Below are 54759 nucleotides of genomic sequence, written 5' to 3'. Positions count from 1 at the left end.
TCGAAGTCGGGGTCGTCCCAGTTTATTTCGTTGAATCGCGCGGAAACGCTGGTCTGCGTGGTCACCCGGGCCCGTCCTGCGGCCAACAGCGGCAGGAGCCGCGCAGTGAGCGCGAAGTGCCCGAGATGATTGCTGCCCCACTGCAGTTCGAACCCGTCAGCGGTGGTCTGTCGGCTCGGTGGGCTCATGACACCGGCGTTGTTGATCAACACATGGATGGGCCGACCCTCGCTGATGCACTCCCCGGCCAGATCGGCGACGGACTGTAGTGACGACAGGTCCAGCGACTTCAGTGTGATTTGCGCCCGGGGGGTGTTGGTGCGGATCCGTTCGACGGCCCGCCGGCCCTTGTCGGCATTGCGCACCGGCAGGATCAGCTCTGCGCCGGCAGCTGCCAGTCGATCGGCCAGAGCGAGGCCGATGCCGTCGCTCCCGCCGGTGATCATGATCGATCGCCCTGTCATGGTGGGAACCGCCGCATGCTCTGGCGTCGCCATCTCGGTCTCCTCGTCGCGTGGCTGTGGGTGCAGTCCCGACGTTGTCACTGTTTTCGCCGCGCGTTCAGGACGCGTCTATCCCAGGAGTGCCCGTCCCTCCCTGCGGGCGCGTCAGCCCGGGCTGACCGCATCCACACGTGCCTCGCGCATGTACGCCTCCGGATCGGAGCCCAGTGCGCAGAGTTTGGCGTGGCTCGGCGTCCCGGGTTCGGCAGTGAACACCAGCAACGTGTGCAGTTGTGTTGTGTCGTACAGGATCTGGCAGTAGAGATCCAGTACGCCCAGCGTCGGGTGCGCGACACGCTTGGACATTTCGTGGGGGAGATCCACGTCGTGGCGCTCCCAGCACTCGACGAATTCCGGGCTCCGCTCCAGCAGATGCTCGACGATGTCGGCTGTCCGTGAACCCGGCCCGTCGCGCACGAACCCCGTCCGTGCGGCTGCGACGTACGACCGCCCGATCTTCTCGTGGTCCTCGACCGGGTAGATGTGCCGGCTGTCCTCGTAGGTGAACCATCGATACAGCACGCTTCGCGCCATCCCCTGGTGTCGGGTCTCATCGCCGAGCAGGGCCCGCGCTGTCGGCGTCTGCACCAACGTCTCCCCGAGAGCAGACATCACCTGCGCCGGAGTGTCCTGCACTCGGTCCAGAATGCGCATCATCGCGGGACTGACGTGACCGCTGACCGGCGTGCGGGCAGGTGCATTGTGCCCCGCGAGCCGGAACAGGTGATCACGTTCGTCCAGGGACAGCCTCAGCGCTCGGGCCAGGGCGGCCACCACTTCTGCCGACGGTTGCGAGCCGCGTTGCTGTTCCATCCTGCTGTAGTAGTCCGTCGAGATCATCGCGAGAGCCGCAACCTCCTCACGACGCAATCCGGCGGTCCGCCGCCGCAGGCCGGCGGGCAACCCGACGTCGTCCGGTGTGAGTGCCTGGCGCCGATGGCGAAGGAATTCGGCGAACTGGGCCTGCTCCATGTCGCCATTGTCCCCGACCGTGGGCTGCCCACCAGGGGACTGACAACTGGAATTGTCCTCCGTGCTGAGACGGCACCGCCTCTACACAGCGCGCGTCATCGTGGTGGCGCAGCGAGGACGTCGGTCGCGATGGGCTCCCAACGCGCCACGCCGCTGTCACCGCGGATGACACGGCCGAACGGCTGGTCTCCGAAATGGACGGCGAACGCTTCGGTGTCGGGTTGGCAGAGTTCGTCGAGAAGGCGAGCGCGCGCCTCGGGTACCAGATCGGGCGCCGTGTCCGGAGCCGATCCCCACGCGGGATGGCTCAGCTGCGCGGGAGTGTGAAAGGCGTCGCCGAAGGCGATCATTCGCCGGCCAGACGGTGAGGTGATCACATAAGACGTGTGTCCGGCACTGTGTCCCGGTGTGATGAGCGCGGTGACACCCGGCAGAATCTCTTCGCCGTCGGTCACCCGCCGCAGAGTCGAAAGCCGTTGCATGGGTTCGGTGATCGTGTCGTGGTCGCATGCTCCAAGGGGGTGTTCGCCGCGCTGAAACGGCTGCAGTTCGAGTTCGGCGACGACATACTGCGCGTTGGGGAACGTGGGAACTCTGCGGCCACCATCGCCGTCGACGAAAGCCCATCCGGCGTGGTCGACATGGAGGTGGGTGAGCGCGAAGACGTCGATGTCCTCGGGGCTGACGCCGACCGATGCCAGAGTGGCCAGGAATGCGCCACAGTCGGTTCGTCCGATTTCGTTCGTGGTCTGAACGTCGCCCAGCCCAGCGTCGATTAGCAGCGTGGTGTCGGTGGACTGGACGATCAGTCCGCCCGCGGACATGGCGATATCGCCCTCTGGGCCGATCTCTTCCGGATGCTTGTCCCAGTACCACTGCGGAACCGCGCGCAGGAACGCCTCTGCCGACAGCCACATGGCACCGTCGACGACATAGGTGAATGTCAGCTCGCCGATCGAACGACGCCGTACCGATGACTGTTCGCCGATCCTGCCGATAGTGGTTCTCATAGACGGACCTCCGAGCTCAGGAGCAGGTGCTGACCTCTCACCCAGACTGCCAGCTCGCCGCATCGACGATGTCGAGCCTGTTCTGACGTGCACCCCAGCCAACTGCCAGGTTGTGCGGTCACAGTGGCAGTCATGTCCGAATCGCGCAGCCCCGGAACCTAAGGGTGCCGAGTCAATCGGCGCTGTGGGTCACCACGGCTCGCCTGTTGCGCCGCATGGGCTTCGGCACCGCCGGGGCCGGCCGTCGGTGAGCCCGTCGGGGAGAAGCTGACCCTGCTGTGGCACAACCACTTCGCGACGTCGGCGGCGAAGGTACGCACCGCCGCATGGATGGCCGCCCAGAATCGGACATTGCGAACGCTGTGCCTCGCCGACTTCCGCACCTTGTCCTATGCGATGTTGACGGATTCGGCGATGCTCGACTGGCTCGACGCGCAGACCAACACCGCCCGCTCGGCCAACGAGAACCTGGCGCGAGAGTTCATGGAGCTGTTCGCGCTCGGTCACGGCAACGGCTACACCGAAGACGACGTCCGATCCGGGGCACGGGCATTGACGGGCTGGGTGCTGAACCGGGTCGGGGAACCCTCGATGAAGGCCAATCGGCACGACGACGGCGTCAAGACCCTGCTCGGGGTCACCGGCAACCTCGACGCCGCGCAGTTCTGTGACATCGTTCTAGCGCAACCACATTCGCCGACCTACGTGACCGGCAGGCTGTGGAGTCAACTCGCTGGAGGCGATCCGTCTCCGGCTGCATCGGCACGCCTGAGCGCGGCCTATGGACCGAACCGGGACCTGCGGGCACTCACCCGGGCGGTGCTCACCGATCCGGAGTTCGTCGCCGCCCGGTCAGCGATGGTGAACACGCCCGTCGAATGGCTCGTGGGGGTGGCGCGGTCGCTCCGTGTGTCATTGGCGAACGAAAAGCATTCTGCCGCCACGCAGTCTGCGCTGAGGACGCTCGGTCAGCGGCCCTTCTTCCCTCCTGACGTCGGGGGATGGCCGCACGGTCAGGTGTGGCTGTCGACAGCCAGCACCTCGGTGCGATTCGCGGCGGCGGCGGCGTTGGCGACGGGCGCCGACCTGTCGACCATCGAGCAGGCCGCACCTGGCGACCGGCTTGACGCCGTGGGCTACCTCATCGGCATCGGCGACTGGACCGACAGGAGCGCCGCCGCGTTGGCGCCGCTGGCGTCCAATCCGCACCGGCTCGTCGCCGCCGCGGTCAACACCCCCGAATACCTCACGTCGTAGGGAACAGAGGATGCCGGACATCAACCGTAGGAAGTTCCTGCTCGCCAGCGCCGGGGTCGGTGCGCTCGGACTGCTGTCCGGAGCGGCGGCCGTCGAGTGGCCCGACCTGATCGCAGCGGCGCGCCGCCAGCCGCTGGCGAAGGGGAGCGGCATCGCCGTCGTCGTCACCCTGTACGGAGGCAACGACGGCATCAACACGCTGATCCCGTACGCCGACAACGCTTACCGCGACGCGCGGCCCGAGCTGGCGTACGCGCCGGCCGACGTGTTGCACCTCGATGACCGACTCGGCCTCAACCCCGCGATGACGGGCATGCACGGTCTCTGGCAGGACGGCCATCTCGCGATCGTGCGCGGCGTCAGCTATCCCAAGCCGGACCACAGCCACTTTCGGTCCATGGACATCTGGCAGACCGCGTCCCCGAGCGAGCCGGTGAGCACGGGCTGGGTGGGCCGGTGGCTCGACAGCACGGGCGACGACCCGCTTCGGGCCGTCAACGTGGGCGCAGTTCTGCCGCCGATGGCCGTCGGGCAGCGGGCCACGGCCGCGGCATTGACCACGACCCGATTCCATATCGGTGACATCGACTTCGGTCGTCGCCGCGCTGAGCGCAACAGACCCCCGCGACACCGACGTCATGGCCGCGGTGGCGGCGTCCTACCGCGCGACCGGCACGGCGGACCCGACCTTTGCACATCTCGGCGACACCCATCAAGGAGACGGCGCGTCCCTGAGTGCCCAACTCGACACGGTGGCCGCCGCCGTCACGGCGGGCGTCCCGACCCGGCTCTACATGGTCTCGCTCGGCGGGTTCGACACCCACGCCGACGAGCGCGGCACTCAGCAACGGCTCCTGCAGACGCTCGACCGGGCAGTGACGCCATTCCTCCGCCGGATGGCCGCCGACCAGCACGGGCGCAACGTCGTGGTGATGGCGTACTCCGAGTTCGGACGCCGCGTGCGTGCCAATGCCTCCCAGGGCACAGATCACGGGACGGCAGGCCCGGTGTTCGTCGCGGGCGCCCCAGTCCGCGGCGGCTTCTACGGTGACGAACCCAGCCTGACCGATCTCGACGACGGAGATCTGAAGTACACGACCGATTTTCGTGACGTCTATCAGGATCTGCTGGCCAACGTCCTCGACGCCGATCCCACACCGGTGATCGGCGGAGGGCGCAGCAGCCTGAAGATCGTGTGACGCAGAATGGCGTCTATGAACATCGCGGTGTTGGGAACGGGTGCGATGGGCGCCGGCATGGCGCAGTCGCTGCTGCGCGAGGGCTTCGACGTGACAGTGTGGAATCGCACGCCGGCTCGGTCGGAACCGCTGGCCGACGACGGAGCACTGGTCGCGCTGGATCCGGTGGCGGCCGTGGCCGACGCCGACGTCGTGCTGGCGATGCTCTTCGACACGGAGTCGACGGTGTCGGTGATGGACACGGTGCTGCCCCACGTGAAAGGCGGGGCCGTGTTCGTGCAGTGCGCGACCGTCGGGGTGCAGGGCGCCGCACAGACCGCGTCGCTGGCCGCCGCGCACGGGGTGGCCTTCCTCGACTGCCCGGTGCTCGGCACGAAGGCACCCGCGGAGCAGGGCAAGCTCGTGATGCTGGCGTCCGGGGATCCCGCCCTGCGGGACCGGGTGCAGCCGGCGTTCGACGCGGTGGGGTCCAAGACCCTCTGGGTCGGTGACGAGCCGGGGGCGGGGTCCAAGCTCAAGCTGGCGTGCAACGCGTGGATCGCCTCCATCGCCGCGGCGACCGCGCAGTCGATGGCACTGGCCAAGGGCCTCGGCGTGGACCAGCGGCAGGTGCTGGAGGCGCTCGACGGATCGGCGGCGAACTCGGCCTACCTGCAGATGAAGGGCACCGCGATCATCGAGGAGTCGTATGCGCCGCAGTTCAGCGTGGACGGCGTGCGCAAGGACACCGGACTCATCCGGGCCGCGCTCGCCGAGTCCGGGGTGTCCACGGCGCTCATCGACGGCGTCCGCGCGGTGTTCGACGGCGCGAGCGAAGCCGGCCACGGCGGCGACGACATGGCCGCGGTGTACTTCGGGTTCTGAACGGGCTTTCTGAACGTGCGTGGAGCGGGCGACGGGAATCGAACCCGCGTAATCAGTTTGGAAGACTGAGGCTCTACCATTGAGCTACGCCCGCGTGTCACCGCAGCGCCGCTGCAGTACCGCCAGAGGATACCGGCCCCGCCCCTCGAGAATCCAATCGCCATCTGGATGTGGCTTCGTTGAGGTCAGGACGTAGGATCGCCGGTGGTCTGACGCTGCGCGCGAGCGTGAGGCGGCAGCGACGACCGGGGTGTAGCGCAGCTTGGTAGCGCATCCGCTTTGGGAGCGGAAGGCCGCAGGTTCAAATCCTGTCACCCCGACCAGTTCGACCCATCAGACGAAAGCAATAGAGGAGTACGAGAGTGAAGAGCACCGTCGAGAAGCTGAGCCCGACCCGGGTGCGCATCAACGTGGAGGTGCCCTTCACCGAACTCGAGCCAGAGATCGACAACGCCTTCAAGCAGCTGGCCAAGCAGGTCCGACTGCCCGGCTTCCGTCCGGGTAAGGCACCCCGCAAGCTTCTCGAGGCCCGCGTCGGCCGCGGCGCCGTGCTCGAGCAGGTCGTCAACGACGCGCTGCCCACCCGCTACAGCGAGGCCATCACCTCGGAGTCGCTGCAGCCCATCGGCCAGCCCGAGATCGAGGTGACCAAGCTCGAGGACAACGAGGAGCTGGTGTTCACCGCCGAGGTGGACATCCGGCCCGAGATCGACCTGCCCGACCTGAGCACCCTCAAAGTCACCGTCGACCCGATCACGGTCGAGGACTCCGACGTCGAGGCGGAGCTCGATTCGCTGCAGAAGCGCTTCGGCACGCTGACCGGTGTCGAGCGCGCCGCCGAGAACGGTGACTTCGTCTCCATCGATCTGTCGGCCACCGTCGACGGCGAGGACGTCCCAGAGGCCGCGACCGAAGGGCTCTCCCACGAGGTCGGCTCCGGCCAGCTCATCGACGGGCTCGACGAGGCGATCGTCGGGCTCTCCGAGGGCGAGTCCGCGACGTTCACCACGACTCTGGTCGCCGGCGAGCACGCCGGTCAGGAAGCCGAGGTCACCGTCACGGTGAAGTCGGTCAAGACCCGCGAACTGCCCGAATTGGACGATGAATTCGCCCAGCTGGCAAGCGAATTCGACACCATCGACGAGCTCAAGGCCGACCTGCGCGAGAAGGTGGCCCGGGTCAAGCGCGTGCAGCAGGCCGAGGCCATCCGCGACAAGGCCATCGAGGAGCTGCTCACCCAGGTCGAGGTGCCGCTGCCCGAGGCGGTCGTGCAGGCCCAGGTCGACGACACGCTGCACAACGCCATCCACGGGCTCGACCACGACGAGTCGAAGTTCGCCGACTCGCTCGCCGAGCAGGGCAGCAGCCGCGAGGAGTTCGACGCCGAGAACCGCGCCAACGCGGAGAAGGCGATCAAGACGCAGCTGCTGATGGATGCGATCGCCGACAAGCTGGACATCCAGGTGGGGCAGAACGACATCACCGAGCGGCTGGTGCTCATGTCGCGCCAGTACGGCATCGAGCCCCAGCAGCTGATCCAGATGCTGCAGCAGAACAACCAGCTGCCGGCGATGTTCGCCGATGTGCGTCGCGGGCTCACCGTCGCAGCTGTCGTGCACGGCGCGACCGTCACTGACACCGACGGCACCGAGATCGACACCACCGAGTTCTTCGGGCCCTCCGGTGACGCCGCCGTTGCGAACGACGAATCCGACATCGAATCCGACACCGAATCCGACGTCGAGGCTGTCGAGGCTGCAGCCGCCGAGACCGCTGACGAGACCGAAGCCACTGAGACGCCCGGGGACGACGACACCAAGTGATGCTCTGAGCGAACGCGCGGCGTCTGGGGACTCCCCAGCGCCGCGGGTTGGTTAGTGTCGTGCATAAGACCGGTCACCGCGTCCGAAGTACACAGAAGAAAGCAGGTATCCAGTCGTGACTGACATGCGTGGCGCCTCGTCGGGCCTCAACCTTGTCGACTCGGTGTATGAGCGGTTGCTGGCCGAGCGCATCATCTTCCTGGGCTCCCAGGTCGACGATGACATCGCCAATCGGCTGTGCGCCCAGATCCTGCTGCTGTCGGCCGAGGATCCCACCAAGGACATCCACCTCTACATCAACTCGCCCGGCGGCTCTATCAGCGCCGGTATGGCGATCTACGACACGATGGTGCTGGCCCCCTGCGACGTCGCGACCTACGCGATGGGGATGGCGGCATCGATGGGCGAGTTCCTGCTCGCCGCGGGCACCAAGGGCAAGCGCTACGCCCTGCCCCACGCGCGCATCCTGATGCACCAGCCGCTCGGCGGTATCACCGGCGGCGCCGCGGACATCGCGATCCAGGCCGAGCAGTTCAGCAGCATCAAGAAGGAGATGTTCCGCCTGAACGCGGAGTTCACCGGGCAGAGCATCGAGCGCATCGAGGCCGATTCCGATCGTGACCGGTGGTTCACCGCGCAGGAAGCGCTCGAATACGGCTTCGTCGATCACATCATCACCAGCGTCACCATCAACGGTGACGGACCAGGAGCAGGAATCGACAAATGACCGATAACACTTCTCGTCACCCAGCGGCCATTCACCCGGCCCTGGATCCTCGCGTGCAGCCGCAGGCCCGCTACATCCTGCCGTCGTTCATCGAGCACTCCAGCTTCGGCGTCAAGGAATCGAACCCGTACAACAAGCTGTTCGAGGAACGCATCATCTTCCTCGGCGTGCAGGTCGATGACGCGTCGGCCAACGACATCATGGCCCAGCTCCTGGTGCTCGAGTCGCTCGATCCCGATCGCGACATCACGATGTACATCAACTCGCCGGGTGGCTCGTTCACCAGCCTGATGGCGATCTACGACACGATGCAGTACGTGCGCGCCGACATCCAGACCGTGTGCCTGGGGCAGGCGGCCTCCGCCGCGGCCGTCCTACTCGCCGCGGGTACGCCCGGTAAGCGTCTGGCCCTGCCGAACGCCCGCGTGCTGATCCATCAACCCGCCCTCGGCGGTGTCATCCAGGGCCAGTTCTCCGATCTGGAGATCCAGGCCGCGGAGATCGAGCGCATGCGCACGTTGATGGAGGAGACGCTGTCGCGGCACACCGGCAAGCCCGCCGACGTGATCCGCAAGGACACCGATCGCGACAAGATCCTCACCGCCGAGGCGGCGAAGGATTACGGGATCATCGACACGGTGCTGCAGTACCGCAAGCTGTCCGCGCAGAACGCCTGACAGTCAGCCGTTGCTGTAGACCCTCGTCGGGGTCACCAGCACCGCAGTGCGCCGCTGTTCGCGCATGGTCGCGTCGTAGGCCGCCCAGTCGTCGTGGGTGCCGCCTGCGGCGGTGAAGATGTCGCGGAGCAGCTGCGCGAGCATCTGTTCCGACTCCAGCCATGGCTGGGCGTCGTCCGGTCCGGCCAGTTCGGCGCGTCCCTCGACCGTCGCCCACTGCCATCCGTTGCGGAACGTGACCGCGGTCTGCGGTCGCGCGCGCAGGTTGGCCAGCTTCACGCGCCCGTAGGTGACGTACCCCAGCACCAGCTCGCCGGAGGCGGGGTGCGCAAGCGCGCCGGCGTTGATGAGCGACGCCTGGATCGTCAGATCGGCGCGCAGTGTCGACACGACGGCCAGGCCGTTTTCCGTCCGGGCCAGCTCGACAGCGTCGGTGAGGGTGGTCACGTCCACAGGCTACGGCCGGCAAAAGTCCGCGGGTCGGCGGCGTACGTGCCACGCTGAGATCTACGTGATCGTCAATATGCGAGGAGGAGTCGTCATGAGGAAGTCTCTGCTGCTGACCGCGGCCGCAGCGAGCGCGGCGGCAGCCTTCGCCACCGGCGTCGCGAACGCTCAGGAACCGGTGTGTCCTGCCGGTACGTACTGGGACGCAGCAATCGCTCAGTGCGTCGCGGTCAACGTCTACGTCAACCCGCCCAACCCCGTCGTGGGTCCCGTCGGTCCTGTCGGGGTGGGCGGCGTCGTCGGCCCCGTCGGGCCCGGTCCGGTCGGTCCCGGACCCATCGGACCCGGCCCCCTGGGACCCGGGCGCTGACGGGTCGGACGGTCCCCGGCAGCGATCGGTACTCTCGGTCGAGTAACAGCGGCGACACGCCAGAGACACGGTGGTGCGTTCCAGGGCCCCATCGGACGGTCAGGCGATATGTTGACGCGACCACACGTGAATATCAGCGGCGCTATTCGGCCTCATCGGTCGCATAGGGCCGGAAGATGCGGGTAGCGTCGGAAGAGCGTTGCGGTGCGACCCACCGAATGATCGTTGTGCAACAGCAAGAGGAAGTAGGACCCCTGCACCATGGCACGCATTGGAGACGGCGGTGACTTGCTGAAGTGCTCGTTCTGCGGCAAGAGCCAGAAGCAGGTGAAGAAGCTCATCGCGGGACCGGGTGTCTACATCTGCGACGAGTGCATCGATCTGTGCAACGAGATCATCGAGGAAGAACTCGCCGACGCTGACGACGTCAAGCTCGACGAGCTCCCCAAGCCCGCGGAGATCCGCGACTTCCTCGAGAGCTACGTCATCGGTCAGGACACCGCGAAGCGCACGCTCGCCGTAGCGGTCTACAACCACTACAAGCGCATCCAGGCGGGGGAGAAGAGCCGCGACTCGCGCTCCGAGCCCGTCGAGCTGGCCAAGTCCAACATCCTGATGCTCGGCCCCACCGGCTGCGGGAAGACCTACCTCGCGCAGACGCTGGCCAAGATGCTCAACGTGCCGTTCGCTATCGCCGACGCCACCGCCCTGACTGAAGCCGGCTACGTCGGCGAGGACGTCGAGAACATTCTGCTCAAGCTGATTCAGGCGGCCGACTACGACGTCAAGCGCGCAGAGACCGGAATCATCTACATCGACGAGGTCGACAAGATCGCCCGCAAGAGCGAGAACCCGTCGATCACCCGGGACGTGTCCGGCGAGGGTGTCCAGCAGGCGCTGCTGAAGATCCTCGAGGGCACGCAGGCGTCGGTGCCCCCGCAGGGCGGACGCAAGCACCCGCACCAGGAGTTCATCCAGATCGACACCACCAACGTCCTGTTCATCGTGGCGGGTGCGTTCGCCGGCCTGGAACGGATCGTGTCCGACCGCGTCGGCAAGCGGGGCCTCGGCTTCGGGGCCGAGGTGAAGTCCAAGGCCGAGATCGACACGCAGGACCACTTCGCCGAGGTCATGCCCGAGGACCTGATCAAGTTCGGTCTGATCCCTGAGTTCATCGGCCGTCTGCCGGTGGTCGCCTCGGTGACCAACCTGGACAAGGAGTCGTTGGTCCAGATCCTGTCGCAGCCGAAGAACGCCCTGGTGAAGCAATACACCCGGCTCTTCGAGATGGACGGCGTGGAGCTCGAGTTCGACGAGGACGCGTTGGACGCGATCGCCGATCAGGCCATCCATCGCGGTACCGGTGCGCGTGGTCTGCGCGCCATCATGGAAGAGGTCCTGCTGCCGGTGATGTATGACATCCCCAGCCGCGATGACGTCGCCAAGGTCGTCGTGACCAAGGAGACCGTCGAGGACAACGTCCTGCCGACGATCGTGCCCCGCAAGCCTTCTCGCACGGAGCGCCGCGACAAGACTGCCTGACGCGATCAAGCGGCGAGGGCGAGCCGCGTTGAGGGTCAGGCCGGGGGCACTGCTAGTTCTCTCACCGCTTTCGCGTCAGTTGATGACGCGATCCGGCCGGGCGTAGACGTTCATCGATTGGCCGCGCAGGAACGCCACCAGGGTCAGTCCCGACTGCGCGGCCAAATCCACCGCCAACGATGACGGCGCGGACACCGCGGCCAACATCGGGATGCCGGCCATCACCGCCTTCTGCGTGAGTTCGAACGACGCCCGGCCACTCACCAACAACACCGTGCCTCCGAGTGGAATGCGGTGCTGCTCTAGTGCCCAGCCGATGACCTTGTCGACGGCGTTGTGTCTGCCGATGTCCTCACGCACCACGAGCGGCTGGCCGTCGGCGTCGAAGAGCCCGGCACCGTGCAATCCTCCGGTGGCGGCGAACACCTTCTGCCGACGGCGCAGTTCCGCAGGCATGTCCGCCAGCACGTCGGCGTCGACGGTCAACGGATCGTCACCGGGGGCGTGCTTGCTGACCAAGCGCACCGCCTCCAGCGATGCCTTGCCGCACACCCCGCAGGACGACGTCGTGTAGAAGTTGCGCGTGGGGTCGACGTCCGGCGGTGCCACACCCGGCGTCAACGTCACGTCCAGGACGTTGTAGCTGTTGACTCCGTCGTCGTCGGCGCCGCGGCAGTAGCGGACAGAGGAGATGTCCTCCCGACCCGCGACCACACCCTCGGTGAGCAGGAAGCCCTGCGCGAGCTCCACGTCGGAACCCGGGGTGCGCATCGTGACCGTCAGGGGACGGCCGTCGACGCGGATCTCCAGCGGCTCTTCGACGGCCAAGGTCTCCGGTCGGGCGGTGGAACCACCGGCCGTCACGTGGTGCGCGCGTCGACGGGACGTCACCCGACCCACGGACGTACCTCTCCTCGCGACATCTGTCCATTGTGGTCTGTTCGGGCAGCGACGGCCACGACGGCTGTCCGACGACGGTTGGTAATGGACGTTTTGCGGCGTTGACGTTCGCGTAACAGGATCGGCATCCGGTGTTCCTACTGTTGGCCGGTCAATCGTCTGTGAATCAGAACGCGGACGACGCAGCGGATAAGGAAGTCCATTGAGCGGTAACTCGGTGCGCCTGCAGGCGATCAACAATGTCGAAGCGTATGTCCCGCCGGCCATCAGCTTCGATCCGACGGAGGCGCCCGGTGAGGTGTTCGGCTCGAATGTCTTCACCAAGGCGGAGATGCAATTGCGTCTCCCCAAGTCGGTGTACAAGTCAGTCGTCGCCACCATCGAGAAGGGCGCCAAACTCGATCCGGCGGTGGCCGACTCGGTCGCCTCGGCGATGAAGGACTGGGCGCTGTCGAGGGGTGCCACCCACTACGCGCACGTCTTCTACCCGATGACCGGGCTCACTGCCGAGAAGCACGACAGCTTTCTCGAGCCCGTCTCCGACGGCCAGACGCTGGCCGAGTTCGCGGGCAAGACCCTGATCCAGGGTGAACCCGACGCGTCGAGCTTCCCGTCGGGCGGTCTGCGCAGCACCTTCGAGGCGCGCGGTTACACGGGCTGGGACGTCACCAGCCCGGCGTACATCCTGGAGAACCCCAACGGCAACACGCTGTGCATCCCGACGGTCTTCGTCTCGATGACCGGTGAGGCGCTTGACTACAAGACGCCGCTGCTGCGCAGCCAGCAGGCGATGGGCGCACAGGCTGAGCGCATCCTCAAGCTGTTCGGTCACAAGAATTTCGACAACATCGTCTCGTTCTGTGGCCCCGAACAGGAGTACTTCCTCGTCGACCGGCACTTCTTCCTGGCCCGTCCCGACCTGATCAACGCGGGCCGCACGCTGTTCGGCGCCAAGCCGCCCAAGGGTCAGGAGTTCGACGACCACTACTTCGGCTCGGTCCCCGAGCGGGTGCTCGGGTTCATGATGGACACCGAGCGTGAGCTGTTCAAGCTCGGTATTCCGGCCAAGACCCGGCACAACGAGGTCGCCCCGGGACAGTTCGAGATCGCGCCGATGTTCGAGCGGGCCAACATCGCCGCCGATCATCAGCAGTTGTTGATGACGATCTTCCGCAACGTCGCGAAGAAGCACGGCATGGAGTGCCTGTTCCACGAGAAGCCCTTCGCCGGGGTCAACGGTTCGGGCAAGCACGTCAACTTCTCCATGGGCAACGCCCAATTCGGCAGCCTGCTCGTGCCCGGTGACACCCCGCACGAGAATGCGCAGTTCCTGGTGTTCTGCGCGGCGGTCATTCGTGCGGTGCACAAGTTCGCGGGCCTGCTGCGTGTGTCGGTGGCCTCGGCCACCAACGATCATCGGCTGGGCGCGAACGAGGCTCCGCCGGCGATCATCTCGATCTTCCTCGGCGCGCAGCTGGCCGACGTGTTCGAGCAGATCGCCAAGGGTGCGGCGACGTCGTCGAAGGGCAAGGGGTCGATGATCATCGGCGTCGACACTCTGCCCGAACTGCCCACCGATCCGGGTGACCGTAACCGCACCAGCCCGTTTGCGTTCACGGGCAACAGGTTCGAGTTCCGCGCTCCGGGGTCGGGCCAGACGATCAACGTGCCGATGATCATCCTGAACACGATCATGGCCGACTCGCTGGACTACATGGCGACGGTGCTCGAGGAGGCAGTCGGCGGCGGCGAGGAGTTCGATCAGGCCGTGCAGAAGCTACTCACGGAGATCATCACCGAGCACGGTGCGGTGGTGTTCAACGGGGACGGGTACTCGGAGAACTGGCAGGTCGAGGCCGCCGAGCGCGGGCTGCCGAACCTGAAGACGACGCTGGACGCGATCCCGGAGCTCATCAAGCCCGAGGCGGTCGAGGTCTTCGAACGCTACGGGGTGTTCAACGAGCGAGAGTTGCACAGCCGCTATGAAGTTCGGCTCGAGCAGTACGCGCTGACGGTCGGTGTGGAGGCCAAGCTCGCGCTGGAACTCGGCACCACGGTGATCCTGCCCGCAGCGGTGCGCTATCAGACGGAGCTGGCGCAGAACGTGGCCACCTTGAAGGCGGCGGGGGTGTCGGCCGATACGGCGATGCTGGAAGCTGTTTCGGCTCCGATCGCCGAGCTGACCGCGGCTCTGTCGACGCTGAAAGCGGGGCTGGCCGACCACTCCGCCGAGTCCGCACTCGACGAGGCCACGCACGCGCAGAAGGTGTTGCTGCCGGCGATGGATGCCGTTCGGGCCGCCGCGGACACGTTGGAGGGAGTCGTGGCCGACGACCTGTGGCCGCTGCCGACCTATCAGGAGATGCTCTACATCCTCTGAGATGCCTGATGACGGGGCACTTACTGCGTCTGAGTCCGCTCTCGGTCCGCAGTAAGTGCCTCGTTCAGCATCTGGGCCGCCGCGTTGCGGGTGCGACCTTCGGCCTTCGGCCACAGGTGTGAGTACGTGTTGAGCGTCAGAGACGCCGAACCGTGTCCCATCGCCCGCTGAACCGTCACCACGTCACACCCGGCAGCGATCAGCCCCGAGGCGTAGAAGTGTCGAAGGTCGTGCAACTTGAAGCTGACCCGAGCCTTTGTCCTCGTGTGCCGCCACAGATAACCCGCCGAGTTCTGGTGCAGTGGGTTGCCAGCGCTGTCTGTGAACATCCACCGTTCAGGGTCGCTGCCGGAGCAGTGCAAGCGAACATGTTCCGACAGCATCGTCAGAAGACCCTGGGGGATGTAGACGGTGCGCTCGCTGCCGTACTTGGGCGGTCGAATGTCGACGCCGCCACCGTTCACTATCTGAACCTGCCGCTGCACCCGCACCTCCCGGCGCATGAAGTCGACGTCTGACACCCGCAGCCCGCCAGCTTCACCCAGCCGCAACCCGCCGAAGGCGCACAGAGCTACGAACTCTGCGAAGCCCTCCGGGGCGTGGTGGATGACGTCCCCGACTTGTTCGGTCGTGGGGATGATCATCGCTGCTTCAGCTCGACGCTTTCGGGGCAGCGTCACCGTGGTCGTCACATCAAAGGGAATCGCCCGATCAGCGACGGCGGCGCGGACGGCGGCACGGATGTGATCGAAGCGTGAGTGAACGGTGTTGGGCGCCAGCGGTTTGTCGACCATCGACTTCACCCATGCCTGCAGGTGGCTTGGCCTCAACCGCTCCAGAGGTACGTTGCCGAACGTCACGCATCCGATGGCCTGGTCGACCTTCTTGACGGTTCCGGGCGCCCACACTTGGGTTTCACGCCAGCTCGCGAAGAACTCTTCGAATGTCAGCTTGCCCGTGGCGTTGGCGTACTCGCCGCGTGCCACCGCCTTGAGGTGCGCCTTCGCGGCCTTCTCTGCTGCAAAGCTGGCGGCACGTTCGTGACCGTCGTCGTCTACCCACCGGGCCCGGTATCGCTTGCCCTGACCGCTGCGGGCCTTCGGGGAGCCGTTGTCGTCAAACCAGCGGTCCTCGATGTATCCGAGGTCACTTGGGTTGCGCTTCGTCATGGGCAGATGGTAGTCCCGGAGCCCGCTGATCCAGCTCACCGAACGCCCCCGCGCGCGCTCGCAGCTTCCTGTTCAGCAATCCACGCCAGAACGTCAGATTCTCGGTAGCGGACACGACGTCCGACCTTGAAGCTCTTCGGTCCGATTCCTACGCTGCGGTACCACCGGAGCGTAGGTTCAGGGAGCCCAAATTCGTGCGCTACCTCAGGCGTGAAGAGAAGGCGTTCGGATGTGTTTGTGTTAGCAGGGCCGGTGTTTGACATTAACGAAGGTTATGGCCGATTAGCGGAAGCGAACTTTGACGTTATGCGTCAAGTCGATTGACGCCGAGCGTCAAAATCTGCAATGGAATCGCAGGTCAGCGTATCGTTTCTCTAAGTATCTATCCGTAGAGCACACCTCCGCACCCGATGCCGCCATGCACCCACCCCACGCCAGCTACGGCCACAGCCGCACTAAACGAACAGCGCTTACGCGCAGCCCGGAAGGACGAAAACCCCAGCCAGGACCTTCCGCCAAACCCCGCTAACATGAGCATCAAGCGTCCGGCAATGGCAAACAGATGCTAAGATTGGTACAGAGGCAGGCAGAGTTATTCATCTGCGTCCCTTTATGTCTGGCCGTTGTGAAGCGAAACCAACTTGGCCGCAACACTTTGCGAATCGGATAGAGACTTGCATGCCCGCAGCACACCTGAACGTCCTCACTGCCGAAGCGGTCATGGATAAGTTTGATGTCTGCCGCCGCACCCTCCACAGCTGGAGCAAGTCGGGGCAGTTCCCCGAACCCCGCCGCATCGGCAGGCGAATCTACTGGCTCGAATCCGACCTCGCCGCCTGGATCAAGACCCGATGACCACCATCAACTTCTGGGCGAAGCACTACCAGTCCGCCTGGCGGGAACGAGCCGCAAACCCGTCTGGCCCGTACTGGTTTCGCGTCGCTTCCATCGCCTACGGCTGCCATCGCGGCAACGGACATGCGAACTTCAAACCGGGCGAACTCCGGCAACTACTCGGCACCTTCAACGCTGACGGCAACCTCGTCCCCGTCCACGCCACCGAAGTCTCCCGCGCCATCTCGCAGGCCAAGGAGATGGGACTGATCGACAACAGCTCTTGCTCTCGATGCCTCGTCGTGAAGCCGCACGAAATCAACGGCGGCGAGGGCAGCCCCAACGAACGCTGCAGCTACCACGACGGGCGCCGCACCGGACAGCCACCCCGCCTACACAACCCGATGACCCGCCGAACCCGAGAAATGGAGGCAGTAGCGTGAGCTTCACCGGAACCTTCACCCGCGTCGATTGCCCCATCTGCGGACACGACACCGCCCGTAACGACGAGGGCCGCATGTCGGTCCACGGACCAAAGGTCAAGCGTTGCATTGGCTCTCGCCTCACTGAGGCTGAGGCCCGGAATAGGATCGTCACTCCCGAGAAGCTGGAGCGCCTGCGTCTCTGCTGGCGAGCCGGCGACCTACTCGGCGCCGCCGAAGTGCTGGGAGTTTCCGCACCATCCGTTCCCGCTGAAGAGCTGGAAGGCAAGGACGCTGACGAGTCGCTGCGGGTCCTCATCGACTACGCACGGGGCTGGATCACCCGCGTCGTGCGGCCAGCCTGAGCGCCCACCTACCTCACGATCACGGAGACAGCTATGACGACTGACTACACCGAGACAAAGATCCCCGTGTGCCGCGTCCTCGACTGGGACCTGGCCACGGTCGGGTCGAACGAAGAAACCCTGCAGCTCATGAGGTTCTCCCTTCCGGATGGCACCTACAGCCCCTGGCTGGCGTTGTCCCCGTCGCGGTACATCCAACTTCACAGCGACATGCGTACCAGGATTCAGGCGGGGCTCGAAGCCCAATTCGCGGTGTGAGCACCCTGCCGCGTCCGTGCCTCACATGCGGCTCACTCATCCCGTCAGGCAGCTACTGCTCAGAGTGTCGCCCGAAGGACAACCGACCCAACCGCTCGCATCCGCTCCTGCACACCGCCCGCTGGACGAACCTGTCCAAGCGGCTCCGCAAGCTCAGTCCGTTCTGTGAGTGGTGTGGCCGCACTGACAGCCTCAGCGTCGACCACATCATCCCCGCATCCGAGCGACCGGACCTGATCTTCACCGTCGCCAACCTCCGCGTCCTCTGCATGGACTGCCAGCGCCGACGAAGCAACTACTGCACCGACGAGGAGCGTCAGCAGGTGGAGCAAAGGCTGAAGGCACAGCGCCGCCGTGTTCTTGCGATCTGAGCATTGTCATCGCAGGCCATCGACCCGTGATCTTTACGACTGAACGTCAGCAAAGAGACTGCGCTGCAACGCATTTGTGCAGGTAGGGGGACCATCCCCTTCGAAGTCCGTCGAGGACACCCGGGCGACAGCGCAGGGACGATTACTTAGTACTTCCCGCCGTAACCGCGTGGGTTCGGTCGCGGGCGCCCGGTCGGCTTTGCAGTTGCGCCCCGGAGCTTGCTCAACTTTTCCGCCGCAGTCTCCTCCCGCAGGCGGGTGACGTCTATGTCTTCCCTGAAGTTGTGGGGGACGCCGTTTTCGTCTGTGAAGGTGTAGACGACCCAGTGACTGGGGTCTATTGATGGGTCTTGCGGCCAGCCTTCTTTCGGCATGAGGGTGGTTTGCGGTTCTGCCGCCACCGTGACCTCCTGCGACCCGTGCTTGATCCGGTCACCTTTACGGATTTGGTCAGGCTTGACGACCTCGATGATCATCTTTGGAGTATCCCATGCAGGCTGGGCCTAAGAAGGCAGCCGACACGTCGGCTCTGCCTTTTGAGTCCGGGCTTATTGGCGTCGAAAGGTTCGCGACATGGTGTGAGCAGTATCTGATTGTGCCGAAGGGCAAGGGTTCCGGTGAGCCAATGCGACTTCGCCCTTGGCAGATTCGCATGCTCCGACCGTTCTTAGATCCAAATCCGCGCCCGGTGGTCGGTGCCATCATGGGACCTCGCGGTCTGGGTAAGACGGGCATCTTCGCGGCGCTCGGGCTGTATGAATCCTTCACGGGCCCAGACGGCAACGAGATTCCCATCGTCGCGGTGGACGAGCGCATGGCGACTCGTCTCTTGACGCCTGCAGCGCAGATGGTCGCGCTGAATCCGGTGCTTGCTTCGCGGGCTGTCGTTTACCGCGACAGGATTGAAGTACCGGGCAAGCGCAGCACTCTGACGGCCCTGCCGGCTGAGGCGAAGCGCATCGAAGGGTTGGGCACCTGGACGCTGGCGTTGGCCGACGAATTGGGTGAGATTGACCCGGCGACGTGGTCAACGTTGCTTCTCGGTGCGGGCAAGTTGGACGGTGCGATGGCGTTGGGCATCGGAACGCCACCGAACCGTGAGACGTCAGTGCTGACAGACCTGCGTGAAGCCTGCCTCGCTGATCCTGATGACTCCACGATGGCGTTCGTTGAGTTCAGCGCTGCCGGGTTCGAGCATCACCCGCCGGAGTGCGTCCACTGCCTTGAGCTGGCCAATCCACAACTTGACGATCTGCTCAGTCGGGGCCGGGCGACGGCGCTGTTAAAGCAGACCAGTGAGGGCGAGTACCGAAGGAAGAGGCTCTGCCAGGTTGTCTCCACGAATGAAGCACCTTTCCTCGAAGCAGACACCTGGGATGCGCTCAGCACGGGGCACGGAGTGCCTGATGGCGCCGAAGTGGTTCTTGCAGTGGACGCGTCTCTGAAAGACGACAGCACGGCTATCGTCGTCGGCCAAGTCGCTGCCGCGCCTCATTTCGACAAGCTCGCGGTGTGGGAGAAGCCGCCGCGTGACGACGGTTGGCGGGTGGACGTCCTGGCCGTAGAGGACGAAATCCGTCACGCGACTCGGCGCTGGAAGATCCGCGAAGTATGCTACGACCCGGCGTATTTCACACGTTCGGCTCAGGTGCTCGCGGGTGAAGGCTTACCCATGGTGGAGTTCGCGCAGTCCCCGGTGAGGCAGACCCGGGCGACGAATGACCTGCATAGCGGTGCGGTGAACGGGTTGTTCACCCATTCCGGTGACCCCGACCTGAGGCGCCATGTGCTCGCGGCCACGGTCCGCGAGTCCGACAAGGGCGTCAGGATCTCGAAGACATCGCGGTCCCGGCATGCCCCCAAGATCGATCTCTGTACCGCGCTGATGATGGCGCACTCCCGCTGCTCATGGCTTGCCGCCCAGAAGGCGAAGGGCCGTGGCGCGTGGTCCTTTTGACCCCGTCTGTTTGGAGAACCGGTGACTTCACCTGACTACCTCGTGTCCCTGATCGAAGATCTGGACGCGAAGCAGCTTGCGCTTCGTGAGAACGAGCTGTTTTACACGGCGCGGAATCCGTTGTCGTTCCTCGACGCCGACCAGCGCAAGGCACTCGGCAACCGGCTGCCACGACTGGCGACGAACCTGTGCCGCCTGAGCGTGCAGAGCCTGGCTGAGCGTTGCAAGGTCGTCGGGTTCGACGGCGTCGACATCGAGGATGAGTGGCAGCGCATGGACATGGACGCCCTGTCCGCGAGCGCCATCAAAGAGGCTCTGCTGCACGGTGAGTCCTACCTCATCGCATGGGTCGATCCCCAGGGCCGGCCGCTGATCACCGCCGAGCCACCGAAGGCTGTCGTGGTGCAGCGAAGCCCGGAGACTCGGGAGATCGTTGCGGCGTGCAAACGCTGGACGACTGCCACGGAAACCCACTTGGTGGCCTATTTCGGTGACCGGATCGAGAAGTGGGTGTCGCGTTCCACGACGCCCAGCGCCAACGACTTCCATCGAGTCGACGTAATTCCTAACCCGTTGGGCGTGCCGCCCGTCATCGCCTTGACGAATGAGGACCGCATCGGGGAACCGGGCCATTCGGAGATCGAAGACCTCAAGGTGATCCAAGAGGCTTTGTCTGCGGTCCTGGCCGACATGATGGTCAGCTCTGCTTATTCGGGCAGGCCAAGGGCGTGGGCCACGGGCGTGACCCCTGTGGAGCGTCCGGTGGTCGATCAGGACGGCAACCCGGTCCTTGATGGCGACGGCGCCCCTGTGGTCGAGGTGGTGAACCCTTATCCGCCCGACAACAGGATGATGTTGGCTGAGGATGCTGCGGCGCGGTTCGGCGTTCTCGACGCGACTTCGTTGTCGTCGTATGAGGCGGCAGTGCGGATCTTGATGCAGCAGGCGCAGGCAGTCTCGTCGCTTCCCGCTCACTATCTTGGGCTGACCCAGGCCGGTGGCAATGTGTCGTCGGCAGAAAGTCTGCGCGCAGCGGAGCAGTCATTGACCGCCCGCAGCGCTGAGAAGCAGCTTGTGTTCTCCCGGGCGTTCGAGGCGCTTGCCCGTCTCATCGTGGCGATCCGGGATTCGGTGGACCCGGCTGATGTGTCGGTGCGTGTTCGCTGGTCGGATCCGTCGTCGCGCTCTATCGCAGCAGAGGGTGACTGGGCTCAGAAGATGTTCAGCGCCGGTCTTTTGGATCGAGCGTCGGTGCTGCAGAAGCTCGGCTATGACGACGAAACCATCGCTGTCATCGAAGGTCGTATCGAGTCGAACGCACAGCAGGCCCGTGATCTGACCATCGGTCGCTACATGTCCGGCATGGCCGTTCGGAACTAAGGCCGCAACCCATTTCGTGGCTCTCCGTTGGATCTGAGAGCCGGTAACGACTGTTCGGAGAGGAGACACGCTATGGCTGACGATGACACCCCTGAGGGCACCATCCAGACCGACGCCGACGACCAGGAGCCCGCCAACGACGGTCCTGATGATGACGCCCAGACCTATCCAGCGTCAGTCGTGAAGGATCTGCGGGAGAAGAATGGACGCTACCGCACCCGTGCCCGCGAAGCTGAGTCCCGCGCTGACAGTCTGGCGCAGCGGCTGCATGCGGAGCTTGTCCGCGCTGACGGACGCCTGGCTGACCCGTCCGATCTCCCGTTCGACGCTGAGCACCTGGAGGACGGGGATGGGTTGACCGCAGCCATCGATGCTCTGATCGGGACGAAGCCGCATCTGAAGGTGCGCAAGCCAGCGGGGTCTATCGGGCAGGGCATGAAGGGTCGCACGGATGCGGCGCCGTCGTGGGCATCGCTGCTCCAGCAGTGACCCCGGTGGTATGATTGAGTTAGCTAGGAAGCCCTGCGCTGCAAGCTATCTCATTCGGGCCATGTGCCCATTCCCGCACCGCCGGCCATGCGCCGCGTGTATCAATGACATTGCATCGTAAGGATTTTCATCATGGCAGTACTTGATGCCAACCTGGCCCAGGCATGGACGCCCGAGGATTACGGCCAGCTCATCGACCTGGTAGTGGCAGAGAAGTCGATTGCTTTCCATGCGGGCACAAAGATCGCGACCAGTTCGGAGACGATTCGGTTCCCCATGCTAACCGCCGACCCGGCTGTCGCGTGGTACGCGGAGAATACGACCATCGCGCTGACTGACCCCACGACCAACGAACTGGTCGTGACTCCGAAGAAGGTGGCGGGTCGTACCCAGATCAGCAACGAAGCCGCGCAGGATACGAATCCTGCTGTGGCCGAGCAGATCGGGCGTGGCTTGGCCCGTTCCATCGCCAAGGGTGTGGATAAGGCGTTCTTCAGTTCCAGCACGACGAACGGGCCTTCGGGCCTGCTGTCCCTCCCGGGCGCGAACGTTGTCGATACGGGTGCTGTCATCGCGAACCTCGACCCGTTCCATGAGGCGAAGGCCGCAGCGCTGGCCGATGGCGCCAACTTGTCGGTGTTCGTCCTCGCCCCCGACGTGGCACTGACGCTGGCGAAGGCCAAGACGCAGACCGGCAGCAACCAGGGTCTACTGGACAACGTCGGCGACGGCATCACCCTCGCGGGCGTCAAGGTCCTGGTGAGCACCGACGTCGCGGCGGGCAACGCGTGGGGCCTTGATGCGTCTCAGACGTTCGTGGTTCAGCGCACCGGCACCACAGTCGTGAAGAGCACCGACGCCGCCTTCGCAGAAGATGCCGTGCAGGTACGCGCAACCGCCCGCGTCGGGTTCGGTTTTGCGAACCCTGCTGGCATCGTGCGTCTATACGACGCGGCCTAACCGATGTCGGCGCCAACCTCCGAGGATCTAACCCGCTTCCTACAAGACCGCTACAGCGTCGAGGATGACAGGGCCGCTGCCGAGCTGGAGATCGTCACCGCCATGGCGAGGGGCTACACACGCGGAGCAGGCTTCCGCAGCGACGGCACGCCCGCACCTGACATTCGAGCGGTGATTCTATTGGCGACCGCAAGGCTGCACGCACACCCCGGACAGGTGCGATACAGCGAGGCACGCGGCCCTGAGTCGGTTTCGTTCTACGAGGGATTCAGCGGCTGGACAGTGGGCGAACTGGCAGTGCTAGATCGTTACCGCGTTCGCGCTGTGTGACTACGCCGGGTGCCACCGACACCGGGCGGCGGGTGCCACCTGAGGGCAACCCCGGGGCCGATGCATGCGAGCAGGATCAGCCCCCAAAACTTCATAGAGCAGCGCTGCGGCGGTCAACGGGTCTTGTGATGAAGGCGCCCTGCCACCCGCCTGCAGCGGGGCGTCTTCAGGAGCGCCCAGGCGGAAGGCCCACCGGATCTCCAGCCGGTGGGCCTTCTCGTGTCCCTACCCGGCAGGTCGTGGTAAGCCGGGGCGAGTCGACTTCAATCCTCACACATGCAAGTCGTCGTCCAAATCATCGACGTCGAATGGACCTGGCCTCTGGCGGCCCTCGACTGCGAGCCACCAGCCCTTTGTGTAGATCTTCAATACCGTTTTGCCGTGACCAACTTCGAGGGCGCCGTCCCGTCGCTCGAAGTACTCGGCATCTTCTTCTTCGAACTGCTCGGACCCACGAGACTTCAGGGTGACCTTCACTGCCATGGTGACAGTCTGACATGTCGCAGAGACATTGATTTCTGGCGGCGTCGTGTCGCAGCCCGGCCCTGAACTGACAGTTTGCGACAATTGTTTGATGCGGTTTTCCGAGAAGTTCGAAGTTGAGCGAGCCAAGGATGCCGATTGGTTCGACCTCAACGTCATGCAGGACACGCCGCTATACGTCGACCCATTTCTGATCTTCGATGATGATGACCCGCATTGGGCAGGTGCCGAGGATGAAGTTGTCAATTTCTTCGACGCGACCCTTCAGCTATTAATAGTTGCGCAGGGAAATGAATCCTCGGCCCATTGGCAGAAGGCAGTGCGATTTGTGCAGTGCCCCGAGCCTAAAGAGTTCGCTTTAGGTTTTTCGATGGGACATCCCGAAGGTGCGGGTATCGGTCGGGAGTTCGCTGTCGAGGTCTGCAGGGGACTTGATCTTTTCCGTGTCTGGTCCCGGGATGCCGATGAGCAGCTGCTCGGGATGGTCGCCATTCTGGTTCCGGGGCTCGGCCTCGACCGCATTAGCGACATGATCTGCAACATCCTGAAGGCTAGGTTCATCAGCTATACCCAAAAGATCTGCGACGAACTGGGCGTCACGGTCGAGGAGTTGCCGGTTAAACACTCTTCGTGGACGGCTAAGCGTTGTCGATGGCACGACACCGATCAGGTGCTGCCGCGCAGTCCGGTGTTCAATGGAGCCGTTCTACTCACCCCGAAACGCTTCCTGAAGGATCTCCCGCGCCTGACCCCCGAGGAGTTCTGGACTTGGTCGACCGCGAATGATAATGAGGCGTTGCGTTTTGAACTGAATTACAACCTTTCGCAGTCGCTGACAAGGAGGCAAAAGGCGGCTCGTGGTCGTGAACTCGCGCGTAAGGCGCCCGACTTGTTGCGGCGCTACGTGGCCCAGGCCGTCGAAGATCCGACGGCCTACGATGTCGAGGACGACCCGAAGGGTTTGGTGAAGTGGCTGGAGGCTGGCCGAAGCTTCGCGGGGGCGACCACTGGGCCCAACCCCCCTGCGAACCAGAATGCCTTCGAGGCATGGTTGATCGCCCTAGCGGAAACATTCAAATCGGGCGTTGAAGACAGAGGGCTGTGGATTGCCCTGTGGGACAACAAAAAGGTCACACATCATGCCGAAAAGATTACTCAGGCAATCTGTCGGCACGGTTGGATGGCTCACTGCGAGGCGGCCAACGTTGACATTACTCAGGAGGCCGAGACTGGCCGGGGCCCAGTGGATTTTAAATTCTCGCAGGGGTGGTCAATGCGCGGTCTTATCGAAGTCAAGCACATTGACAATCCCCAATTCTTCCACGGCGCCGAGGTTCAGTTGCCGATCTATCTGAGAAGTGAGCAAGTGCCGTTCGGTGTCTATCTGTGCGTTGGCTTCTCCGATAAGGATTTCAAGCCAGCCCGCTTGGATGTTGTTCGGGCTACATGTGAATCCATCGCGGAGCGCTCTGGAATGCGCATACACCCTGTGTTCGTGGACGCCCGTCGCCCCAAGTCTGCGTCGAAGGCGTAACGCCGGTCCGCAGTGAGTCCGCAGTTGGTGCCGTTTGGCAGCATCTGGCTGTGTTGGATAACTGCAGTTCAGCATTCTTTTTCGATGATTTTCAATAGCTTCACACCGCTGCAAAAGCCCAGTTCAGGGTTGCTCTACATCCTGTAAACGCTCGAACGGGGGTGGCTCAGCCGGGGTCGATGATCTGCACGACCCCGGCGGTCACTCCCGCGACGAACAACCGGCCGGTGGTCGCATCGACGCCGATGGTGTACGGATTCTGCACCGTGGCAATGCGTTTCACTTCGCGGGGCATGGGGTCGGTCATGTCGTAGCCGACGACCTCGTTGGTGCCCGACGACGCGACCCACAGCAGGTCACGGGTCGGGTCGTAGGTGATGCCGTAGGGGCCGCCGGGCTGAGCGATCTCGGCGAGCTGCCGCGGCGAGGCGTCGAAGACGCGCACCGCATCACCGCGGGTGTCGGCGGCGATCATCCGGCCGTGCTTGTCGGCGACGAGGTGTGTCGGGCCGTCCCCGGCGGGCGTGGAGCCCACGATCGACAGGTTGGTCGTGTCGTAGATCGTGAGGTCGTTCTTGCGGACGTCGAGCAGACCCATCCGGTCGCCGACCGGGGCCAGACCTGCCGGCTGGACGCTGTCGGTGAACACCTTGACGATGTCGTCGCCGCGCAGAGCGGTCACGGTGCCCCCGAGTTCGTTGGCGACGAACACCGTGCCGTCCGGGGCTTCTGACGCGTCGTGCGGCACGGTGCCGGTGACGATCTGCGCCTCGGCGCGGCCGCCGGGGAGGTCGACGCGAACCAACGCGTTCGCACTCTCCACGGGGACCAGAACAGGCCCGCCGGGCTTGGCCAGCTGGAGATGTCTGGCGACACCGGGAAGCGGTGTGCGGCCGGTGATCTCGCCGGTGTCGACGTTGATCAGGACGAGTTCGTTCGGTTTTCTGGTGGCGACGGCTGCAGTGCGGCTGACCGCGTCGACGACGACACCTTCGGGCGCTGACCCCACCCGGATCTGCCGACCCGGCGGCGTCTGCGAGGGCGCTGGAGCCTGCTGCGGTTCCGCCGCAGGCGGCAGGCTGTCGGTCGGTGGACGGCTGCCTTCCGTGGGTGCCCCGGCAGGGATCAACCCGGTCGTGGTCGGCGTGCTGCTGGGAGCCGACGGCGTGGTGGTCGGGGCCGCTTGGTCAGGCGGCTGGCTCTGACACGCCGTGACTACACAGGCAAGCGCGATCACGCACCACAGACGTCTCATGCCGCCCGGGTACCCAATAGCACCGATCGACTCCATGACGTTTCGGTGAGCGCGCGCAGACTCCCGCCTGGATCAGGACGGCTTGATCAACGGCCGTTGGACTTTCTTCCAGTCCGCGTAGCGCTGGTAGGCCTGCTGCGTGGAGTCCAGTGACGACACCTCGCTGACCGGTACGTCCCACCAGGAATGGCTGTCGGGCGCATAGATCAGCGGATCGGTCTCGACGTGGATCACGGTGACGCGATCGGCGGCCTTGGCGACCTTGACCGCGTCGGTGAACTCGGCGGCTGTCGTCACCTTGATGACGTCGGCGCCCAGGCTCGCGGCGTTCGCGGCGAGATCGACGGGCAGGGTGTCGCCGTCGAGCCGGCCATCGTGTCCGCGGTACCGGTAGGCGGTGCCGAACCGCTGCGAGCCCAGCGATTCCGACAGCCCGCCGATCGACGCGAACCCGTGGTTCTGCACCAGGACCGGGATGATCTTGACGCCTTCTTGAACGGCGGTGACGATCTCGGTGGCCATCATCAGGTAGGAACCGTCGCCGACCATCACGAACACATCGCGATCGGGGGCTGCCATCCGCACGCCGATGCCGCCGGCGATCTCGTATCCCATGCACGAGTAGCCGTATTCGACGTGGTAGCCCTTGCGATCACGCATGCGCCACAGCTTGTGCAGGTCTCCGGGCATCGATCCGGCCGCGCACACCACCACATCACGCGGGTCCGACAACGTGTTCACCAGCCCGATCACCTGGTTCTGGTTGAGTGCGACGTCGTCGGAGGTTCGGAACACCTGCGACACCGTGTCGTTCCACTCCGCCATCAATTCGGCTGTGCGGGTGCGGTAGTCGTCACCGACGGTGTGGTCACCGACGGCTTCGGACAGAGCGACGAGCGCCTCCCGCGCGTCCGCGACCACGCTGATGCCGCCCTGTTTGACTGCGTCCAAGGACGTCACGTTGATGTTGACGAATCGCACGTCGGGGTTGTTGAATGCCGTGCGCGATGCGGAAGTGAAATCGCTGTAGCGGGTGCCGATTCCGATGATGACATCGGCGTCACTGGCGAGTGCGTTGGCTGCCGTCGTGCCGGTGGAACCGACGGCGCCCACCGACTGCGGATGCTCGTGGAGCAGGGAGCCCTTGCCAGCCTGGCTCTCGCACACCGGGATACCGGTGCGCGTGGCGAACTCGGCCAGCGCGTCGTTCGCGCCCGAGTAGATGACGCCGCCGCCGGCCACGATCAGCGGCTTGTGTGCCGACCGGATCACCTCGGCGGCGCGGGCGATCACGGAACGTTCGGGTACCGGGCGGGCCACGTGCCAGATCCGTTCGGCGAAAAGAGATTCCGGCCAGTCATGGGCCTCGGCCTGGACATCCTGGGGGAGGGACACCGTCGCAGTACCCGTCTCGGCAGGGTCGGTGAGGACCCGCATCGCGCCGAGCAGGGCGGCGGGCAGCTGCTCGGGGCGCCACACCCGATCGAAGAAACGCGAGAGTGGTTTGAACGCGTCGTTGACCGTGACGTCGCCGCTGCTGGGCAGCTCCAGCTCCTGCAGCACAGGCGAACTCACCCGGGTGGCGAAGGTGTCTGACGGCAGCAGCAGAACGGGCAGGCGATTGATGGTGGCCAGCGCGGCACCGGTGAGCATGTTCGACGAGCCGGGGCCGATGCTGGCGGTGACGGCCCACGCCTGCAACCGGTCCTGTTGACGCGCGTAGGCGACCGCGGTGTGCACCATCGCCTGCTCGTTGCGGCCGAGTACGTACTTCAGGCCGGGCTCGACACCGGTCTCGTGGGCGTCGATCTCGTCCTGCAGTAACGCCTGCCCGATACCGGCGACGTTGCCGTGGCCGAAGATGCCCAGGCATCCGGCGAAGAACTTGTGCCGCTGGCCATCTCGCTCGACGTACTGGTTGGCCAGGAAGCGCACGGTCGCCTGGGCGACGGTGAGACGTACGGTCGGCTCCGTGTCGGCGAGCTTCTCGGTCGACTTCGGCGCGGTGGAAACCACGGATCACTCTCCTCGACTGGGGGTGAACGGAAGGCGGGGGTCGATCTCCTGGTGCTCCCAGCTGCCGCGCAACCAGGTGTGGGAAGGATCGTCGCAGATCAGCCACGCTCGGGTCGGGCCCGAACCGGCCATCACGTTGAGGTAGTACATGTGGTGTCCGGGCGCGGCGATGGACGGCCCGTGATACCCGTGGGGGACGAGCACCACGTCACCGGTGCGGACCTCCTCGAGGACCTCGATGGGGCGTTCGGTGGTGCCGTACACCCGGTGGTAGCCGAATCCTGCTGTGCCGGCAGGGCTGTCGTCGATCTCGAAGTAGTAGATTTCTTCCAGCTGGGTCTCGACGTCGGTGTTCTCATCGTGCTTGTGCGCCGGGTAGCTCGACCAGTTGCCCCCGGGGGTGATCACCTCGCAGGCGATCAGCGAATCGGCCTCGAAAGCCGTTGCGGTGCCGAAGTTGTGCACCTGCCGGCTGCAGTTGCCGGCGCCCCGTAACTCGACAGGCACGTCGGCCGCGGCCACTCGGCGGTTCGGGAAGGACGTGGACGCGCGGGCGCCGCAGATCGCGATCCGGCCGCGGCCCGAGAGGGTGTACCGCTGGCCGATGCCCAGGTAGACCATGTCGGCGGGGCCATCGAAGACCGAGACGCGCGGCGCCAGGGTGAACACCTCACCGCCGCACGCGACGGTGGCGGCGCCGGCGAGGGGCAGGATCATCACTTCGGTGTCGTCGGTGCTCAGCGTCACCTCGGCGCCGTCCCCGAGATCGACGACATGCAGCGATGATTCAGCCCAGCCGGCGTCTTCGGGGGTGATCGCCACGGTGAACGGTGCCGTCGCGCTGCCCGCCGGAATGTACAGTTTCGAGTTCATCGAACCATCGCCACCGCGGTCGCGACGGCGGAGCTGACGTCGTCGTCGGGCGGGTAGAGCAGGGTTCGGCCGACGATCAGGCCGCGCACCGACGGCAGGGCCAAGGCCTTCTCCCAACTCGCGAACGCCTCGTCCGGATCCGTCGGGTCCCCGCCCAACAGCAGGGTGGGCATGGTCGTCGACTCCATCACCCGGTCCATCTCGTCGACGACGGGCAGCTTCATCCACGTGTAGGCCGACGTCGAGCCGAGGCCCTGTCCGATGTGCACGGACTTGATGACCGCGTCCGGCGACAAGTCGTTGCGGACCTTGCCGTTCACCCGCGACGACATGAAGGGCTCGAGCATCGCGATCAGGCCGTGAGCGGCGAGCTCGTCGACGGCCTGGGCGCAGGCCGCGAGCGTGGCGACGGTGCCCGGGTCGTCGAGATCGATGCGGCACAACATCTTTCCACCGTTCATCTTCGCGGCTGCGGTGGATGCCGCCGTGGCGCCGGTCATCCGGTCGTCGAGCTCGAACGACGAGCCGGCCAACCCGCCGCGGTTGAACGAGCTGAACACGACCTTGTCCTCGAGGGCGCCGAGCAGCAGCAGGTCGTCGAGGATGTCGGCGGTGGCCAGCACCCCGTCCACGCCGGGGTCGGCCAGCGCGGCGCGCAGGCGGTCGAGCAGATCGGTGCGGCTGTTCATCGCGGTCGGGCGCGAGCCGACGGCCAGGGCGCCGCGGGCGGGATGGTCGGCGGCGACGATCATCAGCCGACCGTTGCCGCGCATCGTGGGCCGGGCGGTGCGGTTCTGCCACGCCCGCGAGACGGCACCGGGATCGGTGGCGCGCAGATCGGTGATCGCCGGGTAGTCCCGGCACAGCCCATCAGACATTGACGGCCTCCACAGCGGTCTGTTCGGCCAGTTCGGCGACCTCGGTGGCCGTCGGCATGGCGGTCGAGCACTCGAGGCGTCCGGCGACGATGGCGCCCGCGGCGTTCGCGTAGCGCAGCGTCTTCTCCAGCGGCCAGCCGTGCAGCAACCCGTGGCACAGACTGCCGCCGAAGGCGTCACCGGCGCCCAGACCGTTGACGACGTCGACCTCGTTCGGAGGCACTGTCACCGACGAGCGGCGGCTCTTGCCGAGCACACCGCGCGGCCCTTGCTTCACGATGGCGAGTTCCACGCCGAGGTCGAGCAGCGCGTCGGCCGCCTTGTGCGGATTCGACTCGCCGACGGCGATCTCGCACTCTTCGCGGTTGCCGACGGCGACGGTGACGTGCGCCAGCGCTGCGCGGACCTGCTCGGTGGCCGCGGCGGGGGAGTCCCAGAACATCGGCCGGTAGTCGAGGTCCAGAACCGTCAGCGGTCTACGCGCCCGAGCCGCCCACGCGGCGAAATGCGCACTGCGGCTGGGTTCTTCGGACAGACCGGTCACCGTTGCCCAGAACAGGCGGGCACCGCGCACCGCGTCGGCGTCGATGTCGTCGACGGTGATCTGCAGATCGGGTGCACTCGGCTTGCGGTAGAAGTACAGCGGGAAATCGTCGGGCGGGAAGATCTCGCAGAACGTGACCGGCGTCGGGAACTCGTCGTGGGTGGCGACGAAGCGATTGTCGACTCCCAGGCGTTCGAGTTCGGCGCGCACGAAACGGCCGAACGGATCGTCACCCGCTCCGGAGATCAATGCCGTGCGGTTGCCGAGTCGGGCTGCGGCGACGGCGACGTTGGCCGCGCTGCCTCCGAGGAATTTGCCGAACGTCTCGACGTCCTCGAGGCCGACGCCGACCTGTAGGGGATATACGTCGACGCCGCTGCGCCCGATGGCGAGGACGTCGTAGGGCTGAGAATTCATCACAAGTCACTCCGACGAGAAGGGTGTGGGTGGCTGCCTACGACTGTGCCTCGGGTCACGGCGCAAAGTCAAGACTTTGTCCTGACATTCTATCTTGTTGCCATTCGATGTTAGGCTGCGCTCGTCCGGCAAACTCGAGATCGGAGTCGACGTGCCGCTGACCGTGGAGCTCGACAGGTCAAGTCCTGTGCCGCTGTACTACCAGCTGGCGCAGGCGATCGAAGCTGCGATCCGCGACGGCGAACTGGCTCCGGGGGACCGTTTCGAGAACGAGCTCGCGCTGGCCAAGCGACTCGCGCTGTCGCGGCCGACCACGCGGCGGGCCATTCAGGAACTCGTCGACAAGGGTCTGCTCGTTCGCAAGCGCGGTGTCGGCACCCAGGTGGTCCAGAACCCCGTGCATCGCCGCGTCGAGCTGACGAGCTTGTTCGACGATCTCGCGCGCGGGGGACAGGAACCCACCACCACGCTGCTCGACTACCGCGTCGGGCCGCCCGACGAGGACGTCGCACGTGAGTTGAACCTGTCGCACGACCGCGAGGTGGTGTCGATCCACCGGTTGCGCTGCGCCAACGGTGAACCGCTCGCCGTCATGACCAATCATCTCCCGATCGAAATCGCCCCGGCCGCTGAGGAACTCGAGAAGAGCGGGCTCTACCAGTCGCTGAGGGCGCGCGGCGTGCACATTCGGTTGGCGCGCCAGCGGATCGGCGCACGCGGCGCCACCCGCGCCGAGGCGCAGTTGCTCGACGAGAAGCCGAATGCGCCACTGCTGACGATGGCGCGCACCGCATTCGACGATTCCGGCGCCGCGGTCGAGTTCGGCAATCACGGCTATCGCGCGTCGCGCTACTACTTCGACACCACGCTCGTCGACCGCTGAGACGTCAGCGGAACGCCGCGCCGAATGCATCGAGTGCGGTCTCGCTCCCTGCCTCGCCGGCGCCTGACGCCCACGCCTCCATGCCGATCGTGCCCGTGTAGCCCATCTCGCGCAGCGCCCTGGCGATCGCGGGGTAGTTGATCTCGCCTGTGCCCGGCTCGCATCGTCCGGGTACATCGGCCACCTGGATCTCGCCGATCGCGTCACCGCACCGGCGCAGTAGCTCGATCAGATTCCCCTCGCCGATCTGAGCGTGATAGAGGTCGAGCATCATCTTCACGTTCGGATGTGCGACACCTTCGACAAGCGCGAGAACGTCTTTCGCGCGGGCCAGAGGCACGCCGGGGTGATCCACGATGGTGTTCAGGTTCTCCACCACGAACGTCACGCCGGCTGCGGCGCCCAACTCGCCGAGACGTTCCAGGGTGCGGGCGGCCGTCAGCCACATCTGCCCGGTGGCCCGCGCGCGGGGACGCGCGGCGTCACCGTCCACCAGTTCAGCGGTGTGCAGATTCAGTCGTGTGATGCCCAGTGTCGCCGCGGCGTCGAGGCTCTGCTGGGCGGTGCGCACCACCTCGTCGCACGTCGTGGGGTCGATCAGATCTCCGTGCAGGTAGCCGGTCATCGACGTGAAGGTGGCACCGGTGCGGGCCAGCGCAGCGAGATCCTTGTCGTGCCAACTCCAGATCTCCGCGGCGAAACCGCGCTCGTGAATCCGCGCGACACGTTCGACGATCGGACGATCACGGAACACCATCTCTGCGCAGACGGATAGCTGGAAGGTCATGGCGGCACCCCTTTCGTCGCAGTAGCGACGCCCACACTATGACATGCAGTCCTAATGTCAGGACAAAGTGTTGACTTTCGGCTGTGAGCCGTATTACATCAAGGACGAGGCGTGGCGCCCGGCACATCCTCGCAGACGTCCGGCGCCGCATCGTCCCGACGACGTAGAAAACAAGGAGATGTGATGACGTTCAAGCGGCTCGCGACCCTCGCCGGGACCGGCGTTCTGGCGATCGGACTCGTGGCGTGCTCGTCGACGGGCGGGAAGCCCGCCGGTGCGGGCGAGGGCGGCGGCGGTGGTGGCACCGTCGACACCCCGCGCAAGACGATCGCGATGATCACCCACGAGGTGCCGGGTGACTCGTTCTGGGATCTCATCCGCAAGGGCGCCGAGACTGCGGCCAAGAAGGACAACATCGAACTGCGCTACTCCAACGACCCGGAGGCGCCCGGCCAGGCCAACCTCGTGCAGACCGCGGTGGACAGCGGCGTCGACGGTATCGCCGTGACGCTGGCCAAACCCGACGCGATGCAGGCCGCGGTGAAAGCGGCTGAGGCCAAGAACATCCCGGTGGTCGCGTTCAATGCCGGCGCGGATGCCTGGAGCGCGATGGGCGTCAAAGAGTTCTTCGGGCAGGATGAGTTCATCGCCGGGCAGGCCGTCGGTGAGCGGTTGACCTCCGAGGGTGCCACGAAGGCGATCTGCGTGATCCAGGAGCAGGGCCACGTCGGTCTGGAATCCCGCTGCGCCGGTGTCAAGGACAAGTTCCCCGCCACCGAGACGCTGAACGTCAACGGCAAGGACATGCCGTCGGTGGAGTCCACGATCACCGCCAAGCTGCAGCAGGACCCCGCCGTCGACTACGTCGTCACCCTGGGCGCCCCGTTCGCGTTGACGGCCGTGCAGTCTGCCGGTAACGCCGGCAGCAAGGCCAAGATCGGGACCTTCGACACCAACGCCGCTCTGGTGGGCGCCATCCAGGACGGCACCGTGCAGTGGGCCATCGACCAGCAGCCCTACCTGCAGGGCTACCTCGCCGTCGACTCGCTGTGGCTGTACATGACCAACGGCAACGTCATCGGCGGCGGACAGCCGACCCTGACGGGGCCGGCATTCATCGACAAGTCGAACATCGACGCGGTGGCTGATTACGCCAAGGGCGGGACCCGATGATGTGGGCCCACGCCCGAAGGGCAGGGGATGCTTGCGCGAAGAGGAGGAAATTCTGATGACAACTCAGGAGGCGCTCGACGTCGGCAGCCACAAGGTGGTGCGCGACGAACGGGTCAAGGAACGGAACCGGCTGCAACGCATACTGATCCGTCCGGAAATGGGCGCCGGCATCGGCGCGATCGGCATCTTCGTCTTCTTCCTCGTCGTCGCCGCGCCGTTCCGCGAGGCCGCATCACTGGCCACGGTTCTCTACGCCAGCTCCACGATCGGGATCATGGCGTGCGGCGTGGCGCTGCTGATGATCGGTGGCGAGTTCGACCTCTCGTCGGGTGTCGCCGTCACCTTCAGCTCGCTCGCGGCGTCGATGCTCGCCTACAACCTGCACCTCAACCTGTGGGTGGGTTCGGCTCTGGCACTGATCCTTTCGCTGGCCGTGGGCTTCTTCAACGGCTGGCTGGTGATGCGGACGAAGATCCCCAGCTTCCTGATCACCCTGAGCACGTTCTTCATGTTGGCCGGCATCAACCTGGCCGTCACGAAGCTCGTCGCCGGACAGGTGGCCACTCAGAGCGTCAGCGACATGTCCGGGTTCGCCTCGGCGCAGAAAGTCTTCGCCTCGTCGTTCACGTTGTTCGGTGTCAGCATCCGCATCACCGTCGTGTGGTGGCTGATCTTCACCGCGATCGCAACCTGGGTGTTGTTCAAGACACGGATCGGCAACTGGATATTCGCCGTCGGTGGCGACGCGGATAGTGCTCGCGCCGTGGGCGTTCCGGTCACCAAAGTCAAGATCGGCCTGTTCATGTTCGTCGGATTCTGCGCCTGGTTCGTCGGCATGCATCTGCTGTTCGCGTTCAACACCGTGCAGTCCGGTCAGGGCATCGGCAACGAGTTCTTTTACATCATCGCCGCCGTCATCGGTGGCTGCCTGCTGACCGGCGGGTACGGCACCGCCATCGGGGCCGCGATCGGCGCGTTCATCTTCGGCATGACCAATCAGGGCATCGTCTACGCCGGCTGGGACCCTGACTGGTTCAAGTTCTTCCTGGGCGCGATGCTGCTGTTCGCGGTGATCGCCAACAACGCCTTCCGCAACTACGCCGCAAAGAAGTGACGAGATGACCATTTCCATGGAAAAGCCAAGCAGCGACGCGCCTTCCGGGGGAAAAGTTCCGCTGGTCGAGCTGCGCAACGTCGGCAAGTCCTACGGCAACATCACCGCCCTGGCGGACATCTGCCTTCGCGTACACGCCGGTGAGGTGACCGGCATCCTCGGCGACAACGGTGCGGGCAAGTCGACGCTGATCAAGATCATCGCGGGGTTGCACCAGCAGACCGAGGGTGAACTGCTCGTCGACGGCGAGCCCACGAAGTTCTCCTCACCGGCCGAGGCGTTGGGCAAAGGCATCGCCACGGTCTACCAGAACCTCGCCGTGGTTCCGCTGATGCCGGTGTGGCGCAACTTCTTCCTCGGTCAGGAGCTGCGCCGCAAGTCGTTCCCGTTCACGTTGGATGCCAACGCGATGCGGGCGACCACTCTGACGGAACTGTCGAAGATGGGCATCGACCTGCCCGACGTCGATGTACCGATCGGCTCGCTGTCGGGCGGCCAGCGCCAGTGCGTGGCGATCGCCCGTGCCGTGTTCTTCGGCGCGCGGGTCCTGATCCTCGACGAGCCCACGGCGGCTTTGGGGGTCAAGCAGTCCGGGGTGGTGCTCAAATACATCACCGCGGCCAAGGAGGCCGGGTTCGGCGTGGTGTTCATCACCCACAACCCGCATCATGCCCACATGGTCGGAGACCACTTCGTGCTGCTCAACCGCGGTCGGCAGAAGCTCGACTGCACCTATGACGACATCACCCTGGAGCACCTGACGCAGGAGATGGCCGGCGGCGACGAGCTCGAGGCGCTGTCCCACGAGCTGCGGGGCGCCAAAGGCTGACGTGCCCGTACTCGATGCTCCGCCGGCCGATTGGCCGGCGGAGCACGTGGGTATGACGGCGTCATGGCTACTACGACACCCGTCAAGACAGAAGACGCCGGTCCGCACACCGTGAGCCGCAGCGTGCAGGTCAGCGCCGCCGTGGCGGACATCTTCGCGCTGCTGGTGGACCCGCACCGCCACCACGAGATCGACGGATCGGGCACCGTGCGCGACACCCAGGTCAAGGGGCCGCACCGGCTGCAGCAGGGCGATAAGTTCACGGTCGGTATGAAGCAGTTCGGGGTGCCTTACGCGATCACCTCGACCGCCACCGCGGTGGAGGACGACCACGTCGTCGAATGGCAGCACCCGCTGGGACACCGGTGGCGCTGGGAACTCGCTCCCGTCGGTCCGGGCGTGACCAAGGTGACCGAGACCTTCGACTACTCCACCGCGAAGCTGCCGATCGTCATCGAGGTGATGGGCTACCACAAGAAGAACGCCCAGGGTATCGAGTCCACGCTGTCCGGGCTGGCGGAGCGCTTCGCCGACGCTCACTGACGGGGCGTGGCTCAGCGGGTGACGAGTTCGATGATCTGCACCTGGATTTCACCGACCACGCCGCCGAGTACCGCACCCACGGCGATCATCAACGGCTCGTCGTCTTTGAACACAGGCCGCAAAATGGACTCGTACTCCTCGTTGGTGAGCCGGCTCATCTTGTCGATGATCGTGTTCTCCAGGTCGATCACCTCGGCCGCATAGCCCTGCGCTTCCGACAACGTCGACGGGAGCCGCTCGAGCACCAGGGCCACCACCCGGTCCTTCATGGCCCGGTATCGCTTGGTGCCCACCGTCAGCGCGACCAAGGGAGCGGCGACGCCACCGGCCTGCCTGTCGATCGCGCCCTCGATCTCACGAGCGACGAGGGCGAACAGTTTGTCCGAGCCGGGGCCGGTGATCAGTGCGTCGAAGAGGATGTCGGGCGCGAACAGGTCGTCGGCCAGGATCTTGGCGTAGTCGCGGGTGATCTTCTCCCGCTGCGCATGCAGGAGACCCTGAAATGTGTAGAAGCCCAAGTACTTCCGCGGATAGATGGGTCGGAACAGCATGTTGAGAGCGATGTAGTCGCTGATGAATCCGACCGCGAATCCGAAAGCCGGCATGATCCACGGGTTCTGGAACAGGGCCCACGCCACCATTTGGACCAGGCCGATGAAGAACCCGAAGTAGATGCCACTGCGGCGGACGAAGGCCATGGCGTCGGTGCTGACGCTGCGCATCAGTTTGACGAGCTTCTCCTTGTTGCGCACCAGGGTCGTCACAGCGAGGAACTGGATGTCGAGATATCGGGGAAGATCGGACTTGATCTCGGTCATCAGATTCTGGGTGAGCGCTGGGATCTGACCGACGATGCGGTCGCGTACGGCACGGCGGCCCGCTTCGGGGAGGCTGTCCCAGAGCCCGGGTCGTACCTCCTCGGCGAGGTCCCGGATGATCTCCTCGATCGCCTCGTTGAGCGGTACCTGCAGCCGATCCAATGCCTCGTCGACGTCGAACCGGTCGAGAAGCTCTTCCGGTTTCAGCAGATTCGAGGTCAGCAGGTGGATGGTGGTCGAGCCGACCTTGCCCGCGCGACGGGGGACGATCCCCTGCCAGCCGAAGATCCCCCACCCTGTGAAATCCAGCGGTCGGTAGAGCATCTCGACGGCGACCAGCTTGGTGCTCCAGCCCACGAATGCGGCGATGAGCGGCATGGACAGGTAGATCCACCAGTAGTTCGAGACATCGGTGGTGATCTCGCTCCAGCTGGCGATTGCCTGGTGAGTGGCCGTCATCACCGGAGATTGCCGGTCGCGGCGGCCCAGAACTCGACCCCCAGCGCGGACAGTGTCAGGGTCGAGCGCTCCACCTTGGCCGGAATGGGCCCACGGGCGCCGTTCTTGATCGCAGCCAGCACCGCGGTCTCGGCCATCAGCAGCTCGTAATCCGTCTCCAGGTCCCGGTCCTCCGGCCCGATGTCGACCAGCCCCAGCGACAGCAGGTGACTGACGTACTGCGGCACCATCTCCGGGAGCGCGACGTTGGCTGTCCGACCGATCAGCGAGGCGTTCTGGAGCACAGGGCGTGTCGTCGCCCGCGACTGGCCCCAGATCGAGATGGTGACGACGGGCGACCGGGATCCGTCCGACAGCGCACCGAGAATGCGGGCCTCGTCGGCCACCAGTTGGTCGAGAAGTCGGTGGAAGAACTCGATCCGGCTCCCTCGGGTGTTCTGGTCGAGCGCGCGCTCCAGCAGATGGGTGAGTTTGCCGCCGAGCGAATCCGGTGCGGTCTCTCTGGTGTCGACTGCTGTGCCGGCATCGGCGTCTGCGTCGTCGGCCGTCGGGGTCGATTCGGTCCCGTCGAGTGCGTCCAGGCTGTGCCGTAGTGCGTCGACGATCTGCTTTCCTGTCCAGCTGTAGACGTCGAGTCCGACGCGAGCCGCGCTGACGGCGTGGCTGAGCAACTCCCGGGGGTCGTACGGCTTGGGCATAGGGAGAAACTAGTCGTACCGCACGGCGCTGACCTCAGCGTTGCCAAAAGCTGGTCGGCCAACATTCACACGATCGACACCGTTTCGCCGTTCGCTGCGGCGGGCCCGTAACGCGTCCTCGCGGCACAATGGTGGACATGGACAGGGAACTCGAGGCACCGGCGACCGTCCCGGTGTGGCGTGATCCGCTGTCGGCGGGGTGGCGCGCACACCGTGGCCTGCTGATACTGCGGCTCCGATGGCACGAGCGGCGGACGGCCGGCGCCACCCCAACCGGCAGCGATTAGCCTCAGAAGCGTCGACGCCGATCAGCGCGGCGCCATGCCCGCGGCCAGGTAGGTGTCGTCGATCAGGCCCATGTTCGCCAGCGCGTCGGCGAGATCCAGCAACAGCGCTTCGCCGTTCTCCACATGGGCGGCGAAGGCTTCCAGCTGGTAGGTGTACGACGCGCGGTTGCCCAGGTGTTCCACAGTTTCTCCCTGGGCGGTGGTGATCGTCACCCGGTCGTCGCGGCGCGGGTTGATGAAATCGTGCACGAATACCGCGCCATGCGACCCAATGATCCGCAGGGTGAACGAATACTCGTCCTCGACCATCGAGTTGGTCGTGAATCCCGTTGCGCCCGAGTCGAACACGAACTCGGCGTCGAATCGCTCATCGACGCCCGGCGTGCGTTGCACCGCCGTCGCCGACGCCACGCGCGGCGTGCCGAAGCGGCGCATGATGTGCAGCGCATAGCAGCCCAGATCCATCAGCGCACCGCCAGCCATGTCGAGTGACCAACGCGGGTCCTCAGCTGGCGGCTCGGGCATCCCCATCGCGACCTCGACGCGCGCGAGCTCACCGATGGTGCCGTCAGCGGCCACCTGGAGCGCCCTGCGCATCACCGGATGGAACAGGTAGTGAAAGCCCTCCATGACCGGGACACCCGCGGCGTCGGCTGCCGCCGCGACACGCGCCGCCTCGACACGATCCCGGGCGAACGGTTTCTCGGTGAGCACCGGCTTGCCCGCATCGACCGCGGCCAGGTTCCACGGTGCGTGCAGAGCATTCGCCAGCGGGTTGTAGATCACGTCGACCTCGGGATCGTCGATCACCTCTTGGTAGGAGGCGAGAACCCGCTCGACGCCGAACCGGTCGGCGAAAGCCTTCGCCCGCAACGGGTCCCGGGCCGCGACTGCCACCAGGCGGTGACCGAGCTCGCGGGCCGGGCCGACGATCGCGTTCTCGGCGATCCGAGAAGCGCCGAGAACGCCGATCCGCAGGCTCACGCCGAGACGCCCGCAGCTGTTCCCGTCACGAAGGTCACGCTGGCGCGGACATCGGCGAGCGGTCCGTCTCCGGCGGGTTCCCCAGTGAGAATGGTGTCCTGCTCCATCACGTACCACCCGTCGAAACCGCTGTCCTGCAACGCCGTCACGATCCCGGCGATGTCGACATCGCCCTGCCCCAGCGGCACGTACATCCCGGCAGCGACCGCGTCGGTGTAGGTCAGCTCACCGGATTGAACGCGCGCCGCCAGCGCAGCGTCGACGTCCTTGAGATGGCAGTGCTGGATGCGTTGGGGGACCTGGCGCGCCAGCTGCAGCGGATCGGTGCCACCGATCAGCAGGTGCCCGGTGTCCAGGCACAGCGGGATACGCGAGCCGGCGAGCACCCGATCGACCTCCGCGCGATTCTCGACCATCGTGCCCACGTGGGGATGCAGCACCGCGGTCAGACCACGTTCGGCGACCGCTTCGGCGAGCCTGTCCAGGTTGGTCAGCAGCGTCTCCCACTGCCGTTCCGACAACTCCGGGCGGCTGTCGTACCCGTCGGCGCCCGTGGCGGCCGCGAGGACGACCACGCCCGCCCCGGCGGCCACCAGGGAATCGAGCGGTCCGGTGAGATCGGCGACCGGGTCGTGGGTCTCGTCGAACAGCACCACCGGCACGAACCCGCCCACACACTGCAAGCCGAACCGATCGAGTGTCGCGACCAGATCCGCCGTCTCGGACGGTAGGAAACCCTCCGGCCCGAGTTCGGTCGCGGTCAGACCGGCACTGGCCATCTCCGCGAGCACCCGCTCCGGCTCGAGCTGGTGGCCCCAGCCCGGTACCTCACACACGCCCCAGGAGATCGGAGCTCCCGCGAGTTTCACTGCTGTGCCTCCTTTTTCACCGTGTCGATGGACACCGCAACGCCGCGCCGCAGCGATTCGGTGGCCGCCTCCGCGATCCACGCGACCTCGACCGCGTCGGCGACGGTGGCGCCACGGATCGGGGCACCGCCGACGACGTCGACGAACGCGCTGAGCTCGGCCCGGAACGCCTGGGTGAAGCGGTCCATGAAGAAGTGGTGCGGCTGACCGGTCGGGAACGCGGTGCCCGGGTCGCCGTTGACGACCGGCGCGCCCTCGTCCCACCCGGCGACCATGGTGTCGTCGAAACCGTGCACCTCGAGCCGGCAGTCGTACCCGCGACCGTTGTAGCGGGCGGCGGAAACCACGCCGAGGGCGCCCCCGTCGAATCGCGCGGTGATGACCGCGGTGTCGACGTCGCCGTACTCGGCGAACAGCGGGTCACCCTGGACGCTGCCGGTGGCGTACACCTCGACGACCTCCTGACCGGTCACCCAGCGGATCGCGTCGAAATCGTGGACGGCGCAGTCACGGAAGATGCCACCGGATCCGCGGATGTAGTCCATCGGCGGGGGAGCGGGGTCCATCGTGGTGCTACGCACCGTGTGCAGTCGTCCCAGCGAGCCGCCATCGACGGCCTGCTTGACCGCTGCGAACGCGGCGTCGAAGCGGCGCTGGTAACCCACCTGGACCGGTATGCCGGAGCCGGCGATGATGCCGGCCACGCGGGCGCTCTCGGCCGCGGTGGATGCGATCGGCTTCTCGCAGAACGTCGGCAGGCCCGCGTCGACCGCGGCCAGTGCCAGCTCCGCATGTGCCGGCGTCGCCGCTGCGACGACGACGCCGTCCACTCCGGCCGAGAGCAGCGCCGCTACCGAATCAGCCGGCGTGGCACCATATTTGGCGGCGACCTCGGCGACGACATGGGGCCGCTCGTCGGTGACGACGAGGCGGTCCACGTTCGGTAGGTTCGTCAAGGTCTCGGCGTGGAATGCGCCGATGCGGCCGAGGCCGATCAAGCCCAGTGTGGTCATGGTGTTCTCCGATCGTGGTAGTCGTTCAGCGCGGTGTCGAGCTGTTCGTCGGTGAGGTCCTCGTCCAGGGCGTCGGCCAGGATGTCGACCTGGCTACGCGGCGCCAGAGCGCCGACCGGGGGATCGCTGTCGAGGTTGGTGGGGAAGGCATAGCCCTCGGCGGTGGCGATGACGACGTTGTGCAGCTCGTGCTCGGGCCGGCCGGCGGCGCGCATCCCGCGCAGCACCGGGTACACCGCGCGCACCATGGCGGTGCGGTCGACGGCCTCCATCGCGCGCCCGAACGGGGAGCTGACCTGGAGTAGATTGGCGATGCGCCGGATGTCGCCCGAAACATTGGCTCCTGCACCGTGATACAGGGCGGGATTGAAGAACACCGCGTCGCCCGTGGCCAGCGGGACCTGGACGTGATGGTGGGCGAAGTAGTCGATGAACTCCGGTCGATGGAAAGCCAGGTAGCCGCCGGCGAAGCGCTGGGAGAACGGCAGCAGCATCGTCGGGCCGCTCTCGATCGGCATGTCGCAGTGCGCGACGGCGCCCTGCAGGGTCAGTGCCGGCGACATGCGGTGCAGGTGGGCGGGATACTGCTCGAGGTGCTCGACAGGAACGAACCCGAGGTGATAGTCCCGGTGCGGAACCTGTGCTGCACCACCAGGATTGACGACGTTGACTTGCGAGGTCACCTGGTAGCGAGGGCCGAGCCAGGCCTGGCACACCAGCGCAAGCGCGTCGTTGGCGTAGTAGTCGGCGTAGGTGTGCGGATCGCGCAGCGCCAGCTTCTGTGCCGCATTCCAGATGCGATCGTTGGCGCCAGGCGCACCGAAGTGGTCACCTGCGGTGCGGTCGCCGCGGCGCTCCTCCTCGATGATCGCGAAGAACGCGTCGTTGGCGCGGGCTACCACGTCCGGCGTGAACGCTCCTGCGAACACCACCACCCCGGGCCCGTCGGTCAGCGCGCGGATCACCTCGGCCTGCAGTGCGCGCCGACCCTCGGACGCGACGTCTGCTGCGTACACGAGGACATTGCTGCGCACCTCGCGGGCATGTGGGTAGTCGGCCGGATCGGTCTGCTGTTCGATCTGCGCCCGGAACTCGTCGAGATCGCAGTCCGCCTCGCCGAGCCATGCCGCGGGGTGCAGGGAAGTGGTCATGACGGCTAGTCTTGCTGTGATCCGCACCGCAATCAACGGCAAAAACCCATCAAAAACACCTCAGAACACCCCGGCGAGCAGAACCGCGGGAGGAAAGGGCCACGTCGATGGCGCATCGGTACAAGATCCGGGAGATCGCCCAGCAGAGCGGGCTGAGTGAGGCGACCGTCGACCGCGTGCTCAACCGCCGACCCGGTGTCCGGGAAACGACGGTCGCCGAGGTCGATCAGGCGATCGCGGACCTCGACAAGCAACGCGCCCAGCTGAGGTTGAACGGCAGGCGCTACCTCGTCGACGTCGTCATGCAAACCCCGCAGAGGTTCTCCGATGCTTTTCGGGCCGCCGTCGAAGCCGAATTACCCGCGTTCGCGCCGGCCATGCTGCGGGCCCGCTTCCATCTCTGGGAGGCCGGCTCCACCGTGCAGATGGTCGACACACTGGCCCGGATTCGCGGCAGCCACGGCGTGATCCTGAAGGCGCAGGACGAGCCGCAGGTCGTCGATGCCGTAGGCCGACTGGTGGATGCCGGCGTGCCGGTGGTGACCTACACGACCGACATACCGGCCAGCGCGCGCAGTGCCTACGTGGGCATCGACAACCACGGTGCCGGTGTCACGGCGGCCTACTTGATGCAGCAGTGGTTGGGGGAGTCGCCCTCGGACGTGCTGATCACCCTCAGTCGCGCCGTGTTCCGCGGCGAGGGGGAGCGCGAGGTCGGATTCCGGTCGGCGCTGCGCGCCTCCGGTCGGACCATCGTCGAGGTCAGCGGCAGCGACGGCATCGACGCGAGCAATGAGAGGCTGGTGCTCGACGCGCTGGCGGCCAACCCCGGCATCGAAGCCGTGTACTCGGTCGGGGGCGGCAACGTCGCGACCGTGGCGGCGTTCGAGAAGCTGGGCCGCCCCTGCCGGGTCTTCGTCGCGCATGACCTCGACGCCGACAATCGCCGCCTGCTGGGCGAGGGAAAGCTGTCGGCGGTGCTGCACAACGATCTGCGCGCCGACGCCAGGCTGGCCCTGCGGCTGATCCTGCACGAGCGCGGGGCTTTGCCGGCGGAGATCGCCCGGCCGGTACCCATCCAGGTCATCACCCCCTACAACCTGCCCGCGTAGCGCTCGCTGATCGCTACTCATCGGTAACCTTTTCTGAGAGGCGTCGCGTCTCTCGACGCGACCCGACAACGTGACGAAAACCACATTCGTGTCCCGCCGCTACCGCGTTGACGCTGTCTGAACTGGGTGTTCGTCGGACTGCAACCTGCGCGTCATCTGCGGGCCTGGTATAGGCGCCCCTAAGAGCAGTGCCATAATCGGTACTGCCAGTGACACCAACTTCTTGACGGGTGTCCATTGACGGCGCACCGTGACGGTGGCGACTCGATGGGCATTCGCCCGAAGCTCACTGGAGGGCATGTGAGCGGACGGGCCGAGAAGGCCATCGAGAAGGCACACGGAAGGCAAGCGAGTGGCAGACAACGGCACCGTGAGTGCGAGCGCGCCCCGGCAGAAGCTCGAGAAAGTCGTCATTCGCTTCGCGGGCGACTCCGGCGACGGTATGCAGCTCACCGGCGACCGGTTCACCTCGGAAGCGGCGCTGTTCGGCAACGACCTCGCCACGCAGCCCAACTACCCCGCCGAGATCCGCGCCCCCCAGGGCACGCTGCCCGGCGTCTCGTCCTTCCAGATCCAGATCGCCGACTACGACATCCTCACCGCGGGCGACCGCCCCGACGTGCTGGTCGCGATGAATCCGGCTGCTCTCAAGGCCAACGTCTCCGACCTGCCCCGTGGTGGCCTGATCATCGCCAACTCCGACGAGTTCACCAAGCGCAACCTGGCCAAGGTCGGCTACGACGCCAACCCGCTGGAGACCGACGAGCTCTCGGACTACGTGGTCCAGGCCGTCGCGATGACCACGCTGACGCTCGGCGCTGTCGAGTCGATCGGCGCCAGCAAGAAAGACGGTCAGCGCGCGAAGAACATGTTCGCCCTCGGTCTGCTGTCGTGGATGTACGGCCGCGAGCTCGAGCACAGCGAGGCGTTCATCCGGGAGAAGTTCGCCCGCAAACCCGAGGTGGCCGAGGCCAACGTGCTGGCGCTCAAGGCCGGCTGGAACTACGGCGAGACCACCGAGGCGTTCGGCACCACCTACGAGGTCGCCCCGGCGAAGCTGAAAAGCGGTGAGTATCGCCAAATCTCGGGCAACACCGCGCTGGCCTACGGCATCGTCACCGCCGGGCAGCTGGCCGACCTGCAGGTCGTGCTGGGCACCTATCCGATCACCCCGGCCTCGGACATCCTCCACGAGTTGTCCAAGCACAAGAACTTCAACGTCCTGACGTTCCAGGCAGAGGACGAGATCGCCGGCATCGGCGCGGCGATCGGCGCGTCCTACGGCGGCGCGATCGGTGTCACCAGCACTTCGGGCCCCGGAATCTCACTGAAGTCCGAGGCCATCGGCCTGGCTGTGATGACCGAGCTGCCGCTCCTCGTCATCGACGTCCAGCGAGGCGGCCCGTCGACCGGTCTGCCCACCAAGACCGAGCAAGCCGATCTGCTGCAGGCGATGTTCGGCCGCAACGGTGAATCGCCGGTGGCCATCCTGGCCCCGCGCTCACCGTCTGACTGCTTCGAGATCGCCGTCGAGGCAGTGCGTATCGCGATCAACTACCACACGCCGGTGATGATCCTGTCCGACGGCGCTATCGCCAACGGCTCTGAGCCGTGGCGCATTCCGGACGTCAGCACGTTCACCCCGATCGAGCACACCTTCGCCAAGGAAGGCGAGTCGTTCCAGCCGTACGCGCGCGATCCCGAGACGCTGGCTCGCCAGTTCGCGGTCCCCGGTACCCCGGGCCTGGCGCACCGCATCGGCGGGCTCGAATCGGCCAACGGGTCGGGCAACATCTCCTACGAGCCGAAGAACCACGATCTGATGGTTCGGCTTCGGCAGGAGAAGGTCGCCGGCATCGACGTCGCCGATCTGGAGGTCGACGACCCCACTGGCGACGCCGACCTGCTCATGCTCGGGTGGGGCAGCAGCTACGGACCGATCGGTGAGGCCTGCCGGCGCGCCCGGCGCAAGGGCATCAAGGTCGCGCACGCGCAGCTGCGTCACCTCAACCCGTTCCCGGCGAATCTGGGCGAGGTGCTGGGCCGCTACTCACGCGTGGTCGTGCCGGAGATGAACCTCGGTCAGCTGGCGCTGCTTCTGCGGGGCCAGTTCCTCGTCGACGTGCAGTCGGTGACCAAGGTGGAGGGCATGGCGTTCTTGGCCGACGAGGTGGAGAGCATCATCGATTCCGCGTTGGACGGGACACTGGCCGAGAAGGAAAACGAGAAAGCCAAGTTCGCGCGGCTGGCTGCGGCCACCATCGAGACTGAAGCGACCGGAGTGAACGCATGACCGACGTGATGGGCACCGACCTCGGCTTGACGCCGCTGACGAAGATGAGCCTGGTCCCGACGACGGACCAGCCGCAGAAGGCCAAGGACTTCACCAGCGACCAGGAGGTGCGCTGGTGCCCGGGCTGCGGTGACTACGTCATCCTCAACACCATCCGCAACTTCCTGCCCGAGCTGGGGCTGCGGCGCGAGAACATCGCGTTCGTCAGCGGCATCGGCTGCTCGAGCCGATTCCCGTACTACCTGGAGACCTACGGGTTCCATTCGATCCACGGCCGGGCGCCGACGATCGCGACCGGACTGGCACTGGCGCGCGAGGACCTCTCCGTCTGGGTGGTCACCGGCGACGGCGATGCCCTCTCGATCGGCGGCAACCACCTGATCCACGCGCTGCGCCGCAACGTCAACCTGACGATCCTGCTGTTCAACAACCGGATCTACGGACTGACCAAGGGGCAGTACTCGCCCACATCCGAGGTCGGCAAGGTCACCAAGTCGACGCCGATGGGCTCGCTGGACTATCCCTTCAACCCGGTGTCGCTGGCGCTCGGTGCCGAGGCGACTTTCGTCGGCCGCGCGTTGGACTCCGACCGCAAGGGCCTCTCGGAGGTGTTGCGCGGCGCCGCCGAGCATCGCGGTGCCGCACTGGTCGAGATCATGCAGGACTGCCCGATCTTCAACGACGGGTCGTTCGACGCGCTGCGCAAGGAAGGCGCCGAGGAGCGGCTGATCAATCTGCGCCACGGCGAGCCGATCACGTTCGGCGCCGACGGGGAGTACTGCGTGGTCAAGTCCGGCTTCGGGCTCGAGGTCGCCAAGACCGCCGACGTCGCCGCCGACCAGATCGTGGTGCACGATGCAGAGCTCGACGACCCGGCGTATGCGTTCGCGCTGTCGCGGCTGTCGGAGCAGAACCTCGACCACATGGTGATGGGCATCTTCCGCAAGGTCAGCAAGCCGACCTACGACGATGCGGCGCGCCAGCAGGTCACGGCCGCGCGCGAGGCTCGCGCGCACGACACCGCGGCGCTGCAGGCGCTGCTGCGCGGCAAGGACACCTGGTCGGTCGACTGATCGTTCTTCGGGCATCCGCCCGCCGCGCTGAGCTAACGTCACCTGTGTGACGTCACCGCTGCCGTTGGCCGCTGTCATCCTCGCCGGAGGCGCTTCCCGCCGCATGGGCCGGGACAAAGCTGCCGTCGTGATCGACGGACCATCGGGTGAGACGACGCTGTTGCAGCGCATGGTGTCGATCGTGAGCCCCCGCTGCGCGCCCGTCTTCGTGATCGCCGCACCCGGCCAGGCACTGCCCGAGGTGGATGCGACGGTGCTGCGCGACGAGGTCCGCGGGGTGGGCCCGCTGCTGGCGACCGGGCGCGGCCTGCGGGCGGCCGCAGAGGCGGGAGTCGCGCATGCCCTGGTGTGCGCAGTGGACATGCCCGAGTTGACCCTCGACATCGTCGACACACTCGCTGGTCCCGCACAGCGGCTCGGTGTCGACGTCGTGCTTCCGTGGGATGGCCGGGACCACTATCTGGCGGGTATCTATCGCACCGATTTGCACGACGTGGTCGACGGGTTGATCACCGCGGGCCAGCGCAGCATGCGCGCGTTGGTGGACTCGGTCGACACCCAGCGGATCGTGATGGCCGAACAGCCGGCGTTGACCAACGTCAACACCGAGGCCGACCTGTCATCGGTGATGCCGCCGAAATTCTCGCAGCAAATTCGCTGAGAAATGACGTTGAATTCCGACGCGATGACGCGGAATTCGCGCCGCTTAATTAGTACATCGAACAGTTGACATGCGACGACGGCTTCGTCGGTGACGGTCCTCTTCGGGACTCGGTCAGGTATCCGTGTCGGACCTCAAAAGCTCTCCACGCCAACATCATTGGGGGTCCTTCGCGTGAAAGTGCCTTCTGCGGGACGCGGTTGATGTCCGCGGCTGACTTCGAACCCCACCGCACAATGGTCGGCGGAATGGTCGTCTCGGATAAAAGTCTTGCCTCTCTAGAATGGCCTCGCGACAACTCGTGTTCGGTTGTGCCGCAGGCATACCCGTGACGATCCGACTCGATCAACCGTGGGTCCACGCCACTCTGTGAGGCGGGTTGCGTGCAGTGGGAGAACCGGCGGTGGGAGGGCCGCGGCGAGGGTGTCGGGGGTCACAAAAAGCTGGTGATTTGGCTCACGCAGGCGGCGACGCGCTAGCCGCCCGACTTCGCCGTCAAACATCACCGCGACCAGCATGAACTCTCGACCATCGCGTCGTGATCGTTTCGTGATCTGCCAGCAATTGAACCGTCACCCGAGATGACTTTGCGTTTCCAGCTTTGTACGGTCCCAAACAGCTTCGAAAGCGAAGCCGATAACTCAACATCACGAACCAGCGTGTGTGTGGGCCACCGGAGGCGTAGCGCCTCCACCGGCGCCGGACTTTCCCGGCGAGATCGACTGCGATCTCCCCCAGTCGTACCCGACCGAGACGGTGCGACCCGACAACCTCCCCGCCCTTGACAGGCAGCACGGCCGTGCGTCCGCACGGCCTGTTTCGGCGCGCGCTCGGCGAAAGGACGAAAGTTGAAGAACATCCGCAAGACGTTTGGGCTGGCCACCATCGCCGGCGCGCTCGCCGTGGCACCCATGGCAGCGGTCACGGGTTTTGGGGCCGGAACCGCGAATGCGGACAGCGTCAACTGGGATGCCGTCGCAGCGTGCGAGTCGGGCGGCAACTGGGCCATCAACACCGGCAACGGTTACTACGGCGGCCTGCAGTTCACCTTGAGCACCTGGCAGGCCAACGGCGGCAGCGGCTCGCCGCATGGCGCCAGCCGCGAAGAGCAGATCCGCGTGGCCGAGAACGTGCTGCGCTCTCAGGGCATCGGCGCGTGGCCGGTGTGCGGTCGCCGCGGCTGACCCTCATACCACTCTTCACACGAGGCGGTGTCGACTTCGTCGGCACCGCCTCGTTGTTCTCACAGGCCTCTTACACCAGATAAGTAACGTCTAAAACTTCATTCTCATCGGTAACAGGTGATGTTGGTCACCCGACAGACCAGACAGCCGCAGCGTGAGACGCCTTCGTCGCATGCGGGCCTTGGGTCACAACGGTCGGGGAAGGACCGCAGAACATGAACATCAGCAGCCGTTTCACCAGAATTGTCAGCAAGGGCCTGATGGCCGCAGCGCTCTCCGGAGCCTTCGCCACCGTGCCGATGGCGCTGGACGGCGCCACCGCCACCGCCCACGCCGACTCGGTGAACTGGGACGCCATCGCGCAGTGCGAGTCGGGCGGCAACTGGAGCATCAACACCGGCAACGGGCACTACGGCGGGCTGCAGTTCAAGCAGGCCACCTGGAGCTCCAACGGTGGCGCGGGCAGCCCGGCGACGGCCTCGCGCGCAGAGCAGATCCGCGTCGCGGAGAACGTGCTGCAGAGCCAGGGCCTCAAGGCATGGCCGAAGTGCGGTGCCGCGGGCATGCAGGCCGCGCAGGTGTGGGGCACGAACCCCGCGCCGACCGTCGTTCCCGCCGCCGCGCCCGCCACTGCGAAAGGCTGCGCGAACCTGCCGACCTCCGCGCTCGGCGGCTTCGTGGACCTGCGCAAGATGTGCACGGCGATCTTCACGCCCCGCAGCGCGCGCTGAATCAGCTCAACCCGGCGGTGAGGCGAACGCCGAGCGTGCTGCGATCGAGGCCAGGTGGGCGGCCACGACGCGTTCAGGAAGCACCGCCGTGCCCCAACTCGCCGCAGCACCCAGTGCCGTGGGTCGCGCGTTCAGGATGCGCCCGATGGTCGCGGCTTCCCACGCCAGCGCGCGTACCCGGCGTCGGCGGAAGGCAGCGAACGAGCTGAAGGCATGGGGCAGATCCGGTTCGCGCGCTACGCACCGTGCCAGCACTGCGGCGTCCTCGATGCCCTGGCATCCACCCTGCCCGAGGTGGGGCCGCATCGGGTGGGCGGCATCTCCGACGATCACGATGGGCCCGCGGCACCAGTGCTTGGGCGCCGCGCGATCGTAGAGGTCGTTGCGGAGGATGTTTTCGGGCGCGGTGGCCGCCAGCAGCTGCGGGATCGGCGTCGCCCAGCCTGACAGCAGACGGGCCAGGTGAGCGTGCTCGCCGTCGGGCGCGCGACCGCCCTCCGGTGTCCGCTCCGTCGCAAACCAGTAGGTGTGCTCTGGACCGAGCGGCACGTGACCGACCTGTACGCCCGGGCCGAGGGTCTCGCCGGCCAGCTCCGGATCCAGCGGAGTCTCGGCGATACCCCGCCACGCCGTGTACCCGACGTAACGGCTCGGCAGGTCCCCGTTCAGGGTGGCCGCGACGACCGAACGGACGCCGTCGGCGCCGACCACCGCGTCGGCCACCAGGACGTCACTTCCCGTCGTCGTGACCTCCACCCCTGACGCCGTCGTCGACACCGTCCTGACCGACGCCCCGGTGATCACCGCGCCGGGCGGGAGCGCATCGGCCAGCAGATCGGTCAGGGTCGATCTGCGCACCACGACCAGCGGCTCTCCGAGGGCGGTGACCATCCGCTGGCCGGCGGGCCGTCGCAGCCACCGTCCGCTGCGCCAGCGGATCGCGCCCGCGGTGACGCGGCCGCCGGCGTCGCGGACGGCATCGCCGGCGCCGATCTGGTCGAGCGCGGCCAGCGCATTGGGCCAGATGCTGATCGCCGTGCCCGCGCCGAGGTCGGTCCGCTGCTCGAGCACACGGACATCGTGACCGTCGCGGTTCAGCGCGACGGCAGTCGCCAGTCCGGCGATGCCGGCGCCGACGACGATGAATCGCGCTGGCATGGGCTGACCCTAGCCGCCCACTGTGTTACGAAGTGGGCATGGCCCCCGACACCCCGTTCGACGATCTCGACGTCTACCTGTCACTGCCTCGGGTGAGTGGCCTCGCGATCGCACCGGACGGTTCGCGCGCCGTGACGACGGTGTCCGTCGTCAACGACGAACGCACTCAATTCGTCAGCGCGATCTGGGAATTGGACCCTGCCGGCCACGAGCCGGCGCGCCGAATCACCCACGGCAGCACCGGCGAATCGGCGCCGACGCTCACCGCGAACGGGGATCTACTGTTCCTGGCGGCGCGGGGCAGGGTCAAGGACATCGCCAACGACACAGAGCCGTCCAAGGCCCTGTGGCGCCTGCCGGCGGCCGGGGGAGAGGCCACCGAGATCGCGACATTCCCCGGGGGAGTGAACGCCGCGGCAGTGGCACGCGCCTGTGACGTCACCGTCGTCACGACGCCTGTTCTGCGCTCGGCGCGCGACCTCGACGACGACCGCAGGCTGCGGGACGCGCGGTCGAAAGCCAAGATCTCGGCGGTGCTGCACACCGGATATCCGGTGCGGCACTGGGATCACGACCTCGGCCCGGACCGGCCCCGCCTGTTCACCGCCGACGAGCGCCGCGACCTCACCCCCGACCCCGACGACGCGCTGCGCGAGGCCGACCTCGACGTCAGCGCAGACGGAACGTTTGTCGTCACGACGTGGCAGGTGCCGTCACCAGGGGCTGCTGTGCGAAAGACCTTGGTTCGCATCGACATCACCACCGGCGAGCGGTTGACACTGCTCGACGATCCCGACGCCGACCTGGGAATGCCGGCGATCTCGCCGGACGGCTCCGCGGTCGCCTTCACCCGGGAGACGTTCTCCACGCCTGCGCAGGCACCGCGAATCACGCTGTGGCTCCTGCGTTTCGGGTCCCCGGCGGTGGAAGTCACCGGCAGCTGGGACCGGTGGCCGACGTCGGTCAGGTGGGCGCCCGACGGCGCGTCGCTGCTGGTGACGGCCGACCAGTCCGGGCGCGGACCGATCTTCACCGTCGACGTGTCGACCTCCACGGTCCGGCCGCTGGTCGACGACGACTTCACCTACACCGATCTGCAGGTGGCCACGACCGGTGCGGTGTTCGCACTGCGCAGTTCCTATACCGCGCCGCCACATCCGGTCCGCATCGACTCCGACGGCACCGTGACGGCGCTGCCCAGCGTCGAGATGCCCACGCTGCCCGGCACGCTGACCGAGGTGACAGCGCTCGCCGACGACGGGGTACCGGTCCGGTCCTGGCTGGCGCTACCCGACGGGGAGGACCACATCGATTCCGGGGCGCCCCTGGTGCTGTGGATTCACGGTGGGCCGCTGGCGAGCTGGAACGCCTGGCACTGGCGCTGGAATCCGTGGCTGATGGTGGCTCGAGGCTACGCGGTGCTGCTGCCCGATCCGGCGCTGTCCACCGGATACGGCCAGGATTTCATCCAACGTGGCTGGGGCGCATGGGGATTCGCCCCCTACGCCGACCTCATGGCGGCCACCGACGCCGCGTGCGAGCATCCCCGGGTCGACGCCACCCGCACCGCGGCCATGGGTGGCTCCTTCGGCGGCTACATGGCCAATTGGATCGCCGGCCACACCGACAGGTTCGACGCGATCGTCACCCACGCCAGCCTGTGGGCGCTTGACCAGTTCGGCGGCACCACCGACGGTGGTTACTGGTGGTCACGCGAGATGACACCGGAGATGACCGCGGCCAATTCTCCGCACCGGTTCGTCGCCGACATCGCGACCCCGATGTTGGTGATCCACGGCGATCGGGACTACCGCGTGCCCATCGGGGAAGCGCTGCGCCTCTGGTACGACCTGCTCAGCTCGTCAGGACTGCCCGCGGCCGCTGACGGCTCCACCGAGCATCGCTTCCTCTATTTCCCGTCGGAGAACCACTGGGTGTTGAGCCCGTCGCACGCCAAGCTCTGGTACGAGGTGGTGTTCGCGTTCCTGGCACGTCACGTCCTCGAACAGGACACCGAACTGCCCGAGACCCTCGGGTAGCGTCGGGCCACATGAGCTCACCGGACCGCGAATTCGACATCGTCCTCTACGGCGCGACAGGATTCGTCGGCAAGCTGACCGCCCTGTATCTGGCCTCCGCAGCCGGGGATGCTCGCATCGCGCTGGCCGGCCGCTCGGCCGATCGACTGCTCGCGGTCCGCGAGACCCTGCCCGCGTCGGCGCAGTCGTGGCCGCTGATCACCGCGGACGCCTCCGATCCGTCGTCGCTGGCCGCCATGGCCGCGAGGACCCGGGTCGTGATCAGCACCGTCGGCCCCTACCTGCGGTACGGACTACCGCTGGTCGCCGCCTGCGCGGCCGCCGGCACCGACTACACCGACCTCACCGGCGAACCACTGTTCATCCGCCGCGCGATCGACCAGTACCACAAGCAGGCGGTCGACACCGGCGCCCGGATCGTGCACTCCTGCGGGTTCGACTCCATCCCATCCGACCTCACCGTCTTCGCGCTGTACCGCCAGGCGGCCGAGGACGGTGCGGGTGACCTGGGCGACACCAACTTCGTCGTGCGCCGCTTCGCCGGCGGCATGTCCGGGGGCACCATCGCCTCGATGACGGAGCTCGCCCGGGAGGCCGCAGAGGACCCCGAGAGCCGCCGGCTCCTCAACGATCCCTACACGCTGTCCCCGGACCGGGGCGCCGAACCCGAACTCGGCGGCCAGCCCGACGCGCGCTGGCGGCGCGGCCGCGACATCGCCCCCGAGCTCGACGGTTACTGGGTGGGCGCGTTCGCGATGTCGGTGCCCAACTCCCGCATCGTGCGGCGCACCAACGCGCTCCTCGAGTACGCCTACGGCCGACGGTTCGAATACGCCGAGCAGATGAGCCTCGGCAAGTCCCCGCTCGCGCCGCTCGCCGCGGCGATGGCCACCGGCGGGAACATCGCCGCCATCGAGCTGGGCAGCAGATTCCTCAACCGGGTGCCGCGCAGCGCGCTGGAGCGCATCCTGCCCAAACCCGGCACCGGCCCCAGCGAGCAGACTCGCGAGAGCGGTCACTACACCGTCGAGACGTACACCACCACGTCGTCGGGCGCCCGCTACGTGGCGCGGATGTCACAGCAGGGCGATCCCGGCTACAAGGCCACATCGGTGCTGCTCGGCGAGAGCGCTCTGGCGCTGGCAACCGACCGCGAAAAGCTCTCCGACCTGCTCGGTGTGCTGACTCCCGCCTCCGCGATGGGCGACGCGCTGCTGGCGCGGTTCCCCGCCGCAGGTGTGGAGCTGGACGTCACCAAACTGGCCTGACCGAACGGCGGTCGCACCGCCGTCACCGGGTCTAACCTGACGCTCATGAGCGGCCTCGATGACCTGTACAGCCAGATTCCCGTCCAGCAGATCGCCGGACGGTTGGGTGTCGACGAGAGCGAGGTCGACAGCGCCGTCAAGACGCTGGTCCCCGTCCTGGTGGGCGGCCTGCAGCACAACGCCCAAGATCCCGGCACCGCCCAGGGCATCGCCTCGGCCGCCGACTCGCACGCCCGCAGCGGCCTGCTGGACGGAGGGGTGAGCGTCGAACAGGTCGACGAGGCCGACGGGTCCCGCGCGATCGCGAAGATCTTCGGCGGCAGCGACACCGGGCAGGTGGCTTCGGCGCTCTCCGGCGGCGGTGCCGGCAACAGCGACCTGATCCAGAAGCTGCTGCCGATCCTCGCGCCGATCGTGCTCGCTTAC

General features: G+C 66.1%; 56 protein-coding genes, 2 tRNA genes and 2 pseudogenes (2 of these 60 only partly in view). 35 read left to right on the top strand and 25 right to left on the bottom strand.

Annotation, left to right across the window (positions count from 1 at the left end; genetic code table 11):
• The 3 genes from ACZYYX_RS25765 to ACZYYX_RS25755 form a co-directional block, all read right to left on the bottom strand.
• Positions 1-497 carry the 5' portion of an SDR family oxidoreductase gene (locus ACZYYX_RS25765; RefSeq protein WP_463817601.1) on the bottom strand. It extends 469 nt beyond the left edge of the window, so only the first 497 of its 966 coding nucleotides appear in the window; it begins with the start codon at positions 495-497; the stop codon falls past the left edge of the window.
• A gap of 111 nt (positions 498-608) precedes the next feature.
• Positions 609-1475: a helix-turn-helix transcriptional regulator gene (locus ACZYYX_RS25760; protein WP_463817599.1), complete on the bottom strand. Its 867-nt coding sequence runs from the start codon at positions 1473-1475 to the stop codon at positions 609-611.
• Between the two features lie 95 nt (positions 1476-1570).
• Positions 1571-2485: an MBL fold metallo-hydrolase gene (locus ACZYYX_RS25755; protein ID WP_463817598.1), complete on the bottom strand. Its 915-nt coding sequence runs from the start codon at positions 2483-2485 to the stop codon at positions 1571-1573.
• A gap of 243 nt (positions 2486-2728) precedes the next feature.
• On the opposite strand from ACZYYX_RS25755, the pseudogene ACZYYX_RS25750 reads away from it, so the two are divergent.
• Positions 2729-3742: pseudogene (locus ACZYYX_RS25750) on the top strand (DUF1800 family protein); the annotation flags it as partial.
• Here the strand turns inward: ACZYYX_RS25750 and ACZYYX_RS25745 are convergent.
• Positions 3732-4082, bottom strand: a complete 351-nt coding sequence (locus tag ACZYYX_RS25745) for a hypothetical protein (protein WP_463817597.1) — start codon at positions 4080-4082, stop codon at positions 3732-3734. The pseudogene ACZYYX_RS25750 and the gene ACZYYX_RS25745 sit on opposite strands and share 11 nt — an antisense overlap.
• A 23-nt stretch (positions 4083-4105) precedes the next feature.
• On the bottom strand, positions 4106-4303 hold the full coding sequence (locus ACZYYX_RS25740) for a hypothetical protein (RefSeq protein WP_463817595.1): 198 nt from the start codon (positions 4301-4303) through the stop codon (positions 4106-4108).
• 17 nt (positions 4304-4320) lie between these two features.
• Between ACZYYX_RS25740 and ACZYYX_RS25735 the strand changes: the two genes are divergently transcribed.
• A complete protein-coding gene (locus ACZYYX_RS25735) occupies positions 4321-4941 on the top strand; it encodes a DUF1501 domain-containing protein (RefSeq protein WP_463817594.1) in 621 nt (206 codons plus the stop codon).
• Between the two features lie 15 nt (positions 4942-4956).
• Positions 4957-5805: an NAD(P)-dependent oxidoreductase gene (locus ACZYYX_RS25730; RefSeq protein WP_463817593.1), complete on the top strand. Its 849-nt coding sequence runs from the start codon at positions 4957-4959 to the stop codon at positions 5803-5805.
• A gap of 20 nt (positions 5806-5825) precedes the next feature.
• Here ACZYYX_RS25730 and ACZYYX_RS25725 read toward each other — a convergent pair.
• Positions 5826-5899, bottom strand: a tRNA-Gly gene (locus ACZYYX_RS25725).
• A 152-nt stretch (positions 5900-6051) separates the two neighbouring features.
• Between ACZYYX_RS25725 and ACZYYX_RS25720 the strand changes: the two genes are divergently transcribed.
• From ACZYYX_RS25720 to ACZYYX_RS25705, 4 genes are all read left to right on the top strand, one after another.
• Positions 6052-6128, top strand: a tRNA-Pro gene (locus ACZYYX_RS25720).
• Positions 6129-6167: 39 nt separating this feature from the next.
• Positions 6168-7628: a trigger factor gene (tig, locus tag ACZYYX_RS25715; protein WP_463817591.1), complete on the top strand. Its 1461-nt coding sequence runs from the start codon at positions 6168-6170 to the stop codon at positions 7626-7628.
• A 124-nt stretch (positions 7629-7752) separates the two neighbouring features.
• On the top strand, positions 7753-8355 hold the full coding sequence (locus ACZYYX_RS25710; RefSeq protein ID WP_064281899.1) for an ATP-dependent Clp protease proteolytic subunit: 603 nt from the start codon (positions 7753-7755) through the stop codon (positions 8353-8355).
• Positions 8352-9032: an ATP-dependent Clp protease proteolytic subunit gene (locus ACZYYX_RS25705; RefSeq protein ID WP_463817590.1), complete on the top strand. Its 681-nt coding sequence runs from the start codon at positions 8352-8354 to the stop codon at positions 9030-9032. Before ACZYYX_RS25710 ends, ACZYYX_RS25705 begins: the two co-directional genes overlap by 4 nt.
• Positions 9033-9035: 3 nt before the next feature.
• Here ACZYYX_RS25705 and ACZYYX_RS25700 read toward each other — a convergent pair whose 3' ends face one another.
• Positions 9036-9479 carry a TIGR03618 family F420-dependent PPOX class oxidoreductase gene (locus ACZYYX_RS25700; RefSeq protein WP_463817588.1) on the bottom strand — a complete coding sequence of 148 codons (444 nt, stop codon included), beginning with the start codon at positions 9477-9479 and terminating at the stop codon, positions 9036-9038.
• Positions 9480-9573: 94 nt separating this feature from the next.
• Here ACZYYX_RS25700 and ACZYYX_RS25695 point away from each other — a divergent pair, with 94 nt between their 5' ends.
• Entirely contained in the window at positions 9574-9849 is a 276-nt protein-coding gene (locus ACZYYX_RS25695) for a hypothetical protein (protein ID WP_463817586.1), read from the top strand.
• Between the two features lie 261 nt (positions 9850-10110).
• Positions 10111-11391, top strand: a complete 1281-nt coding sequence (clpX, locus tag ACZYYX_RS25690) for an ATP-dependent Clp protease ATP-binding subunit ClpX (protein ID WP_463817585.1) — start codon at positions 10111-10113, stop codon at positions 11389-11391.
• 75 nt (positions 11392-11466) lie between these two features.
• Here clpX and fdhD read toward each other — a convergent pair whose 3' ends face one another.
• Positions 11467-12291 carry a formate dehydrogenase accessory sulfurtransferase FdhD gene (fdhD, locus tag ACZYYX_RS25685; protein WP_463817583.1) on the bottom strand — a complete coding sequence of 275 codons (825 nt, stop codon included), beginning with the start codon at positions 12289-12291 and terminating at the stop codon, positions 11467-11469.
• Positions 12292-12493: 202 nt separating this feature from the next.
• Here fdhD and ACZYYX_RS25680 point away from each other — a divergent pair, with 202 nt between their 5' ends.
• Positions 12494-14671: a glutamine synthetase III family protein gene (locus ACZYYX_RS25680; protein ID WP_463817582.1), complete on the top strand. Its 2178-nt coding sequence runs from the start codon at positions 12494-12496 to the stop codon at positions 14669-14671.
• Between the two features lie 20 nt (positions 14672-14691).
• Here ACZYYX_RS25680 and ACZYYX_RS25675 read toward each other — a convergent pair whose 3' ends face one another.
• Complete coding sequence (locus ACZYYX_RS25675) at positions 14692-15840, bottom strand: tyrosine-type recombinase/integrase (RefSeq protein ID WP_463817581.1); 1149 nt, start codon at positions 15838-15840, stop codon at positions 14692-14694.
• A 35-nt stretch (positions 15841-15875) separates the two neighbouring features.
• Positions 15876-16103, bottom strand: a complete 228-nt coding sequence (locus ACZYYX_RS25670) for a helix-turn-helix transcriptional regulator (protein WP_463817580.1) — start codon at positions 16101-16103, stop codon at positions 15876-15878.
• Positions 16104-16518: 415 nt separating this feature from the next.
• On the opposite strand from ACZYYX_RS25670, the gene ACZYYX_RS25665 reads away from it, so the two are divergent.
• The 5 genes from ACZYYX_RS25665 to ACZYYX_RS25645 are packed head-to-tail and all read left to right on the top strand — an operon-like array spanning position 16519 to position 18090.
• A complete protein-coding gene (locus tag ACZYYX_RS25665; protein WP_463817579.1) occupies positions 16519-16695 on the top strand; it encodes a helix-turn-helix transcriptional regulator in 177 nt (58 codons plus the stop codon).
• Positions 16692-17117, top strand: a complete 426-nt coding sequence (locus ACZYYX_RS25660; protein WP_463817578.1) for a hypothetical protein — start codon at positions 16692-16694, stop codon at positions 17115-17117. The genes ACZYYX_RS25665 and ACZYYX_RS25660 overlap by 4 nt, the downstream gene beginning before the upstream one ends.
• Positions 17114-17461 carry a hypothetical protein gene (locus tag ACZYYX_RS25655; RefSeq protein WP_463817577.1) on the top strand — a complete coding sequence of 116 codons (348 nt, stop codon included), beginning with the start codon at positions 17114-17116 and terminating at the stop codon, positions 17459-17461. The genes ACZYYX_RS25660 and ACZYYX_RS25655 overlap by 4 nt, the downstream gene beginning before the upstream one ends.
• A gap of 33 nt (positions 17462-17494) precedes the next feature.
• Positions 17495-17719, top strand: coding sequence for a hypothetical protein (locus ACZYYX_RS25650; RefSeq protein ID WP_463817576.1), 225 nt, complete (start codon positions 17495-17497; stop codon positions 17717-17719).
• Entirely contained in the window at positions 17716-18090 is a 375-nt protein-coding gene (locus ACZYYX_RS25645; protein ID WP_463817575.1) for an HNH endonuclease, read from the top strand. Before ACZYYX_RS25650 ends, ACZYYX_RS25645 begins: the two co-directional genes overlap by 4 nt.
• Positions 18091-18236: 146 nt before the next feature.
• Here the strand turns inward: ACZYYX_RS25645 and ACZYYX_RS25640 are convergent, their stop codons facing one another.
• Entirely contained in the window at positions 18237-18566 is a 330-nt protein-coding gene (locus ACZYYX_RS25640) for a hypothetical protein (RefSeq protein WP_463817574.1), read from the bottom strand.
• Between the two features lie 14 nt (positions 18567-18580).
• On the opposite strand from ACZYYX_RS25640, the gene ACZYYX_RS25635 reads away from it, so the two are divergent.
• From ACZYYX_RS25635 to ACZYYX_RS25620, 4 genes are all read left to right on the top strand, one after another.
• Positions 18581-20047: a terminase TerL endonuclease subunit gene (locus tag ACZYYX_RS25635; protein WP_463817573.1), complete on the top strand. Its 1467-nt coding sequence runs from the start codon at positions 18581-18583 to the stop codon at positions 20045-20047.
• 21 nt (positions 20048-20068) lie between these two features.
• Complete coding sequence (locus ACZYYX_RS25630; RefSeq protein ID WP_463817572.1) at positions 20069-21427, top strand: phage portal protein; 1359 nt, start codon at positions 20069-20071, stop codon at positions 21425-21427.
• Positions 21428-21499: 72 nt separating this feature from the next.
• Positions 21500-21916 carry a hypothetical protein gene (locus tag ACZYYX_RS25625; RefSeq protein WP_463817571.1) on the top strand — a complete coding sequence of 139 codons (417 nt, stop codon included), beginning with the start codon at positions 21500-21502 and terminating at the stop codon, positions 21914-21916.
• A 132-nt stretch (positions 21917-22048) separates the two neighbouring features.
• Positions 22049-22876: a phage major capsid protein gene (locus tag ACZYYX_RS25620; protein WP_463817569.1), complete on the top strand. Its 828-nt coding sequence runs from the start codon at positions 22049-22051 to the stop codon at positions 22874-22876.
• 600 nt (positions 22877-23476) lie between these two features.
• Here ACZYYX_RS25620 and ACZYYX_RS25615 read toward each other — a convergent pair.
• On the bottom strand, positions 23477-23689 hold the full coding sequence (locus ACZYYX_RS25615) for a hypothetical protein (protein ID WP_463817567.1): 213 nt from the start codon (positions 23687-23689) through the stop codon (positions 23477-23479).
• A 91-nt stretch (positions 23690-23780) separates the two neighbouring features.
• On the opposite strand from ACZYYX_RS25615, the gene ACZYYX_RS25610 reads away from it, so the two are divergent.
• Positions 23781-25223, top strand: a complete 1443-nt coding sequence (locus tag ACZYYX_RS25610) for a hypothetical protein (RefSeq protein WP_463817566.1) — start codon at positions 23781-23783, stop codon at positions 25221-25223.
• Positions 25224-25389: 166 nt separating this feature from the next.
• Here ACZYYX_RS25610 and ACZYYX_RS25605 read toward each other — a convergent pair whose 3' ends face one another.
• The 5 genes from ACZYYX_RS25605 to iolC form a co-directional block, all read right to left on the bottom strand.
• Positions 25390-26232: a YncE family protein gene (locus ACZYYX_RS25605; protein ID WP_463817564.1), complete on the bottom strand. Its 843-nt coding sequence runs from the start codon at positions 26230-26232 to the stop codon at positions 25390-25392.
• 318 nt (positions 26233-26550) lie between these two features.
• Positions 26551-28494 (bottom strand): 3D-(3,5/4)-trihydroxycyclohexane-1,2-dione acylhydrolase (decyclizing), encoded by a 1944-nt coding sequence (gene iolD, locus ACZYYX_RS25600; protein ID WP_463817562.1) that lies wholly within the window; start codon positions 28492-28494, stop codon positions 26551-26553.
• A gap of 3 nt (positions 28495-28497) precedes the next feature.
• Positions 28498-29367 carry a 5-deoxy-glucuronate isomerase gene (iolB, locus tag ACZYYX_RS25595; RefSeq protein WP_463817561.1) on the bottom strand — a complete coding sequence of 290 codons (870 nt, stop codon included), beginning with the start codon at positions 29365-29367 and terminating at the stop codon, positions 28498-28500.
• Positions 29364-30245, bottom strand: coding sequence for a Cgl0159 family (beta/alpha)8-fold protein (locus tag ACZYYX_RS25590; protein ID WP_463817560.1), 882 nt, complete (start codon positions 30243-30245; stop codon positions 29364-29366). The genes iolB and ACZYYX_RS25590 overlap by 4 nt, the downstream gene beginning before the upstream one ends.
• Entirely contained in the window at positions 30238-31206 is a 969-nt protein-coding gene (gene iolC / locus ACZYYX_RS25585; RefSeq protein WP_463817559.1) for a 5-dehydro-2-deoxygluconokinase, read from the bottom strand. Before iolC ends, ACZYYX_RS25590 begins: the two co-directional genes overlap by 8 nt.
• 151 nt (positions 31207-31357) lie before the next feature.
• On the opposite strand from iolC, the gene ACZYYX_RS25580 reads away from it, so the two are divergent.
• A complete protein-coding gene (locus ACZYYX_RS25580) occupies positions 31358-32089 on the top strand; it encodes a GntR family transcriptional regulator (protein WP_463817773.1) in 732 nt (243 codons plus the stop codon).
• 4 nt (positions 32090-32093) lie between these two features.
• Here ACZYYX_RS25580 and ACZYYX_RS25575 read toward each other — a convergent pair whose 3' ends face one another.
• Positions 32094-32876, bottom strand: coding sequence for a TIM barrel protein (locus ACZYYX_RS25575; protein ID WP_463817558.1), 783 nt, complete (start codon positions 32874-32876; stop codon positions 32094-32096).
• Between the two features lie 183 nt (positions 32877-33059).
• Between ACZYYX_RS25575 and ACZYYX_RS25570 the strand changes: the two genes are divergently transcribed.
• The 4 genes from ACZYYX_RS25570 (at position 33060) to ACZYYX_RS25555 (ending at position 36535) form a co-directional block, all read left to right on the top strand.
• The gene (locus ACZYYX_RS25570; protein ID WP_463817557.1) at positions 33060-34049 is read left to right on the top strand and encodes a substrate-binding domain-containing protein; all 990 of its coding nucleotides are present in this window, start codon (positions 33060-33062) and stop codon (positions 34047-34049) included.
• Between the two features lie 55 nt (positions 34050-34104).
• Positions 34105-35163, top strand: coding sequence for an ABC transporter permease (locus tag ACZYYX_RS25565; RefSeq protein ID WP_463817554.1), 1059 nt, complete (start codon positions 34105-34107; stop codon positions 35161-35163).
• A 4-nt stretch (positions 35164-35167) separates the two neighbouring features.
• Positions 35168-35992 carry an ATP-binding cassette domain-containing protein gene (locus tag ACZYYX_RS25560; protein ID WP_463817553.1) on the top strand — a complete coding sequence of 275 codons (825 nt, stop codon included), beginning with the start codon at positions 35168-35170 and terminating at the stop codon, positions 35990-35992.
• Positions 35993-36055: 63 nt separating this feature from the next.
• Positions 36056-36535 (top strand): SRPBCC family protein, encoded by a 480-nt coding sequence (locus ACZYYX_RS25555; protein ID WP_463817551.1) that lies wholly within the window; start codon positions 36056-36058, stop codon positions 36533-36535.
• A gap of 11 nt (positions 36536-36546) precedes the next feature.
• Here ACZYYX_RS25555 and ACZYYX_RS25550 read toward each other — a convergent pair whose 3' ends face one another.
• The gene (locus ACZYYX_RS25550) at positions 36547-37812 is read right to left on the bottom strand and encodes a DUF445 domain-containing protein (RefSeq protein WP_463817550.1); all 1266 of its coding nucleotides are present in this window, start codon (positions 37810-37812) and stop codon (positions 36547-36549) included.
• Positions 37812-38510 (bottom strand): Abi-alpha family protein, encoded by a 699-nt coding sequence (locus tag ACZYYX_RS25545; protein ID WP_463817548.1) that lies wholly within the window; start codon positions 38508-38510, stop codon positions 37812-37814. The genes ACZYYX_RS25550 and ACZYYX_RS25545 overlap by 1 nt, the downstream gene beginning before the upstream one ends.
• Before the next feature lie 137 nt (positions 38511-38647).
• Here ACZYYX_RS25545 and ACZYYX_RS25540 point away from each other — a divergent pair, with 137 nt between their 5' ends.
• Positions 38648-38797, top strand: a complete 150-nt coding sequence (locus ACZYYX_RS25540; protein WP_463817546.1) for a hypothetical protein — start codon at positions 38648-38650, stop codon at positions 38795-38797.
• Positions 38798-38818: 21 nt separating this feature from the next.
• Here ACZYYX_RS25540 and ACZYYX_RS25535 read toward each other — a convergent pair whose 3' ends face one another.
• From ACZYYX_RS25535 to ACZYYX_RS25520, 4 genes are read right to left on the bottom strand one after another with little or no spacing between them, the layout of a single operon-like run.
• Entirely contained in the window at positions 38819-39781 is a 963-nt protein-coding gene (locus ACZYYX_RS25535) for a Gfo/Idh/MocA family protein (RefSeq protein WP_463817545.1), read from the bottom strand.
• A complete protein-coding gene (locus ACZYYX_RS25530; RefSeq protein WP_463817544.1) occupies positions 39778-40650 on the bottom strand; it encodes a sugar phosphate isomerase/epimerase family protein in 873 nt (290 codons plus the stop codon). Before ACZYYX_RS25530 ends, ACZYYX_RS25535 begins: the two co-directional genes overlap by 4 nt.
• Positions 40647-41663, bottom strand: a complete 1017-nt coding sequence (locus ACZYYX_RS25525; RefSeq protein ID WP_463817543.1) for a Gfo/Idh/MocA family protein — start codon at positions 41661-41663, stop codon at positions 40647-40649. The genes ACZYYX_RS25530 and ACZYYX_RS25525 overlap by 4 nt, the downstream gene beginning before the upstream one ends.
• Positions 41660-42814 (bottom strand): phytanoyl-CoA dioxygenase family protein, encoded by a 1155-nt coding sequence (locus ACZYYX_RS25520; RefSeq protein ID WP_463817542.1) that lies wholly within the window; start codon positions 42812-42814, stop codon positions 41660-41662. The genes ACZYYX_RS25525 and ACZYYX_RS25520 overlap by 4 nt, the downstream gene beginning before the upstream one ends.
• A gap of 107 nt (positions 42815-42921) precedes the next feature.
• Here ACZYYX_RS25520 and ACZYYX_RS25515 point away from each other — a divergent pair, with 107 nt between their 5' ends.
• From ACZYYX_RS25515 to ACZYYX_RS25490, 6 genes and pseudogenes are all read left to right on the top strand, one after another.
• Positions 42922-43926: a LacI family DNA-binding transcriptional regulator gene (locus ACZYYX_RS25515; RefSeq protein ID WP_463817541.1), complete on the top strand. Its 1005-nt coding sequence runs from the start codon at positions 42922-42924 to the stop codon at positions 43924-43926.
• A 352-nt stretch (positions 43927-44278) separates the two neighbouring features.
• The gene (locus ACZYYX_RS25510; RefSeq protein WP_463817540.1) at positions 44279-46219 is read left to right on the top strand and encodes a 2-oxoacid:acceptor oxidoreductase subunit alpha; all 1941 of its coding nucleotides are present in this window, start codon (positions 44279-44281) and stop codon (positions 46217-46219) included.
• Positions 46216-47292: a 2-oxoacid:ferredoxin oxidoreductase subunit beta gene (locus tag ACZYYX_RS25505; RefSeq protein WP_463817539.1), complete on the top strand. Its 1077-nt coding sequence runs from the start codon at positions 46216-46218 to the stop codon at positions 47290-47292. The genes ACZYYX_RS25510 and ACZYYX_RS25505 overlap by 4 nt, the downstream gene beginning before the upstream one ends.
• Positions 47293-47338: 46 nt before the next feature.
• A complete protein-coding gene (mobA, locus tag ACZYYX_RS25500; RefSeq protein ID WP_463817538.1) occupies positions 47339-47953 on the top strand; it encodes a molybdenum cofactor guanylyltransferase in 615 nt (204 codons plus the stop codon).
• 950 nt (positions 47954-48903) lie between these two features.
• Positions 48904-49137 (top strand): annotated as a pseudogene (locus tag ACZYYX_RS25495) (transglycosylase family protein); the annotation flags it as partial.
• A 215-nt stretch (positions 49138-49352) separates the two neighbouring features.
• Positions 49353-49868, top strand: coding sequence for a transglycosylase family protein (locus ACZYYX_RS25490; RefSeq protein WP_463817537.1), 516 nt, complete (start codon positions 49353-49355; stop codon positions 49866-49868).
• A gap of 6 nt (positions 49869-49874) precedes the next feature.
• On the opposite strand, the gene ACZYYX_RS25485 is transcribed toward ACZYYX_RS25490, so the two are convergent.
• Positions 49875-51026: an FAD-dependent oxidoreductase gene (locus tag ACZYYX_RS25485; protein ID WP_463817536.1), complete on the bottom strand. Its 1152-nt coding sequence runs from the start codon at positions 51024-51026 to the stop codon at positions 49875-49877.
• Between the two features lie 38 nt (positions 51027-51064).
• On the opposite strand from ACZYYX_RS25485, the gene ACZYYX_RS25480 reads away from it, so the two are divergent.
• The 3 genes in view from ACZYYX_RS25480 to ACZYYX_RS25470 are tightly spaced (at most 45 nt apart) and all read left to right on the top strand, a layout consistent with a single transcriptional unit that may run on beyond the window.
• A complete protein-coding gene (locus ACZYYX_RS25480; protein ID WP_463817534.1) occupies positions 51065-53065 on the top strand; it encodes a S9 family peptidase in 2001 nt (666 codons plus the stop codon).
• Positions 53066-53076: 11 nt separating this feature from the next.
• A complete protein-coding gene (locus tag ACZYYX_RS25475) occupies positions 53077-54333 on the top strand; it encodes a saccharopine dehydrogenase family protein (RefSeq protein ID WP_463817533.1) in 1257 nt (418 codons plus the stop codon).
• A 45-nt stretch (positions 54334-54378) separates the two neighbouring features.
• Positions 54379-54759: the 5' portion of a DUF937 domain-containing protein gene (locus tag ACZYYX_RS25470; RefSeq protein WP_463817532.1), read on the top strand. Its footprint extends 207 nt past the window's final position; the window shows 381 of its 588 coding nt (coding positions 1-381); it begins with the start codon at positions 54379-54381; its stop codon lies beyond the right edge, outside the window.

Source organism: Mycobacterium sp. IDUB_1 (genome assembly GCF_055419625.1).
The sequence above is the reverse complement of the archived record's forward strand: the minus strand, read 5'-3'. Positions and strand labels throughout refer to the sequence as shown.

What these genes read in the sequence shown, in the direction of transcription:
- ACZYYX_RS25760 (WP_463817599.1), bottom strand. Translation starts at nt 1,475, where the DNA reads ATGGAGCAGGCCCAGTTCGCCGAATTCCTTCGCCATCGGCGCCAGGCA.
- ACZYYX_RS25755 (WP_463817598.1), bottom strand. Translation starts at nt 2,485, where the DNA reads ATGAGAACCACTATCGGCAGGATCGGCGAACAGTCATCGGTACGGCGT.
- ACZYYX_RS25745 (WP_463817597.1), bottom strand. Translation starts at nt 4,082, where the DNA reads ATGGCCGTCCTGCCAGAGACCGTGCATGCCCGTCATCGCGGGGTTGAG.
- ACZYYX_RS25730 (WP_463817593.1), top strand. Translation starts at nt 4,957, where the DNA reads ATGAACATCGCGGTGTTGGGAACGGGTGCGATGGGCGCCGGCATGGCG.
- ACZYYX_RS25710 (WP_064281899.1), top strand. Translation starts at nt 7,753, where the DNA reads ATGCGTGGCGCCTCGTCGGGCCTCAACCTTGTCGACTCGGTGTATGAG.
- ACZYYX_RS25705 (WP_463817590.1), top strand. Translation starts at nt 8,352, where the DNA reads ATGACCGATAACACTTCTCGTCACCCAGCGGCCATTCACCCGGCCCTG.
- ACZYYX_RS25695 (WP_463817586.1), top strand. Translation starts at nt 9,574, where the DNA reads ATGAGGAAGTCTCTGCTGCTGACCGCGGCCGCAGCGAGCGCGGCGGCA.
- clpX (WP_463817585.1), top strand. Translation starts at nt 10,111, where the DNA reads ATGGCACGCATTGGAGACGGCGGTGACTTGCTGAAGTGCTCGTTCTGC.
- ACZYYX_RS25675 (WP_463817581.1), bottom strand. Translation starts at nt 15,840, where the DNA reads ATGACGAAGCGCAACCCAAGTGACCTCGGATACATCGAGGACCGCTGG.
- ACZYYX_RS25670 (WP_463817580.1), bottom strand. Translation starts at nt 16,103, where the DNA reads ATGTCAAACACCGGCCCTGCTAACACAAACACATCCGAACGCCTTCTC.
- ACZYYX_RS25665 (WP_463817579.1), top strand. Translation starts at nt 16,519, where the DNA reads ATGCCCGCAGCACACCTGAACGTCCTCACTGCCGAAGCGGTCATGGAT.
- ACZYYX_RS25660 (WP_463817578.1), top strand. Translation starts at nt 16,692, where the DNA reads ATGACCACCATCAACTTCTGGGCGAAGCACTACCAGTCCGCCTGGCGG.
- ACZYYX_RS25650 (WP_463817576.1), top strand. Translation starts at nt 17,495, where the DNA reads ATGACGACTGACTACACCGAGACAAAGATCCCCGTGTGCCGCGTCCTC.
- ACZYYX_RS25640 (WP_463817574.1), bottom strand. Translation starts at nt 18,566, where the DNA reads ATGATCATCGAGGTCGTCAAGCCTGACCAAATCCGTAAAGGTGACCGG.
- ACZYYX_RS25635 (WP_463817573.1), top strand. Translation starts at nt 18,581, where the DNA reads ATGCAGGCTGGGCCTAAGAAGGCAGCCGACACGTCGGCTCTGCCTTTT.
- ACZYYX_RS25625 (WP_463817571.1), top strand. Translation starts at nt 21,500, where the DNA reads ATGGCTGACGATGACACCCCTGAGGGCACCATCCAGACCGACGCCGAC.
- ACZYYX_RS25620 (WP_463817569.1), top strand. Translation starts at nt 22,049, where the DNA reads ATGGCAGTACTTGATGCCAACCTGGCCCAGGCATGGACGCCCGAGGAT.
- ACZYYX_RS25615 (WP_463817567.1), bottom strand. Translation starts at nt 23,689, where the DNA reads ATGGCAGTGAAGGTCACCCTGAAGTCTCGTGGGTCCGAGCAGTTCGAA.
- ACZYYX_RS25610 (WP_463817566.1), top strand. Translation starts at nt 23,781, where the DNA reads ATGCGGTTTTCCGAGAAGTTCGAAGTTGAGCGAGCCAAGGATGCCGAT.
- iolB (WP_463817561.1), bottom strand. Translation starts at nt 29,367, where the DNA reads ATGAACTCGAAACTGTACATTCCGGCGGGCAGCGCGACGGCACCGTTC.
- ACZYYX_RS25590 (WP_463817560.1), bottom strand. Translation starts at nt 30,245, where the DNA reads ATGTCTGATGGGCTGTGCCGGGACTACCCGGCGATCACCGATCTGCGC.
- iolC (WP_463817559.1), bottom strand. Translation starts at nt 31,206, where the DNA reads ATGAATTCTCAGCCCTACGACGTCCTCGCCATCGGGCGCAGCGGCGTC.
- ACZYYX_RS25575 (WP_463817558.1), bottom strand. Translation starts at nt 32,876, where the DNA reads ATGACCTTCCAGCTATCCGTCTGCGCAGAGATGGTGTTCCGTGATCGT.
- ACZYYX_RS25570 (WP_463817557.1), top strand. Translation starts at nt 33,060, where the DNA reads ATGACGTTCAAGCGGCTCGCGACCCTCGCCGGGACCGGCGTTCTGGCG.
- ACZYYX_RS25565 (WP_463817554.1), top strand. Translation starts at nt 34,105, where the DNA reads ATGACAACTCAGGAGGCGCTCGACGTCGGCAGCCACAAGGTGGTGCGC.
- ACZYYX_RS25560 (WP_463817553.1), top strand. Translation starts at nt 35,168, where the DNA reads ATGACCATTTCCATGGAAAAGCCAAGCAGCGACGCGCCTTCCGGGGGA.
- ACZYYX_RS25555 (WP_463817551.1), top strand. Translation starts at nt 36,056, where the DNA reads ATGGCTACTACGACACCCGTCAAGACAGAAGACGCCGGTCCGCACACC.
- ACZYYX_RS25550 (WP_463817550.1), bottom strand. Translation starts at nt 37,812, where the DNA reads ATGACGGCCACTCACCAGGCAATCGCCAGCTGGAGCGAGATCACCACC.
- ACZYYX_RS25545 (WP_463817548.1), bottom strand. Translation starts at nt 38,510, where the DNA reads ATGCCCAAGCCGTACGACCCCCGGGAGTTGCTCAGCCACGCCGTCAGC.
- ACZYYX_RS25540 (WP_463817546.1), top strand. Translation starts at nt 38,648, where the DNA reads ATGGACAGGGAACTCGAGGCACCGGCGACCGTCCCGGTGTGGCGTGAT.
- ACZYYX_RS25525 (WP_463817543.1), bottom strand. Translation starts at nt 41,663, where the DNA reads ATGACCACACTGGGCTTGATCGGCCTCGGCCGCATCGGCGCATTCCAC.
- ACZYYX_RS25520 (WP_463817542.1), bottom strand. Translation starts at nt 42,814, where the DNA reads ATGACCACTTCCCTGCACCCCGCGGCATGGCTCGGCGAGGCGGACTGC.
- ACZYYX_RS25515 (WP_463817541.1), top strand. Translation starts at nt 42,922, where the DNA reads ATGGCGCATCGGTACAAGATCCGGGAGATCGCCCAGCAGAGCGGGCTG.
- ACZYYX_RS25505 (WP_463817539.1), top strand. Translation starts at nt 46,216, where the DNA reads ATGACCGACGTGATGGGCACCGACCTCGGCTTGACGCCGCTGACGAAG.
- ACZYYX_RS25490 (WP_463817537.1), top strand. Translation starts at nt 49,353, where the DNA reads ATGAACATCAGCAGCCGTTTCACCAGAATTGTCAGCAAGGGCCTGATG.
- ACZYYX_RS25485 (WP_463817536.1), bottom strand. Translation starts at nt 51,026, where the DNA reads ATGCCAGCGCGATTCATCGTCGTCGGCGCCGGCATCGCCGGACTGGCG.
- ACZYYX_RS25480 (WP_463817534.1), top strand. Translation starts at nt 51,065, where the DNA reads ATGGCCCCCGACACCCCGTTCGACGATCTCGACGTCTACCTGTCACTG.
- ACZYYX_RS25475 (WP_463817533.1), top strand. Translation starts at nt 53,077, where the DNA reads ATGAGCTCACCGGACCGCGAATTCGACATCGTCCTCTACGGCGCGACA.